This window comes from Streptomyces aureoversilis, from assembly GCF_042657885.1.
In the GTDB taxonomy this organism is placed as follows: Bacteria; Actinomycetota; Actinomycetes; order Streptomycetales; family Streptomycetaceae; genus Streptomyces; species Streptomyces aureoversilis.
This window is the reverse complement of sequence record NZ_JBHSKJ010000007.1, coordinates 281960-339630: the sequence shown is the minus strand read 5'-3', so window position 1 is coordinate 339630 and position 57671 is coordinate 281960. Positions and strand designations below refer to the sequence as shown.

Here is a 57671-nt window from a genome sequence, read left to right as displayed (position 1 = left end):
CTGCTGCCCGACACGGGCGTGCCCTTCGCCGTCGTCCTGCTCGACCTCGGCCTGCCCGACCAGGACGGCTTCGAGGTCTGCGGAAAGATCCGCAAACGCACCGGCATACCCGTCATCATGGTCACCGCCCGCGCCGACACCCGCTCCAAGATCCACGGTCTCAACCTCGGCGCCGACGACTACGTGGTCAAGCCCTACGACACCGGCGAGCTCCTCGCCCGCATCCATGCGGTCGCCCGCCGCAAGCCGCCCGCCGGCAAGGGCCCGGAGGAGGCGCGGGAGCCCTCCGCGCCGCGCTCGCTGCGGCTGGGCAGCCTCACCATCGAACTCCCCAACCGCGAGGTCTCCGTGGCCGGTACGGCCGTCCCGCTCACCCGTAAGGAGTTCGACCTGCTGGCTCTGCTCGCCCAGCGGCCCGGCGTCGTCTTCCGCCGCGAACAGATCATCAGCGAGGTGTGGCAGACCAGTTGGGAGGGGACCGGCCGCACCCTGGAGGTGCACATCGCCTCCCTGCGCGCCAAACTGCGCATGCCCGCGCTGATCGAGACGGTCCGCGGGGTCGGCTACAAAATCGTCGTCCCGGCCCGGTGAGGGCCGGCCGAGCCTGTGCGCACACGACTCCTCCCGCTCCTCATCGTCCTGCTCGCGGGCGTGCTGCTGGCCCTCGGGTTCCCCCTGGCCGCCAGCATCGCCGCGGCCGAGCAGCAGCGCGTGGTCGTCGACCGCATCGACGACACCGCCCGCTTCGCGGCCCTCGCCCAGTTCGTCACCACCCGGCCGTCCGACCAGGCGGCCGAGACGGACGAACGGTTCAACACCCTGCGCTCCGAACTCCTCCGCTACGAGGAGCTGTACGACATCAGGGTCGGCATCTTCTACCGCGACGGAGCGGCCATGGCGGTCGCCCCCAGGCGCTGGGAGGTGCCGTCCACCGGTGAGGGGCAGCGGGCCTTCAAGGAGGCCCTGGCGGGGCGCCGCAGCCACGACCCCGGGCAGGTCTGGCCGCTGCAGCACAGCCGGCTCGCCGTCGCCTCCCCCGTCATCCGCGACGGGGACGTCGTCGCGGTCGTCGTCACCGATTCCCCCACGGGGCAGCTGCGCTCGCGGATCCTGCACTCCTGGATGCTGCTCGTGGCGGGCGAGACCGCCGCGATGCTCGTCGCCGTCGCCGCCGCGTTCCGCCTCACGGGGTGGGTGCTGCGGCCCGTACGGACCCTGGACGCCGCGACGCACGGCATCGCCACGGGGCGGCTGAACTCCCGCGTCGCGGCCGACAGCGGGCCGCCCGAGCTGCGCCGCCTGGCGCGCTCCTTCAACGAGATGGCCGACAACGTCGAGACCGTCCTGGACCAGCAGCGCGCCTTCGTCGCCGACGCCTCGCACCAGCTGCGCAACCCGCTCGCCGCCCTCCTGCTGCGCATCGACCTCCTCGCCCTGGACCTCCCCGCCGACCACTCGGAGGTCGCCTCCGTGCGGGCCGAGGGCAAGCGCCTCGCGCGCGTGCTCGACGACCTCCTGGGCCTCGCCCTCGCCGAGCACGCCCCCGCCGACCTCCAGCTGACCGACATAGCGGAGATCGTCACCGACCGGCTGGGCGCCTGGTCACCGGTCGCCGACCGCGAGCAGGTGACGCTCACCTACAGCGGTCCGGCCGCGGTGACGGGCTGGGCCGATCCGGTCGCCCTCTCCAGCGCCCTCGACGCGGTGGTGGACAACGCCCTCAAGTTCACGCCCGGGGGCTCCCCGGTCCACGTCAGCGTCGAGGTCGAGGGCGACTGCGTCGGCATCACGGTCGCCGACGGCGGCCCCGGCCTCACGGACGAGGAGCTCACCCGCATCGGCGACCGCTTCTGGCGCAGCAGCCGCCACCAGAACGTCTCCGGCTCGGGCCTGGGGCTGTCCATCTCCCGGGCCCTCCTCGCGGCGGGCGGCGCCACGCTCACATACGCCCCCAACGAGCCGCACGGACTGCGGGCGGTGATCAAGGTGCCGCGGCAGGGCGAAGGCGTGAACGGCACCCCTCAGGCCCTGATCGACAGGCAGTAGCGCTCCTCGGGGCGCGACCGCCGGCGACAGGTACCGAGCCGGTGACGCCCCTCAGGGCTTGACCGACAGGTAATAGCGGCGCGCCCCCGCGTGCAGCTGCAGGGGGTCGGTGAAGATCGCCGTACGGAGATCCACCTTCTGCGCCGCGTGCACCTTCTGCCCTATGCGGTCCCTGCTGTTCATCACGGAGCGGGTGACGCTCTCCGCCAGCTCCGGATCCGCGTGGTCCATGGTGACGAGGAGGTTCGCGACCGCCAGCGTCTTCACCGCCTGCGTCGCCCGCAGCTCCGGATAGGCGTCCACGGGCATGACCGCGGCCCGGTAGTAGTGCGTCTGCGGCCCCTGCGCGTGCAGCGGCGCGATCAGGTCGCTCAGCTGCACCAGGCGGATGGACAGCCGCAGGCCGAGCGTCTGGACGGCGTTCGTGGGCAGCCCGCCGGACCAGAAGAACGCGTCCAGCTCCCCGCGCTCCAGCAGCCCCGGCATCCTGTCGATGCCCACCCGCACCGGCGTGATGTCCTTGTCGAAGTCGAGCCCCGCCGCCTTCAGCAGCCGCCGCGTGATCAGCTGCACCCCGGAGTCGTCCGTCCCCACGCCCACCCGCAGGCCCCGCAGGTCCCGTGCGGACTGCACCCGGGAGGACTTCTCCACCACCAGCTGGATGTAGTCGTCGTACAGCCGCGCACAGGCGCGCAGCCCCGCCGCCCCCGGCTTCCCCTCGTCCCGGTAGGTGGCGACCGAGTCCGCGGTGGCCAGGGTGAAGTCCGCCTCGCCGGAGGTGAGCTGCCGCAGGTTGTCGATCGACCCCTGGCTGCGCCGCAGGCGCACGTCCAGGGACGGCATGTCGCGCCCCAGGTCCTCCTTGAGGAGGTCCCCGTACTTGGCGTACACGCCCGTCGGTACCCCTGTGGCGAACGACATCCGTCCGGCCGGGGACGTGTCCCCGTGCAGGGACACCAGCCACCACACCAGTACGGCGAGCACGGCGGTGCCCACGGCGGCCGCACGGAGGAAGCGGCGCCTTCCAGGGCGCGGGGAACGGGGAAGCATGGGCGGATCCTGCCAGGCCCGGCCGGGCTTCGGCAGGGGTTGGGGCGGAACGGGGGCGGAGGCGGGGAAAGGAGGAGGCGGGCTGTCCGGGCGACCACGTACCCTGGTCGATTGAGATGAGTGCGAAGACATACGAGGTGCGCACCTACGGGTGCCAGATGAACGTCCATGACTCCGAGCGGCTGTCGGGCCTGCTGGAGGACGCGGGCTATGTCCGTGCGCCCGAGGGCACCGCGGAGGGCGACGCCGACGTCGTCGTCTTCAACACCTGCGCGGTGCGGGAGAACGCCGACAACAAGCTCTACGGCAACCTCGGCCGGCTGGCCCCCATGAAGACGAAGCGTCCCGGGATGCAGATCGCCGTCGGCGGCTGCCTCGCCCAGAAGGACCGCGACACGATCGTGAAGCGGGCCCCCTGGGTCGATGTCGTCTTCGGCACGCACAACATCGGCAAGCTGCCCGTGCTGCTCGAGCGCGCCCGCATCCAGGAAGAGGCGCAGGTCGAGATCGCCGAGTCCCTGGAGGCGTTCCCCTCGACGCTGCCGACGCGCCGCGAGAGCGCCTACGCGGCCTGGGTGTCCATCTCCGTCGGGTGCAACAACACCTGCACGTTCTGCATCGTCCCGGCGCTGCGCGGCAAGGAGAAGGACCGCCGCACCGGCGACATCCTCGCCGAGATCGAGGCGCTCGTCGCCGAGGGCGTCAGCGAGATCACCCTGCTCGGCCAGAACGTCAACGCCTACGGCTCCGACATCGGCGACCGCGAGGCGTTCTCCAAGCTGCTGCGCGCCTGCGGCAGGATCGAGGGCCTGGAGCGGGTCCGCTTCACCTCCCCGCACCCGCGCGACTTCACCGACGACGTGATCGCCGCCATGGCCGAGACGCCGAACGTGATGCACCAGCTGCACATGCCGCTGCAGTCCGGCTCGGACACCGTGCTGAAGGCGATGCGCCGCTCGTACCGCCAGGAGCGCTTCCTGGGCATCATCGAGAAGGTGCGCGCCGCCATGCCGGACGCCGCCATCTCCACCGACATCATCGTGGGCTTCCCCGGCGAGACCGAGGAGGACTTCGAGCAGACCATGCACGTGGTGCGCGAGGCGCGCTTCGCCAACGCCTTCACGTTCCAGTACTCCAAGCGCCCGGGCACCCCCGCGGCCACCATGGACGACCAGATCCCCAAGGAGGTCGTGCAGGCGCGCTACGAGCGTCTCGTCGCCCTCCAGGAGGAGATCTCCTGGGACGAGAACAAGAAGCAGGTCGGCCGCACCCTGGAGGTCATGGTCGCCGAGGGCGAGGGCCGCAAGGACGACGCCACGCACCGCCTGTCCGGTCGCGCGCCCGACAACCGCCTCGTGCACTTCACCAAGCCCGACGAGCCGGTCCGCCCGGGCGACGTGGTGACCGTCGAGATCACCTACGCCGCCCCGCACCACCTGCTCGCCGAGGGCCCCGCCAAGGCCGTGCGCCGCACGCGCGCGGGCGATGCGTGGGAGAAGCGCACCGCCGCTGCCACCGCCAAGCCGGCCGGCGTGATGCTGGGTATCCCGGCCATCGGCGCCCCCGCGCCGAGTCCCGCCCCCGCCGCCGCGGGCTGCGGCGGCTGCGGCGACTGACGCACCGTCCGCGGCCCGGGAGCGCCCCGGGCCGCGACTGCGCGCAGCGCCCGGCGGGCGTATCGTTCCCGCCATGCTCGTCGCCGCCGCCGTATGCCCCTGTCCGCCGCTGCTCGTCCCGGAGGTCGCCGCCGGGGCCGCACCCGAGCTGGACGGCCTGCGGGCCGCCTGCCTCGACGCGCTGGGCGTGCTTGCCGCCGCGCGGCCCGACCGGCTCGTCGTCCTCGGCCCCGCCCCCCAGGCGGGCCGCGGACCGCACCCGCAGGGTTCCGGGGGATCGTTCCGCGGACTCGGTGTGGACGTGGACGTGCGCCTGGGGCAGGGCCCGCAGGCGGGGGAGCGGCAACTGCCGCAGTCCCTGGCGGTGGCCGCCTGGCTGCTGGAGCGCACGCGCTGGGCCGACGCGCCCGTCGAGGGCCTGGGCGTCGAGGAGACGCTGGAGGCCGAGCGGTGCCTGACCGCGGGCCGTGAGCTGGCCGACGGGGACGGGCGGACAGCCCTGCTGGTGATGGGCGACGGAAGCGCCTGCCGGACGCTCAAGGCGCCGGGCTACCTCGACGAGCGGGCGGCGGACTTCGACGCGGAGGCGGCGCGGGCACTGGGCGCCGCGGACACCGCCGCGCTCGCCGCGCTCGACGGCGGGCTCGCCCGGGAGCTCAAGGCCGCGGGACGCGCCCCGTGGCAGGTCCTCGCGGGGGCCGGCGCGGACGCCGGGCTCAAGGGGCAGCTGCTGTACGACGAGGCGCCCTACGGGGTGGGGTACTTCGTGGCCGCCTGGTCGTAGTCGCCCGGCCGCACGGGCCGCCTCCGAGCCCTCCGGCAGCCCCTGGCGGCCTCGCAGCCGCGCCGGCTTCCCCCGGGGGCCTTGTGCTGCCGAACGGCCGCGAGGGCGCCGTACAGGCCCTCTGCGGCCCCGCCGGGGGGTCTCGGTGGCCGCGGCGCCGGCAGGCCCGGCCCTGAGGCCTTCGCAAACGCGGAAACACGGCGACGGGGCGCGGAGCGAATGCTCCGCGCCCCGTCGCCGACGAGGGTGCAGCGCCGGGCCTCCCGGCAGCCGCTCAGGGGGCCGTGGTGCCGCTGCCGCCGCCCTTGCCGCCTTCCTTCTCGGCGAGCCGGTCGATGGCGTGCTTGGCCTTGTCGGCACCCGTGTGGATCTGGCTGCTGTACTTGCCCTTGGTCTTCTCGTCGACCACCTTGGCGGCCTTCTCCAGCCCCTGCTCGATCTTGTCCCCGTGCTGCTGCGCGAGATCGCCGATCTTGTCCTTCGCAGGGGCGAGCTTGGCCTTGATCGTGTCCAACAGGCCCATGGCGCCTTCCCTCGTCTTCCTGGTTCAAGAGCTACTTACGGGCGCCCTCACCGGCCTCGCTGTCGACGGCCTTCTCCGCCGACTGCTGCTTGGGGATCTCGACCCCCTCGGCAGCCTGAGTCTCGGCCTCGGCCTCGCCGGACTCCTCCGCCTCGGCCGCCTCGGCCCCCGTCTCGGCGGCGTCCGCCGATTCCGCCGTCAGAGTGGTCGCTGCCGCCTCTTCGGTTGACGCCTCGGACGCCTTGCGGCGAAACCTTGAAAACACGCCCATATCTACTCCATTACCTTACTGGTGTGTGCGAAGTCCCGCGCCGCCCGGGTGTGCCGTTGCACCGCATCCGGGCACCGGCCCGTGAACCGGCTCTCGGAACCTCGCAACAGGCAACGAACCCGGCAGCGCCGCGTCACGTCGCTCGTTCGTGGGGCGCGGGTGGGGTTTGCGAGACTGATCCGGTGAAAAACCCGGTGAAAAACGCAGTTCCCGCCCCGCGGGTCATCGCCGTCGTGGGCCCCACGGCGGCCGGCAAGTCCGATCTCGGCGTCGCCCTCGCCCGGCACCTGGGCGGCGAGGTCGTCAACGCCGACTCCATGCAGCTGTACCGGGGCATGGACATCGGCACGGCCAAGCTGACCCTGGAGGAGCGGCAGGGCGTGCCGCACCGCCTCCTCGACATCTGGGACGTGACCGAGGCCGCGAGCGTCGCCGAGTACCAGCGGCTGGCCCGCGCGGAGATCGACCGGCTCCTCGCCGAGGGCCGCACCCCCGTGCTCGTCGGCGGCTCCGGGCTCTACATCAAGGGCACCATCGACGCCCTGGACTTCCCCGGCACCGACCCGGCCGTCCGCGCCCGCCTGGAGGAGGAGCTCGCCGAGCAGGGCCCCGGCGCCCTGCACGCCCGCCTCGCCACGGCCGACCCGGCCGCCGCCCGCGCCATCCTGCCCGGCAACGGCCGCCGCATCGTGCGCGCCCTGGAGGTCATCGAGATCACCGGCCGCCCCTTCACCGCGAACCTGCCGGGCGAGGAGCCCGTCTACAACGCCCTGCAGATCGGCGTCGACGTCGAGCGCCCCGAGCTGGACGAGCGGATCACCGTGCGCGTGGACCGCATGTGGGAGGCGGGGCTCGTGGACGAGGTGCGCGCCCTGGAGCGCCAGGGGCTGCGCGAGGGCCGTACCGCCTCGCGCGCCCTCGGCTACCAGCAGGTGCTCGCCTTCCTGGCGGGGGAGTGCACCGAGGACGAGGCGCGCGCCGAGACCGTGCGGGCCACGAAGCGGTTCGCCCGGCGCCAGGACTCGTGGTTCCGCAAGGACACCCGCGTGCACTGGCTGAGCGGAGCGGCCGACCGCAGGGCGGAACTCCCCGGACTCGCGCTGGCGTTGCTCGAACGGGCGGTCACAGCCTGATCACGTGATGGCATCGGGACGCTACGCGCGCCATTCCGGTCTGCGCGGGCGTGCCATCATCGAGCTTCGATCGAGCCGTGAAGTCCGGGTTGGGAGGGCGCGTGGCGATGGAGGCCGGCCCTCGTGACAGACCGCAACAGCCGCCGCGGCGGGGGCAGCTCCCGGCGGTGGCCGGGGAAGAGCCGGAGGCGCTGACTCCGGACGGCCCCGAGGACACCGAGGGAACCGCCGAGTCGGGCACCGCCGCGCCCGCGTCCTTCCGCGAGCTGCGCCCGCAGCGCAGGCTGCGCATCTGGCAGCTGGCCCCGATCGTCGTGCTCGCCGCCGTCGGCTCGCTCATGTTCGCCTTCCCCCTCGCCTTCGAGTTCGGCGACGGCGGGCCGGTCGTCGCCATGCTCGGCCTGCTCATCAGCTGCTGCGCCGCGGGCTGGGGGGTGATGGCCGCCCGCCGGGTCGGCTACACCTGGCCCGGCATGCCGGCCCCCGGCTCCGGGCGCCGCCCGGACTGGCGCTACGTCGCCTCGTACGCCGCCCTCGTCGCCGTGGTCGTCGTCCTCGCCGTCTGGCGCGTGGCGCGGCTGCGCTGAGCCCGGCCCGGTGCCGCTCACGGGCCCGGGGCCTCGCCGGGGAGACCGCGAGCGGCCCCCGTACCATCGAATCGTGAGCACCGCACAGATCGCCTTCCTCAAGGGTCACGGCACCGAGAACGACTTCGTGATCATCCCGGACCACGACGGCCGCATCGAGCTGTCCCCCGCCGCCGTCGCCCGGCTGTGCGACCGCCGCGCGGGCATCGGCGCCGACGGAGTGCTCCGCGTCGTCCGGTCCGCGGCCCACCCCGAGGCGCGTGCGATGGCCGGCGAGGCCGAGTGGTTCATGGACTACCGCAACAGCGACGGCAGCATCGCCGAGATGTGCGGCAACGGCGTCCGGGTCTTCGCCCGCTACCTCCACCACGCCGGTCTCGTCGAGGCGGGCGACCTCACCGTCGCTACCCGTGCGGGCCTGCGGCACGCCCACATCGCCAAGGGCGGCCCCGAGGGCGCGGCCGGCGACGTCACCGTCGGCATGGGCCGGGCCGCGCTCCCGGAGGGCGAGGTCACCGTCACCGTCGACGGCCGCAGCCGCCCCGCGCGCAACGTGAACATGGGCAACCCGCACGCCGTCACCTTCGTCGACGACCTCGCCGACGCGGGGAACCTGTTCACCGCCCCCGCCGTCGCCCCCGCGGATGCGTACCCGGAAGGCGCCAACGTCGAGTTCGTCGTCGACCGCGGCCCCCGGCACGTGGCCATGCGCGTCCACGAGCGCGGCTCCGGCGAGACCCGCTCCTGCGGCACGGGCGCGTGCGCGGTGATGGTCGCGACCGCCCGCCGGGACGGCCTGGACCCGGCCGTGACCGGCCTGCCCGTCACGTACACCGTGGACGTCCCCGGCGGGCGCCTGGTGATCAGCGAGGCGCCGGACGGCACGGTCGAGATGACCGGCCCCGCCGTGATCGTCGCGGGCGGCACCTTCGACCCCTCCTGGCTGGACGCGGCGCTCGCCTGAGCGCGCTCCCCGGCCGGCTCTCCGGGCGCACTACCTCTTTTCCGGTCCGTACGCCCGGCTCCCGGCGGCGTGGCTCGCTCGAATGGGTGATCCGTTTCACTCTGGGCGAGAGCTGGTGAGCAGCGCGTGATGGGCTCGGTAGCATCAAGCACCGGTACGGAGGCGCGCAGCCGACCGCCGGTCGACGCTGCCGGAGGTGCCCCCATGAGCACAGACGCCACGCACGAAGGTGCTCCCGGCCGCAGGCGCGGCCGCGCCCGCCTCGACCTGAGACGGCTGGGGCGCGCGGCGCTCGGCGGCTCGGGCGCGCGCGGCAGGCTGCCGGACGCCATCGACCACGTCGCCAAGGTGCACCGCGCCCACCATCCGGGTGCGGACCTCGACATCCTGCGGCGGGCCTATCTCCTCGCGGAGTCCTCCCACCGCGGTCAGACCCGCAAGAGCGGCGAGCCGTACATCACCCATCCGCTCGCCGTGACCCTGATCCTGGCCGAACTGGGCGCCGAGACGACCACCTTGACCGCCTCCCTCCTCCACGACACGGTCGAGGACACCGAGGTGACCCTGGAACAGGTCCGCGGGCAGTTCGGCGAGGAGGTCCGCTTCCTGGTCGACGGCGTCACCAAGCTGGAGAAGGTCGACTACGGCGCCGCGGCCGAGCCGGAGACCTTCCGCAAGATGCTCGTGGCCACCGGCAACGACGTCCGGGTGATGTCCATCAAGCTCGCCGACCGGCTGCACAACATGCGCACCCTGGGCGTGATGCGGCCCGAGAAGCAGGTCCGCATCGCCAAGGTCACGCGGGACGTGCTGATCCCGCTCGCCGAGCGGCTGGGCGTCCAGGCGCTCAAGACCGAGCTGGAGGACCTCGTCTTCGCGATCCTCCACCCCGACGAGTACGCCCGCACCCGCGAGCTCGTCACCGGGCACGCCGCCGGCCTCGTGACCCTCGAGACGACGGCGGAGCGGGTGCAGGCCGTCCTGCGCGAGGCGGGCATCGCCGCCGACGTCCTCGTCAAGCAGCGCCACTTCGTCTCCGTGCACCGGGTGCGCCTCAAGCGCGGCGAGGTGACCGGCTCGGACCTCGGCAGACTGCTCGTCCTCGTCGCGGAGGACGCCGACTGCTACGCGGTCCTCGGCGAGCTGCACACCTGCTTCACGCCGTTCATCTCGGAGTTCAAGGACTTCATCGCCACCCCGAAGTTCAACCTCTACCAGTCGCTGCACACGGCCGTCGCGGGCCCCGGGGGGGAGGCCGCGCAGGTCCTCATCCGCACCCACCAGATGCACAAGGTCGCCGAGGCCGGCGTCGTCGCCCTGGGGAATCCGTACGCCACGCCCGAGACGCCCGACGCCACGGACGGGGAGCGCGTCGACCCCACCCGGCCGGGCTGGCTCTCCCGGCTGCTGGAGTGGCAGAGAGCCACGCCCGACCCCGACACCTTCTGGACCTCCCTGCGCGACGAGCTCGCCCTGGACCGCGAGATCACCGTCTTCCGCGCCGACGGCGGCACGATCGGCCTGCCCGCCGGGGCGAGCTGCGTCGACGCGGCCTACGCGCAGCACGGCGACGGCGGCCACAGCTGCATCGGCGCCCGCGTCAACGGCCGCCTCGCCACGCTCAGCACGGTCCTGCGCGACGGCGACACCCTCCAGCTGCTGATGTCCCGCGACAGCGCCTCCGGGCCCTCCCCGGACTGGCTGGAGCACGCCCGTACGCCCGCCGCGCGGATCGCCATCGAGCGGTGGCTGGCCAGCCATCCCGCGGTGGAGCCCGCCCCGCCCGTGGCGCTCGCGCCGGGCCGCCCCTGCCCGCCGCCCCGGGCCACCGCTCCGGCCGCGCGGTGGCCCGTCGTCGTCACGGCCGACGGGGCGGACCTGGCGGCAGCGAGCGTACGGCTGGCGGGCTGCTGTACCCCCGTCCCGCCCGACGAGGTGACCGGTTTCGCCGTGCGCGGGGGCGCGGTGACGGTGCACCGGGCGCAGTGCCCTGCGGTGCACCGCATGGTCGCCTCCGGGCGGGAGCCCGTAGGGGTGCGGTGGAGCAGCCCGGAGGGCGGCGGTGCCCGCGACTACCGCGTCACCCTGCGCGCCGAATCGTTCAGCAGGCCGCACCTCCTGGCCGACCTCACGGAGGCCATCGCGGCCGAGGGGGCGGCGGTCATCTCGGCGGCCGTCGAGCCGCCCCACGAGCAGCGCGTACGCCACACCTACACCCTGCAGCTGCCGGACGCCGCCCAGCTGCCGGAGCTGATGCGCGCCATGCGGCGGGTGCCGGGGGTCTACGACGTCGAGCGGGCCGGACGGCCGGTGGCCACCGCGCCGCTCTAGCCGGGGAGGGCGGGGGAGAGCCGCCGTGCGGTGTGTGCGTCCCGCAGGGGGCGGGTGTGCGATTCCCCGGACGAGGACGCGTCGTACAGCTTTCCGGCACGCTCGTACGGGTGGGGCGGCGCCGTGCCGCCACCGCGCGAGGCCTTCGCGCTGGTAGCGATGGACGCATGCCGCACTCACCCGGGAAACCCGCCTCGGTCCGCCGGAGGTCCGTGCGCCGCCGCGCCGTCCTCGCCGCCGCCGTCTCGGCCCTCCTCGTCGGCGCCGCGGCTCCACCCGCCGCGAGCCCCCAGGGCGTCGGCGACCGCCTCTTCCCGGATCTCGGCAACCCCGGCTACGACGTCGCCGCTTACGACATCGCCTTCGACTACCACGGCAACGACCGGCCGCTCGATGCCGTCACCACCATCGCCGCGCGGGCCATCACGCGCCTGGACCGGCTCAACCTCGACTTCAGCAATGGCACGGTCCGCTCCGTGACGGTCAACGGCACGCCCGCCAAGTTCGCCCCCGCCAAGGAGGACCTGGTCGTCACGCCGTCCGCCGCCCTGCCGGCGGAGGGCCTGTTCACCGTCGTCGTCCGGCACACCAGCGACCCGCGCAACGGCAAGGACGGCGGCTGGATCCGTACGAAGGACGGGCTGGTCATGGCCAATCAGGCCGATGCCGCGCACCGTGTCTTCCCCTGCAACGACCACCCCTCCGACAAGGCCCGCTTCACCTTCCGCGTCACCGCGCCCAAGGCCCAGACCGTCGTCGCCAACGGGCTGCCGGCGGGCCGTGCCGTCCGCGGGGCGAACGCCACCTGGGCGTACCGCAGCGAGCACCCCATGGCCACGGAGCTGGCCCAGGTCTCCGTCGGCCGCTCCGCCGTGGTGCATCGCAAGGGGCCGCACGGCCTGCCCGTACGGGACGTGGTCCCCGTCGCCGACCGGCAGCGCGTGGAGAAGTGGACGTCGAAGACGCCGGAGCAGATCGCGTGGCTGGAGGGGAAGGTCGGGCCGTACCCGTTCGAGAACTACGGCATGCTGATCGCCGACGCGTCGACCGGCTTCGAGCTGGAGACGCAGACCCTCTCGCTCTTCGAGCGCGGCCTGTTCATCCGGGACGACATCCCCTCCTGGTACCTCGAGTCCATCATGGTCCACGAGCTCGCGCACCAGTGGTTCGGTGACAGCGTCAGCCCCCGCAGCTGGTCCGACCTCTGGCTCAACGAGGGGCACGCCACCTGGTACGAATCGCTGTACGCCGAGCACAAGGGCGGCCGGACCCTCGACGTCCGGATGCGTGCCGCGTACGAGCACTCCGACGCATGGCGCGCCGACGGCGGCCCGCCCGCCCTGCCCAAGCCGCCCGACCCGGGCAAGCGGAACAGCATCTTCAGGCCCGTCGTCTACGACGGCGGCGCGCTGGTGCTCTACGCGCTGCGCCAGAAGATCGGCGCGGCGGCGTTCGACCGGCTGGAGCGCGAGTGGATCAGCGCCTACCGCGACGCCAGCGCCACCACGGAGGACTTCACCGCCGTCGCCTCCCAGGTCTCCGGCCAGGACCTGAAGGAGTTCCTGCAGGCCTGGCTCTACAGCCCGAAGACCCCGCCCATGCCGGGTCACGCCGACTGGAAGGCGGCCCGGAAGGCGCCCGGGAAACCCGCGTGACGCTCCGCCGACCACGTGGGACCATCGACGGGTCGGCGAGGCCGCCGGCCCGGGAATCTCCGGGGCCGCCCGCGCGTTGTCGACGGTGCGGCCACCGCAATCGCGGCCGCCACCTCCCAACGATGCAAAGGATCAAATGACCTCCTCTTCTTCCCTTCCCCAGGACCGGCAGAGCCTTCCGGAGAGCCTTCGGGCCGACGCCCTGATGGAAGAGGACGTCGCCTGGAGCCACGAGATCGACGGGGAGCGCGACGGCGAGCAGTACGACCGCTCCGAGCGGGCGGCCCTGCGGCGCGTGGTCGGTCTCTCCACCGAGCTGGAGGACGTCACCGAGGTCGAGTACCGGCAGCTGCGCCTGGAGCGCGTGGTGCTGGTCGGCGTCTGGACCTCCGGCACGGTCAGGGACGCGGAGAACTCCCTCGCGGAGCTCGCCGCGCTCGCCGAGACCGCAGGTGCCCTGGTGCTCGACGGCGTGATCCAGCGCCGCGACAAGCCGGACCCCGCCACGTACATCGGCTCGGGCAAGGCCCAGGAGCTGCGGGACATCGTCCTGGAGTCCGGCGCCGACACCGTCGTCTGCGACGGTGAGCTCAGCCCCGGCCAGCTCATCCAGCTGGAGGACGTCGTCAAGGTCAAGGTGGTCGACCGCACCGCCCTGATCCTCGACATCTTCGCCCAGCACGCCAAGTCCCGCGAGGGCAAGGCGCAGGTCTCCCTCGCGCAGATGCAGTACATGCTGCCGCGCCTGCGCGGCTGGGGCCAGTCGCTGTCCCGGCAGATGGGTGGTGGCGGCTCCGGCTCGTCCGGCGGCGGCATGGCCACCCGTGGCCCCGGTGAGACCAAGATCGAGACGGACCGGCGGCGGATCCGCGAGAAGATGGCGAAGATGCGCCGGGAGATCGCGGAGATGAAGACCGGCCGCGACGTCAAGCGCCAGGAGCGCCGGCGGAACAAGGTCCCGTCGGTGGCCATCGCCGGCTACACCAACGCCGGAAAGTCCTCGCTGCTCAACCGGCTCACCGGAGCCGGCGTCCTGGTGGAGAACGCCCTGTTCGCCACCCTGGACCCGACCGTGCGCCGGGCGGAGACGCCCAGCGGGCGGGTCTACACCCTGGCCGACACCGTCGGCTTCGTCCGGCACCTGCCGCACCACCTCGTCGAGGCGTTCCGCTCCACCATGGAGGAGGTCGGCGACTCCGATCTCATCCTGCACGTGGTCGACGGCTCGCACCCGGTGCCGGAGGAGCAGCTGGCCGCCGTGCGCGAGGTCATCCGCGACGTCGGCGCGGTCGACGTGCCCGAGATCGTCGTGATCAACAAGGCGGATGCGGCCGACCCGCTGGTCCTGCAGCGGCTGCTGCGGATAGAGAAGCACTCGATCGCGGTGTCGGCGCGCAGCGGCGAGGGCATCGAGGAGCTCCTCGCCCTGATCGACGCGGAGCTGCCGCGCCCGGCCGTGGAGATCGAGGCGCTCGTGCCGTACACGCACGGTTCGCTGATCGCGCGGGCGCACGCCGACGGCGAGGTCATCTCCGAGGAGCACACCCCGGAGGGCACGCTGCTCAAGGCACGGGTGCACGAGGAGCTCGCCGCCGAGCTCCAGCGGTACGTGCCCGCGGCCCGCGGCTGACGTCCCGCGGCGCTCGCGCCACGGCGTCACCGCCGGTGTCACCGTCACATGCGGAAGGCCCGCTCCCCCGAACCGGGGGAGCGGGCCTTCCGCATGTACGTGATCCGTGATGCCTCGCGGCTACTGCGCCCGCGGCGACCGCGACGTCACCGGTTGGCGAACTTCCCGCTGATGGCGTCGTAGACGCCCTTGGCCTCCGGGCCCAGGCGCGGGCCGGCCAGCCAGGTGCTGTTGGCCGGGCCGATCGAGGTGTTCGAAACCAGCCTCACCTTGCCGTCGGGCCCCTTGGCGAACCAGCCGCCACCGGACGAACCGCCGGTCATCGTGCAGCCGATGCGGTACATCGTCGGCTCGTTCGGGTCGAGCGTCAGCCGGCCCGGCTTGTCGATGCAGTCGTACATCTTCTGGCCGTCGAAGGGCGCCGCCGCCGGGTAGCCCCAAGCACCCATGGACTGGATGGACTTCACCTGGGGGGTGCTGAAGTCGACCGTGAGGGCGTTGCCGACGGTCTCCTCCAGGGACTTGCCGGAGCCGCCCTCGGGCTTCACGTGCAGCACGGCGAAGTCGTACGGTGCGCCCGCGCCGCCGGTCTCGGCACCCTGCTTGATCCACTGCGCGGACGTCTGCGCCCAGTCCGCCCACCACACGCCGTACGGAGCGACGTCCTGCACCGGCGCGCTGTTGACCTGGGCGCCCGGCAGGCCCTTGTCGTTGTACGACGGCACGAAGGCGATGTTGCGGTACCAGCCGCCCTTCGTGCCGGCGTGCACGCAGTGGCCCGCGGTCCACACCATGTTGGACTTGCCGGGGTGCGCCGGGTCCTTGACGACCGTGGCCGAGCAGACCATGTGGCCCTGGGGGCTGTCGAAGAAGACCTTGCCGACCGGGGCCGCGTTGTTGTGGTACGGCACGTTGACGGACTTGGCCCGGACCGGCCGCGGCTCGGGGTCGGTCACGCCCTGGTCACCGGAGGCGCCCGGCGCCGTGCCCGGCGCACCCTGCGTGGCGAGCGTCTTGTCGCTGGGGCGGGCGTCCTTCATCGTGTCGGGCTTCCAGTGGCCCTTGATGATCGGGTTGATGAAGTCGCGGGCCTCGCGGAGCCACTGCTCCTTGTCCCAGTTCTTCCAGGCGCCGTTCTTCCACTTCTCCAGGTCCTTCAGGGAACTGGGAAGGTTCTTGGGCAGCTCGAGGCCCTCGTCGGCCTTCTGCGAGGCGGTGGCGCTGGGCTTGTCGCTCCCCGCGGCCTCGTCCTCGGTCGGGCCGCACGCGGTGGCGGTCAGCGCCAGCGCGGCCGTCAGAGCGGCCGCGGCCAGCGCGGGCCTGCGGATGGATGGCATGGAGTGGGTCCCCCTGATCGTTCTGTTCGGACGTGTCCGCAATGTCGCGGCCACGCTGTGGAGTTGTCATGCACCGCCCCAGCGGGCGAGGCCGGGCCCCACTATGCCGGTGCGTGAGGAGACGGGAACGAGCGGGTCCTCGGTTCCGCCGTGAAGGATCTTGACGGCGGGCCGTGATCCGTCGCGTGCGGCGTCGTTACTACGTACGGGGGAGTGCCGACCAGCGTTCAGCAGGAGGAGCCAGAGCCGTGGCCTTGACCCAGCTACCGCCCACGGAGCCGTCGGCCGCAGCGCACGAAGGCATCCTCCGGCGGCAGTCGTCCCGCGAATCGGCCGCCCGTACGTATGCCCGGTCGCTGCCCATCGTGCCGGTGCGTGCCCGGGGGCTGACGATCGAGGGCGCGGACGGCCGCCGGTATCTCGACTGCCTCTCGGGGGCCGGCTCGCTCGCGCTGGGGCACAATCACCCGGTCGTGCTGGAGGCCATCCGCTCCGTCCTTGACTCCGGCGCGCCCCTGCACGTGCTCGACCTGGCCACCCCGGTCAAGGACGCCTTCACGGACGAGCTGTTCGCCACGCTGCCCCGGGAGCTGGCGGAGTCGGGCCGCGTCCAGTTCTGCGGCCCGGCCGGCACCGACGCCGTGGAGGCCGCCTTCAAACTCGTGCGCACCGCCACCGGCCGCGACGGCCTGCTCGCCTTCACGGGGGCGTACCACGGCATGACGGAGGGGGCGCTCGCCGCCTCGGGCGCGGCGCCGAGCGTGCGGGTGACCCGGCTTCCCTATCCGCAGGACTACCGCTGCCCGTTCGGCATCGGCGGGGAGAACGGGGCGCGCCTCGCCGCCCGCTGGACCGAGAGCCTCCTGGACGACCCCAAGAGCGGGGTGCGCCGCCCGGCCGCGATGATCGTCGAACCCGTGCAGGGCGAAGGCGGCGTCCTGCCCGCGCCCGACGGCTGGCTGCGCCGGATGCGCGCGCTCACCGCGGCGCGCTCCATCCCGCTCATCGCCGACGAGGTGCAGACGGGCGTGGGCCGCACCGGCGCCTTCTGGGCGGTCGAGCACAGCGGGATCGTGCCCGACGTGATGGTCCTGTCCAAGGCCATCGGCGGGAGCCTCCCGCTCGCCGTCATCGTCTACCGCGGCGACCTCGACATCTGGCAGCCCGGCGACCACGCCGGCACGTTCCGGGGCAACCAGCTCGCGATGGCCGCGGGAGCGGCCACGCTGCGCCACGTCAGGGAGAACGGCCTGGCCGAGCGGGCCGCCACGCTGGGCGCGCGCCTGCTGGACCGGCTGCGGCGGCTGGCGGGGGAGTACGACTGCATCGGCGAGGTCCGCGGGGCCGGACTCATGATCGGCATCGAATTCGTCGCCCCGGAGGGGGAGCGTTCGGAGGGGGAGCGCACGGAGGACGGCCGTCTGCCGGCCGCCCGCGCGGGGGAGATCGCCGCGCTCCCGTCCCCCGGCGACGGCCCTGCCGCCGGGCCGCTGCCGGCCTCGCCCGAGCGCGCCGCGGCCGTCCAGCGCGAGTGCCTGCGCCGGGGCCTGATCGTCGAGCTGGGCGGCCGTCACTCCTGTGTCGTCCGCCTCCTGCCGCCCCTGACCATCACCGACGAGCAGACCGAGGCGGTCCTCGAGCGGCTCGCCGACGCCGTCGCCGCGGTCTGCCGGCCCGGCCGCCGCATCCCCGCCCCGAGCACACCGAAGGAGGCAGGCGCCGCATCCCCGGCCTGACGCCGCGACGTGCACGCCGTACACCGCATGAACGCATCCACCGGGACCGGTGCTTCCACGGCCGGACAGGACAGTGAACCGGCCCCCGAGCGGCAGACCGTGGTCTCCGCCGTCCCCCGCCAGGGCGGCGGCCCGCGCGACGGGACCGCGGACGCGAGCCTTCCGTGCGCCCCCGACCCGCTGGAACACCCCGACCCCGGCCGCGCAGCCGACGCCGCCGCCGTGGAGAACCTCCTGCGCTGCTGGATCCGCGAGACCGGCGTCCCCCGGCCCGGCGGACCCGAACTGCACCTGCCCCTCCTCGCGAGCGGGACGGCCCTGCGGGTCCCCGTGACCTACTGGTCCGCCGCAGGCTGGCACCGCTTCGGACCGCCGGCCCTGGCGGACGCCCCCGATGACGCCCCTGCCGTCGACGCCGTCACCCTGGCGGCGCTCCTCGGCCGCGAAACCGCCCACCATGCCGCCCGCGCCGGATGCGGCCGCACGGACGGAACGGTCGAGCTCGTCGGCAGAGTGGCGGACTCCGCGCGGCGTACGGCGGTCTTCCTCGCCGACCGGCTGGCCCGGCCCGCCGACCCGGAGGCGGGCGAGCTCTTCCTCTACGCCGAGCAGTCCCTGCTCCTCGGCCATCCCCTCCACCCCACGCCCAAGAGCCGCGAAGGCCTCTCCGACACCGAGGCGCACGTCTACTCCCCGGAGCTGCGCGGGGCCTTCCCGCTGCACTGGATGGCCGTCCACCGCTCCCTGCTCGCCATGGACTCGGCGTGGACCGAGCGGGGCCGGCCCGTCGACGCCGTCACCCTCGCCGCCCGGCTCGCCGGCCCGGAGCTGCGCCTGCCCGAGGACACCGCGGCGCTGCCCCTGCACCCCTGGCAGGCCCACGACGTCCGCAGCCGCCCCGGCGTCCGCCGGCTCCTGGACGCCGGCCTGCTGCACGACCTCGGCCCCCTCGGCGCGCCCTGGTACGCCACCTCGTCCGTACGGACCGTCCACCGGCCCGGCGCCCCCGCGATGCTGAAGCTCTCCCTGGGCCTGCGCATCACCAACTCCCGCCGGGAGAACCTCCGCAAAGAGCTGCACCGCGGCGTCGAGGTGCACCGCCTGCTGCGCAGCGGCCTCGCCGAGCAGTGGCGCGCGGCCTGCCCGGGCGGGCTGGGCTTCGACGTCGTCCGCGACCCCGCCTGGCTCGCCGTGGACACTCCCGAGGGCGCTCCGCTGACCGGCATCGACGCCGTCATCCGGCACAACCCCTTCGGCCCCGGTGACGACGCCGTCTGCCTCGCCGGGCTCGTGTCGCCGAGGCCTTGGCCCGCCCCGGCGTACCAGGAGCATCAACAGCATCAGGAGTACCAGGAGCGCCAAGAGCATCAAGAGCACCCCGGCGGGCCCGGCGGGCGGCCGGTCATGCGCTCGCGTCTCGCGCACATCGTGGCCCGCCTTGCGCACCGTACCGGCCGCCCCGCGGGAGCCGTCTCCGCGGAGTGGTTCCTGCGCTACCTGGAGGCGGTCGTGCGCCCCGTGCTCTGGCTGGACGGCGAGGCGGGCATCGCCCTGGAGGCCCACCAGCAGAACACGCTCGTCCTCCTGGACCGGGAGGGCTGGCCCGCGGGCGGCCGCTACCGCGACAACCAGGGCTACTACTTCCGCGCCTCCCACCGGGACGCCCTCGAACGGCGGCTGCCCGGAATCGGCGCGGAGAGCGACACCTTCGTGTCCGACGAGGTCACCGACGAGAGGTTCACCTACTACCTCGGCATCAATAACGTCCTCGGCCTGATCGGGGCGTTCGGCGCGCAGCGCCTCGCCGACGAACAGATCCTGCTGGCCGCGCTGCGCCGCTTCCTCAAGGACGCCGTGGCCGGCCCGGCCGCCGGCCGCTCCACCCTGCCCGCCCGCCTTCTCGAAGCGCCCACCCTGCGCTGCAAGGCCAACATGCTGACCAGGCTGCAGGGGCTCGACGAGCTCGTCGGCCCGGTCGACACCCAGTCCGTCTACGTCACCATCGCCAACCCCCTGGTCACGTCGGCCCGATGACCGGCGCGAGCCCCGGCCCCGGGCGAACGGGGCCCTTGAGGACACGGGCCCCCGCGGGCCCACGGGATCCCGGACACCGAGGGGATCCTCCGAGAGGAGAGCGTCTCCGTGCCGCCCACCGACCCCAGCGAAGGCCCGGGCCCCGGCCCGGGCACCGACCACCTCCGCGCCGGCTCCACGATCGCCGGCGTCGCGAGGCCGAGCGTCGATGACTGCGCCCCCGCGGGCGCCGGTGCCGGCCCGCCGACCGACAAGCCGACCGACAACGAGACCACGCTCGAACTGAAGCTGTCCGAAGACTTCGTCGAACTCATCGACCACGGCCCCCCGGAGCCGGCCGCGATCACCGCGGGCCGCGGGCCCGCCGGGGCCATCGGCCCGGGATCCGACCTCCTCGACTCCCTCGCCGACTGGGGGCCCGCCGACACCGGCGCGGGCACCTTCCAGCTCGTGCCGGTCCGGGTCGAGCGCGACGTGCGGCTCATCACCCGCTGGATGAACGACCCGGCCGTCGCGGCGTTCTGGAAGCTGGGCGGGCCCGAGAGCGTGACCGAGGCCCACCTGCGCGCCCAGACCGGCGGTGACGGCCGCAGCATCCCCTGCCTCGGGGTGCTCGACGGCGTGCCGATGAGCTACTGGGAGGTCTACCGCGCCGACCTCGACCCCATCGCGCGCCACTACCCGGCCCGCCCGCACGACACCGGGATCCACCTGCTGATCGGCAAGGTCGCCGACCGGGGCCGCGGCGTCGGCACCCGCCTGCTGCGGACCGTCGCCGACCTCGTCCTGGACCACCGGCCGTCCTGCGGGCGCGTCGTCGCCGAACCCGACCTGCGCAACACCCCGTGCGTCTCCGCGTTCCTGAGCGCAGGCTTCCGGCTGACCGCGGAAATCGACCTTCCGGACAAGCGCGCGGCCCTGGTGACCCGCGACCGCGCCCTGCGCACCCTCCTCTAGGACCGCCCCACCCCCCGGCCGCCCCCTGCTCCTCCACCGCACTCCGCCGGAACCTCCCCCTCCGATCCGTTCCTCTCCGATCCGTTCGTCCCCGTTCCTCCACCCACCGGCCTTCCGAGCCCACCCACCCATCGGCCTCCTCGCCATCGGCCTACTCAAAGGAGCCCCCTTGCCTCCTTCGCCCCGGCCCGAACGTCTCGCCGGCCCCGACTGGTCCCTCGCGGGCGCCCATCTGCTCGCCAAGATGCTCGGTGAACTCAGCTACGAGGGCGTGCTGACTCCCGAGCCCGACGACGCGGCCGAGGCGCGCGCCACCGCCTACCGGCTGTCCTTAACGGAAGAGGTGACCTACCGCTTCCGCGCACACCGGAGCGCGTACGGCCACTGGCGGGTCGACCCGGACTCAGTGACCCCCTCCCAGGACCCCCTCCGCTTCCTCGCCCTCGCCCACGACACCGTCCTCGGCCTCTCCGGCGACACCACCGGCCACCTGGCCAGGGAACTCCTCGCCACCCTCTCCGCCGACACCCGCCTCCGGGCGAGCGCCCTCAGCGCGGCGGACCTGGCCGACCTCGACTACGCCGCGCTGGAAGGCCACCAGACCGGGCACCCCTGGCTGATCGCCAACAAGGGCCGGCTCGGCTTCTCCGCCTCCGACGCCGACCGGTGGGCCCCAGAGGCCCGCACCCCGCGCCGCCTGCCCTGGATCGCCGCCCACCGCGACCTCGCGCACTACCGGGCCGTCCCCGCACTGGCCACCCCCGACCTGCTCTACGCCGAGGAGCTCGCCCCCGGCACCCGCGCCGACTTCGCCCGCACCGTCGCCGACCACGGCCGCGACCCCGCCGACTACCTCTGGCTCCCCGTCCACCCCTGGCAGTGGGACGAGACCGTCGCCCCCCTCTTCGCGCCCTGTCTCGCCGACGGATCCATCATCCCCCTGCCCACTGACAACGACCTCCGGCTGCCCCAGCAGTCCGTCCGCACCTTCCTCAACACCAGCCGTCCGCACGCCCGGACCGTGAAGCTCCCGCTCTCGATCCTTAACACGCTCGTCTGGCGCGGCCTGCCGACCGAGCGCACCCTCGCCGCCCCCGCGGTCACCGCCTGGGTCCAGTCCCTGCGCGACTCCGACGACTTCCTCCGGGACGAGACCCGGGTGATCCTCCTCGGCGAGACCGCCTCCGTAACCGTCGAGCACCCCCTCTACGACCGTGTGCCCGGCGTCCCCTACCAGTACAAGGAGCTGCTCGGCTGCATCTGGCGCGAGCCCCTCGACCCCGCCCTCGCCCCCGGGGAGCGCGCCCGCACCCTCGCGGCCCTGCTGCACACCGACCCCGCCGGCCGCTCCTTCACCGCCGAGCTCGTCGACCGCTCGGGCCTCGCCCCGGCCGACTGGCTCCGCCGCCTCTTCACCGCGCTGCTCCCGCCGCTCCTGCGCTTCCTCTACCGCTACGGCACCGTCTTCTCCCCGCACGGCGAGAACGCCATCGTCGTCTTCGACGAGAACGACGTGCCCACGCGCCTCGCGGTGAAGGACTTCGTCGACGACATCAACATCAGCGCCGTTCCCCTCCCCGAGCACGCCGCGATGCCCGACGACGTGAGGGACGTGCTGCTCACCGAACCGCCGGGCTTCCTCACCCAGTTCATCCACTCCGGCCTCTTCGTCGGCGTCTTCCGCTACCTCGCGCCGCTGTGCGAGGAGCAGCTCGGGGTGCCGGAGGCCACCTTCTGGTCGCTCGTGCGGGCGGAGATCACGGGGCACCACGAGCGCTTCCCGCGGATGAAGGACCGCTACGAGACCTTCGACCTGCTCACCCCGCGGATCGAGCGGCTCTGCCTCAACCGCAACCGGCTGCACCTCGACGGCTACCGCGACCGCCCGGAACGCCCGCACGCGGCCGTCCACGGCACCGTGCCCAATCCGCTGCACATTCCGTGACGGCGCCGCCGATGTCAGTGCCGCCCCTTAGGGTGGAAGAGCTATGACTGCCTCCTCCTCGCCCTCCCTCACCGACCTGCTGCACGCCGCCGTCACCGCCGTCGGCGGCACGGAGCGGCCCGGTCAGGTCACCATGGCCGAAGCCGTCGCCGAAGCCGTCGACGGCGACTCCCACCTGCTCGTGCAGGCGGGCACCGGCACCGGCAAGTCCCTCGGCTATCTGGTGCCGGCCCTGGCCCACGGCGAGCGCGTGGTGGTGGCCACCGCGACGCTGGCGCTCCAGCGCCAGCTCGTGGAGCGCGATCTTCCGCGGACGGTGGACGCCCTGCAGCCGCTGCTGCGCCGCCGCCCGCAGTTCGCCATGCTCAAGGGCCGGTCCAATTACCTGTGCCTGCACCGGCTGCACGAGGGGGTCCCGCAGGACGAGGAGGAGGGCCTCTTCGACCCCTTCGAGGCGGCGGCGCCCTCCAGCAAGCTCGGCAAGGACCTGCTGCGCATGCGCGACTGGGCCGACGAGACCGAGACGGGCGACCGCGACGATCTCACCCCCGGCGTCTCCGACCGGGCGTGGTCCCAGGTGTCGGTCACGTCCCGGGAGTGCCTGGGCGCCTCGAAGTGCGCGTACGGCGCCGAGTGCTTCGCCGAGGCCGCCCGGGAGCGGGCCAAGCTCGCCGACGTGGTGGTCACCAACCACGCCCTGCTGGCCATCGACGCCATCGAGGGCGCCCCGGTGCTCCCCGGCCACGAGGTCCTCATCGTCGACGAGGCCCACGAGCTGGTCTCCCGGGTCACCGGCGTCGCCACCGGCGAGCTCACCCCCGGCCAGGTCAACCGCGCGGTGCGCCGCGCGGCCAAGCTCGTCGACGAGAAGGCCGCCGATGCCCTGCAGACCGCGGCCGAGAGCTTCGAGCGCCTGATGGAGCTGGCCCTCCCGGGCCGGCTGGAGGAGATCCCCGACGATCTCGGGTACGCCCTGATGGCACTGCGCGACGCCGCCCGGACGGTCATCTCGGCCATCGGCAACACCCGCGACAAGTCCGTCCAGGACGAGGACGCGGTCCGCAAGCAGGCCCTGGCCTCCGTGGAGAACATCCACGCGGTCGCCGAGCGCATCGTGGAGGGCTCCGAGTACGACGTCGTCTGGTACGAGCGCCACGACCGCTTCGGGGCGTCCCTGCGCGTCGCCCCGCTCTCCGTCTCCGGGCTGCTGCGCGAGAAGCTCTTCAACGAGCGGTCCGTGGTGCTCACCTCGGCCACGCTCAAGCTCGGCGGTGACTTCAACGGCGTGGCCGCCTCCCTGGGGCTGGCCCCCGAGGGCACCGGCGGCGCGGAGAGCCCCGAGTGGAAGGGCGTCGACGTCGGCTCGCCGTTCGACTATCCCAAGCAGGGCATCCTCTACGTCGCCCAGCACCTGTCCCAGCCCGGCCGCGAGGGGGGCCGCAAGGACATGCTCGACGAGCTGGCCGAGCTGGTGGAGGCCGCCGGCGGGCGGACCCTCGGGCTGTTCTCCTCGATGCGCGCCGCCCAGGCCGCGGCCGAGGAGCTGCGCGGCCGGCTCGACGTGCCGATCCTGCTGCAGGGCGAGGAGACGCTCGGCGAGCTGATCCGTAACTTCGCCGCCGATGCCCGTACGTGCCTGTTCGGCACGCTGTCCCTGTGGCAGGGGGTCGATGTGCCGGGACCGAGCTGCCAGCTGGTGGTGATGGACCGGGTGCCCTTCCCGCGGCCGGACGATCCTCTGATGAGCGCCCGGCAGAAGGCGGTGGAGGAAGCGGGCGGCAACGGCTTCATGGCCGTGGCGGCGACGCATGCGGCGCTGCTGATGGCCCAGGGCGCCGGCCGGCTCGTCCGGGCCTCGGGGGACCGCGGTGTCGTCGCCGTGCTCGACCCCCGGCTGGCCACGGCCCGCTACGGCGGCTTCCTGAAGTCGTCCCTGCCGGACTTCTGGTACACCATGGACCGTAATCAGGTGCGCCGCTCCCTGGCGGCGATCGACGAGGCGGCGAAGGCGGAGGGCCGCTAGGACCGCCTGGCGGCTGGGCCTGTGCTGCCGGCAGAGCCCGCCGATGGAGCTGGTAGGGCGATAGCCGGAATGGCCCGGCGGCCCGATGGCCGATAGGAGAGCCGGCAAGGAAAAGAGCCCCGGAACCGGCGCAGGTGGTTCCGGGGCCCGGCCTTGCGGCCCTGTGCCTCACACGCGGCGCAGTACCGCCACGACCTTGCCGAGGATGGTGGCCTCGTCGCCGGGGATCGGCTGGTAGGCGGCGTTGTGCGGCAGCAGCCACACGTGCCCGTCCTCGCGCTTGAAGCGCTTGACCGTGGCCTCCCCGTCGAGCATGGCGGCCACGATGTCGCCGTTCTCCGCGACGGGCTGGCGGCGGACCGTCACCCAGTCGCCGTCACAGATGGCCGCCTCGATCATGGAGTCGCCGACGACCTTCAGGACGAACAGCTCGCCGTCGCCGACCAGTTGGCGGGGGAGCGGGAAGACGTCCTCCACGGACTCCTCGGCGAGGATGGGGCCACCCGCGGCGATCCGGCCGACGAGCGGCACGTAGGAGGCGGCGGGCTTGCCGGTGGTGTCCGTGGGCTGCGAGCTGGGCTGGTCGGAGCCGCGCACCTCGTAGGCCCGGGGGCGGTGCGGATCCCTGCGCAGGAAGCCCTTGCGCTCCAGGGCCATGAGCTGGTGGGCCACGGACGAGGTGCTCGACAGCCCCACCGCCTGGCCGATCTCCCGCATGGAGGGTGGGTAGCCCCGGCGCTGGACGGAATCCCTGATCACTTCGATGACCCGCCGTTGGCGGTCGGTGAGACCCGAGCTGTCGGCCCGGATGCCTGGAGGTCGTCCCGGGAGGGCCCGAGCGGGCTTCTGCCCCTCGGTGCTCATGGCTGCGTCATTCATCGGGTGTGCCTGGTCGAGTCGGTTCTGGGAGCGGTCCTGGGCGGTGATTGTGGCGCTGTCTGCGGTGGTGGTCACGTCGGCCCCTCTCGAAATGTTCTCCCTAGCTGGACAACGGTAGTTGCTTTCGAAAGGTTGCGCCAAACACACGTTCGAGTGAAATATCGAAGTTTGCCTGACGTGATCAAGGCTGAGGGTGTACGGCTGAAGATCAATTCGACCTATTACGGTACCCTTCGGTGCGAAGCGCACCGAGCGGGCCGCCCGTCCGTACGGGCCTCGTGCAGGCCCGTACGGTCGCCCCCGGACCCTTCCGTGCAGCGGCTCCGCGGTGGTCCCAGTGTGTCATCAAAGCCCCCGTGCCCCTGCTGCCGGGGCGGCTCGCGTAGGGTCGTGACCGGTCCTCGCGACTGCGAAACGCGTCCGGCGCGGCTCACCGCACGGCACCAGATCTAGTGGTTTGATTGGCGGAAGCCGCCCACAGGTTGTGGTCGAGGGGCGTCGCCGGTCATTTGCGGGCGCCGTCATCGCCTATGCTTGGGGCTGCTTCGCAAGGCCCCCGTTCGAGGGTCGGCCGAGGCTGAAGATCGTGCACAGTCCTACGAGGGTGAGGAGGGTGGAGAGCCATGCACTGCCCCTTCTGCAGGCACCCCGACAGCCGCGTCGTCGACAGCCGGACCACCGATGACGGCTGCTCGATCCGCCGGCGGCGCCAGTGCCCCGACTGCTCCCGTCGTTTCACGACCGTGGAGACCGCGTCGCTGATGGTGATCAAGCGGAGCGGGGTCACCGAGCCCTTCAGTCGCACGAAGGTCATCTCCGGAGTGCGCAAGGCCTGCCAGGGCCGCCCGGTCACCGAGGACGCCCTGGCCCAGCTCGGTCAGCGGGTGGAGGAGGCGGTGCGCGCCACGGGCAGCGCCGAGCTCTCCACCCATGACGTGGGTCTCGCCATACTCGGCCCCCTCCGGGACCTCGACCTGGTCGCGTACCTGCGGTTCGCGTCCGTGTACCAGGCGTTCGACTCGCTCGAGGACTTCGAGGCCGCCGTCGCGGAGCTCCGCGAGCAGCGGTCCGCCGCGATCGCCGGCGACGGTGACGGGGACCCGCAGGTTCCCGCGCCCACCGCGGCCGCCGAGTAGCCGCGGCCACCACAGACCTGCCCGGCGCGCCGCGCGCCCGGGCGAAGACAGTACATAGCGCGCCACGGAAGAATTGGGCGCATTAGGGCGTTTTGCCCGTAGAGGGAGGCGGCATGACCGAGACGACGAGCGGCCCGGCACGAGGTTCCCGCGCCAAGGGGAACAAGGGCGGCAAGGGTCTGCGTATCGAGCGCATCCACACCACCCCCGGTGTGCACCCGTACGACGAGGTCGTGTGGGAGCGCCGTGACGTCGTCATGACCAACTGGCGCGACGGCTCGATCAACTTCGAGCAGCGCGGCGTGGAGTTCCCCGACTTCTGGTCGGTGAACGCGGTCAACATCGTCACGAGCAAGTACTTCCGCGGTGCCACGGGTTCGCCCGAGCGCGAGTCCAGCCTCCGTCAGCTCATCGACCGGGTCGTGCTGACCTACCGCAAGGCGGGCGAGCAGCACGGCTACTTCGCCTCCCCGGCGGACGCCGAGATCTTCGAGCACGAGCTGACCTACGCCCTGCTGCACCAGGTCTTCAGCTTCAACTCCCCGGTCTGGTTCAACGTCGGCACCAAGCAGCCGCAGCAGGTCTCCGCCTGCTTCATCCTCTCCGTCGACGACTCCATGGAGTCGATCCTCGACTGGTACAAGGAAGAGGGGATGATCTTCAAGGGCGGCTCCGGCGCCGGCCTGAACCTCTCCCGCATCCGCTCCTCCAAGGAGCTGCTCTCCTCCGGCGGCAACGCCTCCGGCCCGGTCTCCTTCATGCGCGGCGCCGACGCCTCCGCAGGAACGATCAAGTCGGGCGGTGCCACGCGCCGCGCGGCCAAGATGGTCGTCCTCGACGTCGACCACCCCGACGTCGAGGCCTTCATCGAGACCAAGGTGAAGGAGGAGGAGAAGGTCCGCGCCCTGCGCGATGCCGGCTTCGACATGGACCTGGGCGGCGACGACATCACCTCCGTCCAGTACCAGAACGCCAACAACTCCGTCCGCGTCAACGACGAGTTCATGAAGGCCGTCGAGACCGGCTCGAAGTTCGGGCTGCGCGCCCGGATGACCGGTGAGGTCATCGAGGAGATCGACGCCAAGGGCCTCTTCCGCAAGATGGCCGAGGCCGCGTGGGCCTGCGCCGACCCGGGCATCCAGTACGACGACACGATCAACCACTGGCACACCTCGCCGGAGTCGGGCCGGATCACCGCGTCCAACCCGTGCAGCGAGTACATGCACCTGGACAACTCCTCGTGCAACCTCGCCTCCCTCAACCTCATGAAGTTCCTCCGCGACGACGACAAGGGCAACCAGTCGTTCGACGCCGAGCGCTTCGCCAAGGTCGTCGAGCTCGTCATCACGGCGATGGACATCTCCATCTGCTTCGCCGACTTCCCGACCGAGAAGATCGGCGAGACCACCCGCGCCTTCCGCCAGCTGGGCATCGGCTACGCCAACCTCGGCGCGCTGCTGATGGCCACCGGCCACGCCTACGACAGCGACGGCGGCCGCGCCCTCGCCGGTGCCATCACCTCCCTGATGACCGGCACCTCCTACAAGCGCTCCGCCGAGCTGGCCGCGGTCGTCGGCCCGTACGACGGCTACGCCCGCAACGCCGACGCCCACAAGCGCGTCATGCGGCAGCACGCCGACGCCAACGGTGTCGCCCGGCGCATGGACGACCTGGACACCCCGGTGTGGGCCGCGGCGACCGAGGCCTGGCAGGACGTCGTCCGCCTCGGCGAGAATAACGGCTTCCGCAACGCCCAGGCGTCCGTCCTGGCGCCCACCGGCACCATCGGCCTGATGATGGACTGCGACACCACGGGCGTCGAGCCGGACCTGGCCCTGGTCAAGTTCAAGAAGCTCGTCGGCGGCGGCTCGATGCAGATCGTGAACAACACGGTGCCGAAGGCGCTCAAGCGCCTGGGCTACCAGCCGGAGCAGATCGAGGCGATCGTCGCCCACATCGCCGAGCACGGCAACGTGATCGACGCCCCGGGCCTGAAGGCCGAGCACTACGAGGTCTTCGACTGCGCCATGGGCGAGCGCGCGATCTCCGCCATGGGCCACGTGCGCATGATGGCCGCCGCGCAGCCGTTCCTGTCGGGCGCGATCTCCAAGACGGTGAACCTGCCGGAGTCGGCCACCGTCGAGGAGGTTGAAGAGGTCTACTTCGAGGGCTGGAAGCTCGGCCTGAAGGCCCTCGCGATCTACCGCGACAACTGCAAGGTCGGCCAGCCGCTCTCCGCCAAGAAGAAGGAGGAGGCCAAGGCCCCCGAGGCCGCCGCCCCCGCCGCCGCGGAGAAGGTCGTCGAGTACCGCCCCGTCCGCAAGCGCCTCCCCAAGGGCCGCCCGGGCATCACCACCTCCTTCACGGTGGGCGGCGCCGAGGGCTACATGACCGCCAACTCCTACCCGGACGACGGTCTCGGCGAGGTCTTCCTCAAGATGTCCAAGCAGGGCTCGACCCTCGCGGGCATGATGGACGCCTTCTCGATCGCCGTCTCGGTCGGCCTGCAGTACGGCGTGCCGCTGGAGACCTACGTCTCGAAGTTCACCAACATGCGCTTCGAGCCGGCCGGCATGACCGACGACCCGGACGTGCGGATGGCGCAGTCGATCGTCGACTACATCTTCCGCCGCCTGGCGCTGGACTTCCTGCCCTTCGAGACCCGCTCGGCGCTCGGCATCCACTCCGCCGAGGAGCGTCAGCGCCACCTCGACACCGGTTCCTACGAGCCGATCGACGAGGACGTCGACGTGGAGGGCCTCGCCCAGTCCGCGCCGCGCCAGACCGAGGCCCCGAAGCCGGCCCAGCCGGCCGCCGCCGCGGCGGTCCCCGCGCCGAAGCAGGCCCACAACTCCACCGAGCTGGTGGAGATGCAGCTGGGTCTGAACGCGGACGCGCCGCTGTGCTTCTCCTGCGGCACGAAGATGCGCCGTGCGGGCAGCTGCTACCTCTGCGAGGGCTGCGGCTCGACCAGCGGCTGCAGCTGACGCGGCCGCCGCGCCGCGCGGGACGGCGGGTTCTCCGCCGATCGGCGGCTGATCAGTGAGTGAAGGCGGTGGCCGGAGGAAGTCCTCCGGCCACCGCCTTCGTCATGCCCCGCCCTCGTCAGGGCCGTGCGGCGATGTGCCGAATTCCCTTTCGTCCGCGGTGATCGGCACGTCGTTGATGCTGGCCTCGCGGCGCCGCATCAGACCGTCCGGGGCGAATTCCCATTGCTCGTTCCCGTAGCTGCGCCACCACTGGCCGCCGGCGTCGCGCCACTCGTAGCGGAAGCAGACCGATATCCGGTTGCCGGACCACGACCAGAGCTCCTTGCGCAGCCGGTAGTCCAGTTCCTTCTCCCATTTGCGACGGAGAAAGGCCCGGATCTCGTCGCGGCCGGTGATGAATTCGTGCCGGTTCCGCCAGACGCAGTCCTCCGTGTACGCGAGGGCGACCCGTTCGGGGTCGCGGCTGTTCCAGGCGTCCTCGGCGGCCTGGACCTTGGCCCGGGCGGAGGATTCGTCGAAGGGGGGCAGGGGTGGACGCTGAGTCATCGCATGCCTTCCGGACGCAGGACGGAATGAGGGAATGAGGGAACAAGGGAATGGCGGACCGATGGAGAACGGTCGTTCTCTCGTCCTCGGGTAGCCTAGAGAACGATCGTTCTCCGCGCCAGCCCGGGAGGGGCAATGGACATCGCCGAAGCCGACGGCCGACTGCTCGACGCAGCGGAATCCCTGTTCTACGAGCACGGTGTGCAGGCCGTCGGGATGGACCGGATCCGCGCGGCGTCCGGGGTCTCGCTCAAGCGCCTCTACCAGCGCTTCCCGTCGAAGGAAGTCCTGGTGGAGGCCTATCTGCGACGCCGTGACGAGCGCTGGCGCGGCGCCCTGGCCGCGTACGTCGCCGCGTGCCCCTCGGTGGCGGCGCGTCCCCTCGCGGTCTTCGACTGGCTGGAGGAATGGTTCGGCGAGCCGGATTTCCGCGGCTGTGCGTTCATCAATGCGTACGGCGAATTGGGCACGGGTTCCCCGGCCGTGGCCGAAGCCGTACGGGACCACAAGGCGGAGGTGCTGCGGTACCTGACCGGGCTCGTGCGCGACGCCGGCGTCCCGGAGCCCGGGCCGGTGGCCGAGCAGCTGGCCGTCCTGACCGACGGCGCGATCACCACGGCGGCGGTCACCGGAGCGCCCGGCGCCGCGCGCAGGGGCCGGGAGGCCGCCGCGGTATTGCTGGAGGCTGCGGGCGCTGCGCAGGCGGCGTGACGGCGGCCGAAAGCGTTCCGCGCCGAGGGTGAATACTGTCGGGTGAACGGCCGAGGGGAGAGAGCAGTAATGACGGGTGAGTTCGTGTGGGGCGGCGGGGATCTGGACCTCGGCACCTATCTGGCGCGCATCGGAGTCGGGGGAACGGTCCGGCCGGACCTCGCGACGCTGAGGGCGGTGCACCGCGGCCATGTGGCCGCCTTCCCCTTCGAGAACCTGGAAATCCTGCTCGGGCGGCCGATCCTGCTGGACGTCAAGGCGCTGCAGGACAAGATGGTTGCGCAACGTCGCGGAGGCTACTGCTACGAGCAGAATCTGCTGTTCGCCGCGGCCCTGGAGCGCATCGGATTCTCGTTCACGGGTATCGGCGCGCGGGTCAGGATGGGCAGTGACAAGCTTCGCCCGGTCACCCACATGGCGCTCAAGGTCGAGGCGGACGGCGAGCAGTGGCTGTGCGACGTCGGGTTCGGCGGGGAGGGGCTGCTGGAGCCCCTGCCCTTCCGGGACGGGGTGCAGGCCCGGCAGGGCGGCTGGACGTTCGGCATCGAGCGGGAGTCGCAGGACGTACGGGTGCTGCGCTCGCTCCACCCGGAGGGCTGGTTCGACCTGTACGCCTTCGGCCCGGAGGAACGTTTCCCGGTCGACTACACCGTGATGAACCACTACATCTCCACGCACCCGCACTCGCCCTTCGTCTCGCGCGTGGTGGTACAGCAGACGGAGCCCGGCATACGGCGGAGTCTGGTGGGCTCCATGCTCGTATCCGCCCGCCCCGACGGTTCCGAGGAGCAACGGGAGGTGCCCGTGGCGGAGTTGGTGGAGGTGCTGGCGCGTGAGTTCCGGATCGGGCTCGACGAGGCCGACGGCGTGACCCTCGCACGGGTGCAGTCCTCCGGTACGTGACTGCGGGCCGCCGCCCGGGCCGTACGATGGCGCGGTGCTGGTCAAGTGGACTCGCTGCACCGTGGTCGACCGCCGCGGCTTCGAACGCGGACAACGCAAATGGGCGGGCCTGCTCGGCGAGCCCGGGTTCCGGGGGCAGGGCGGAGGCTGGAGCAGAGGGCGCCCGCATGTGGTGCACCTTTTCGGCTTCTGGGAGAGCCGGGCGTTCTACGACTCCTTCATGGCGCGCTCCCACGACCGGCTCGCGGCGTCCCAGGCGGGAACCTTCAAGAACGCCCAAGTGCGGCTGTTCGAGCACCGGTTTGACGTGAAGGTCGGCTTCCGGCCGCAGTTCGCGGATGCGGACGTGGTGCGGATCGCCCACTGCCGGGTCCGGGAGGAGCGCGTGGAGCACTTCACCCTGATGCAGGAGAAGGTGTGGAACCCGGCCATGGCCGGGTCCCCGGGGATGCTGCGCGGCGTCTTCGGGGAGGCGCCGGGCCGGGAGTTCCTGGTGCTGTCCGTGTGGAACTCCGAGGCCGAGCACGGGAAGTACCGCGCGGAGCGGGTCGAACGGCTCGCCCTGCGTGCGCAGACCGAGGCCGACGTGGCGTCGGTCGGCGGCGACATCATCGCGTTGGAGCCTTCCTGGACGGTGTGACGGCCGGTCCGGCGTGTGGAGAACCGGGCGGACCGGGCGTTGTGTTCGTGCCGTTGCTGCTGGTGCAGTTGCTGTGCTCGTGCGGGTGCTGTGCTCGTACGGGCGTCAGGCCGGTTGCGCGAACACGCCCGCGCGGGCCGCGGCGAGGGCGGCGTCCGCGGCCTGGTCGGCGACGGCGTCGTCGAGGGGCTCCCGGGTGATGAACAGCCGGAAGAACAGCGGGGCCGACACGGCCCGGGCGAGGGAGCCGTGGTCGGTGCCGGCCGGCACCTCGCCGCGGGCGACGGCCCGTTCGACCAGGGGCGCGCAGCGCGCGAAGCGCTCGGCGTAGAAGGCGCGCAGGGCCTCCGCCGCCCGCTCCGACTGGAACGCGGCGACGATGAAGGCCGCCGGTGCCGCGCCTGCGGCCGGGTCGCCGAAGGTGTCGACGACCTCCTGTGCCAGGGCGTGCAGATCGCCCCTGAGGGTGCCCGTGTCGGGCGGCGTCCACGTGTCTTCTCCGGCGAGGTCCAGTGCGTCGGCGACGAGCCCTTCGACGCCGCCCCAGCGGCGGTAGAGCGTCGTCTTGTGGACGCCGGACTGCTCGGCGACGTACTCCACGGTGAGCCCCGGATAGCCGTACTCGACCAGGCCCGTGAGGACGGCGTCGCGCACGGCCGCGCGGGTGCGGGCGGTGCGGCCGCCGGGCCGCACCGTGCCCGGCGCGGAAGAGGGCGGGGAGGAGGCGGAGGGGGAAGCCGAGGGGGACGGGGGCGTCGGGGAGGAAGGCGTCGAAGGCAACTGCAACTCCTGTTGCGTTAGCTGGGTGGAGCGTGTCATGCTGAGCGTAACGCAACTCTGGTCGCATTTGGTGATGCGGCCGGAGGTGCGTCCCCGCAGGGGCCTCCCGGAGCCCTGCACCGATGTCGACGGAGGTTTGCGCGTGCCCACTCAGCTTTCTTTGCGCGGTGTGTCCATGTCCCGGGGCGACCGCCCGCTCCTGGACGACGTCACGTTCTCGGTGCGGCCGGGTGAGCGGATCGGCATCGTCGGAGAGAACGGCGCCGGGAAGTCCACGCTGCTCAGGCTCCTCGCCGGCCTCGAGGTACCCGACGACGGCACCGTCGTCGCCGGGGCGGAGGGCGGCGTGGCCCGCCTGGGGCAGACGCCCGAGCTTCCCCCGGACCGCACGGTGGGTGACGCTGTCGACCTGGCCCTCGCCGACCTCCGCGCCATGGAGCGCAGGCTCCGGGAGCTGGAAGCGGTCCTGGGGGAGGCCGGGCCCGAAGCCCTGGGGGAGTACGGCGAGCTGCTCAGCGCCTTCGAGGCGCGCGGCGGCTACGAGGCCGACGCCAGGGTGGACAAGTCGCTGCACGCCCTGGGCCTCGCCCACATCGGACGGGAGAGGCTGCTGGGCAGCCTCTCCGGAGGGGAACAGGCGCGTCTCGGGCTCGCCTGCCTCATCGCTGCCGCCCCCGAGGTCATGCTCCTGGACGAGCCGACCAACCACCTGGACGGCGCGGCCCTCGTCTGGCTCGAGGACACCCTGCGGGCGCACCCCGGCACCGTCCTCGCCGTCTCCCACGACCGCGTCTTCCTCGAACGCGTCGCCACCGCCGTGGTGGAGCTCGACGCCGACCGCAGGTCCCTCGTCCGCTACGGCGGGGGATACGCCGGGTTCGTCGAGGAGCAGGCCGCGGCCCGCCGGCGCTGGGAGCAGGCGTACGAGGAGTGGTCGGGCGAGACCGCGGCGCTCGAAGGCGCCGCTGCGACCGTCGCCCGGCGCGTGGCCCCGGGCCGGGCCGCCAAGGACGGCAACAAGATGGCCTACGACCGCGACAAGGGCCGCGTCCAGGCCTCGGTCTCCAGCCGGGTGCGCAACGCCCAGGAGCGGCTGCGCCGGCTCCGGGAGAACCCGGTGCCCCGCCCGCCGGAGCCCCTGCGCTTCGACGCCCGCCCGGCGGCGGGCACGGCCGCAGGCGTCCTCGTGGCGCTGGAGGACGTACGGGTCGGGGACCGGCTCGCGGTCCGCCGGATGGAGGTCGGCGCGGGCGAGCGGCTGCTGGTCCACGGGGCCAACGGCGCGGGGAAGAGCACCCTGCTCCGCCTGCTCGCGGGCGTCACCGAGCCGGACACGGGCACCGTGACCCGGCGGGGGAGCATCGGCTACCTCGCTCAGGAGATCCCCGTGACCCGCCCCGCGGAACGGCTGCTCGCCGCCTTCGCCCGCGGCCTGACGGGCACCGAGGAGGAGCACCGGGACCGGCTGCTGTCCTACGGGCTCTTCCGGGAGCGCGACCTCCACGTGCCCGTCGGCGCCCTGTCGGCCGGACAGCGCCGCCGCCTGGGGCTCGCCCGCCTCCTCGCCCGGCCCGCCGACCTCCTCCTGCTGGACGAGCCGACGAACCACCTCGCCCTCGGCCTGGTCGAGCAGATGGAAGAGGCCCTGGCCGCTTGGTCCGGCGCCCTGGTCGTGGTCACCCACGACCGGCACCTGCGGCAGCGCTTCGAGGGCCGGCAGTGCGAGATACGGGCGGGCCGGGCGCTGGTCACGGGCTAGCGAGGCGGCCGGACGGCGCTCGATCTAGGGTGGCGGCATGCCACGGCCCCGACGCATCGTTCTCATCCGGCACGGCGAGTCGGTGGGCAACGTCGACGACACCGTCTACGAACGCGAGCCCGACCACGCCCTGAGCCTGACGGAGAAAGGCTGTCAGCAGGCCAGGGACGCAGGGGCTCCCCTCCGCGAGCTCTTCGGCGACGAGCGGGTCTCGGCGTACGTCTCGCCCTACCGCCGCACCCATCAGACCTTCCAGGCCCTGGGGCTCGACCCCGGCCGCGTCCGCGTCCGCGAGGAACCCCGGCTGCGCGAGCAGGACTGGGGGAACTGGCAGGACCTCGTCGACGTGCGCAGGCAGAAGGCCTACAGGGACGCCTACGGCCACTTCTTCTACCGCTTCGCCCAGGGCGAGTCCGGCGCGGACGTCTACGACCGCGTGGGAGCCTTCCTGGAGAGCCTGTGGCGCAGCTTCGAGGACCCCGGCCACCCGCCCAACGTCCTGTTGGTCACCCACGGCCTGACCATGCGGCTCTTCTGCATGCGGTGGTTCCACTGGACGGTCGCGGAGTTCGAGTGCCTGTCGAACCCGGGCAATGCGGAGACCCGCGCCCTGCTCCTCGGACCGGACGGCCGGTACCACCTCGATCGGCCCTTCGAGCGCTGGTGCACACCTGAACCGTACGGCTTCACCGGTTAGAGTTCGCACCGATGACCGCTGACCGATTCCACCGCGCACTGGCGAGCCTGCGCGGGCTGGCCCTCGGCGACGCCCTCGGCTCCCAGTTCTTCGTCCCGGGCAACTACCCGTCACTCAAGCGGCGCGAGCTGCCCCCGTCCCCCTGGCAGTGGACCGACGACACCGAGATGGCCTGCTCCGTGCTGGCCGTCCTCGCCGGGCACGGACGCATCGACCAGGACGCGCTCGCCCGCTCCTTCGCGGAGCACCACGACTTCGACCGCGGCTACGGCCCGGCCGTGGGCCGCATGCTGCGCCTGGTCCGCGAGGGCGGCGACTGGCGCGAGCTGGCCTCGGCCCTCTTCAACGGGCAGGGCTCCTGGGGCAACGGCGCGGCGATGCGCATCGCCCCGCTCGGCGCCTGGTACGCGGACGACCCGGAACAGGCCACGCACCAGGCCGAGATCTCCGCGTACACCACCCACCAGCACCGCGAGGCGGTGGCCGGGACCATGGCCGTGGCCGCCGCCGCGGCCATCGCCGCCGCTCCGGCCGGCCCCGTGGCGCCCGACGCCCTCCTGGAGGGCGTCATCGCCCTGGTGCCGCGCAGCGCCGTGCAGGCCGGTCTCCGGCGCGCGCGGGACATGCTCGACTACGGCGACCCGACCACGGTCGCCGCCGTCCTCGGCTGCGGCCGCCGCACCAGCGCGCACGACACCGTGCCGTTCGCCCTGTGGTCCGCGGCGCGCAGCCTCACCTCCTACGAGGCCGCCTTCTGGACCACCGCACAGGTGGGCGGCGACGTGGACACCAACTGCGCCATCGTCGGCGGAGTGGTCGCCGCGGGCGAGCGGGGGACGCCGCCCGCCGACTGGCTCCGGCGCACCGAGGACCTGCCGGACTGGCTTCCGTCCGGCGCGGGCCGCCGGTAGGCGAACCGGCCGCAGGAACCGGAATGGAACCGACCGTAAGAAAGGGGAGGGGGCGGGGCTACTCGGGCCACCCGTAGGGGCGTACGCTTGCTGGCGCCATGCCGTACGAACCGCCTACCCACACCGTCGAGCGCTCCCTGCGCGCAACGACCGGAGTCAAGGTCGTCGCCGGGCTCGACGAGGTCGGCCGGGGCGCCTGGGCCGGTCCGGTCACCGTGTGCGCGGCCGTCACAGGACTGCGCCGCCCTCCCGAGGGCCTGACCGACTCCAAGCTGCTGACGCCCAAGCGGCGAGAGGCCCTCGCCGTGCAGCTGGAGAGCTGGGTCACCGCCCACGCACTCGGTCACTCCTCCCCACAGGAGATCGACGAGCTGGGCATGACGGCGGCGCTGCGGCTGGCCGCCTCCCGCGCGCTGGAGGCGCTGCCCGTCCGGCCCGAGGCGGTGATCCTCGACGGCAAGCACGACTACCTCGGCGATCCCTGGCGGGTCCGTACGGTCATCAAGGGCGACCAGTCCTGCGTGGTCGTCGCGGCGGCGTCCGTGCTCGCCAAGGTCCGGCGCGACGCGATGATGGCGGAACTGGGCGTCGGCTACGAGGACTTCGGCTTCTGTGACAACGCCGGATATCCCTCGCCGGTGCACCGCGCCGCTCTCGAGGCGCTGGGCCCCACCCCGCACCACCGGCTGTCCTGGTCGTATCTGGACGCACTGCCCAGGTGGCAGCACCTCAAGCGGGTTCGCAGCGTCCCCGAAGCAGCTTCACTGGAGGCCGGTGGCCAGCTCGGTTTCGAATTCTGAGCGGCCCGGCCGCCACCCGCCGACGCGACTCGCACCGGCGTTTGATAAACATCAACTCATGCCTCTCATCCCCGAGGAGCCTCAGATTCACGAGAGTGTCCCGGGTCCCCGTGCCGTGCCGGCCCCCGGCCGTACGGCGCCGACCCCCCGCCCTGTCCCTGGCCCCCGCCCGGCTCCGGCCCCGGCACGGCCCGGTCCCGGCGCCCACCGTCCGGTCCCGGCACCGTCCCGGCCCGCCGCGTCGCAGCCGGCCGCCCCGGCCGCCGGCCCGCAGGTCCAGCTGATCCCCGCCTCGGTGCAGGGTGCCCTGGACGCCGCGGACGAGGCCGTCGACCTGCTGCTCGACACCGGCCGCGCGCCCGGCGAGATCCTGGTGCTGACGACCGGCGACCCGCACCCGTGGGCGGCGCACGAGCTGTCCTTCGGCGAGGCGTCGTACTGGGCGCAGCACGACGCCCGCGACGACGTCTTCTACGCGGCCGCCGACGCGGAGCGCGCGGGAGCGCGGCCGGTCGTGGTCGTGGCCGTCAACGGCGGCGCGGACGACGCGGTGACCCGCGCGCTGCCCGCAGCGATGAGCCGCGCCGGCGGGCTGCTGATCGTCTGCGGCGACCCGCAGCGCGTCAACGCCCTGATCTCCGCGGGCGTCTGAGGACGGACCCGGTGGTCGTGCGCCTCGGAGAGGTGCAGGCCGCGAGGTCCGCGCTTTTTCCGGGGACGTGCTGTCCCCGCGCGCCCGTCAGCGGGCGACCGTGCGGCGGTGTGCCTCGTGCGCGCCGCCGCCGGACGTCATGGACGCCTGGGCGTGCGCCGGTGACCGCGGCCGGCGCCCGCTGCGTCCCTCGCCGAGGATCTGCCAGCCGCTCTCGGTCAGCGTGATGTACGCGCCGCAGCGCAGCCCGTGCAGCGTGCAGGCGTCACGCAGGCCCCACATCCACGCCCCGTCCTCCTCCGTCCAATGGGCCTCGCCCGGTCGGCAGTAGAGCAGCACGGCGGTGCGCACCGGCGTACGCCGACGCAGATCGTGCGGGATCACCCGGCGCAGCTGTGCGAGCAGTGCGTTGCGCAGTTCCCAGCCGTCGGGCGGGACGGGAAGGCGGACGAACGAGGCGCTGGCCGCGAGCCGTTCGTCGTGATCGAGAACGGCGACGACGGCCGTCGACGGCGCCGGCAGGTGACGGGCGTGCAGGCCGGTGATCACCTCGCGCGGGTTGCGCAGCAGGGGGATTCCGGCCGCGGCCCATTCGGAGGGCTCAAGCATCCGGCTCAGCCGGTGCCCGGCCTCGGCGGGAGGCGGCGGTACGAAGTCGAAGGCCATGACCCTCCTTCGGCTGCGTGGCCACGGACCGGGCGGCGCCGGGCAGGAGTGCACGCCACGACGGCCGTCCCCGGCGGGCCGTGGACGGACGAGAGCGGGATCGCGTCCAATTCTCGCGGTGCCGGGGGCAGGCGGCAACGATCAATTGGCGCCATTGGCCGATGGCGCGCGGCTCGCCTCTCCCGCCCGCCCCCGCCGCACCGCCTGCCGTGCGCGGCTAGCCCTGTACCGCCAGAACCAGCGGGAACACCTGCGGTGCGCCGGAGCGCCGCAGCAGCCGTGCGGCCACGGCCAGTGTCCACCCGGTGTCGGTGAGATCGTCCACGAGCAGGACCGGCCCGCCGGCCGAGGCCAGGCCTTCTGCGAGGGGCGGCGGCACCGTCAGCGCTCCGTCCAGCGCACGCAGCCGCTGCGCGCTGTTGGTGCGGGGCACCCGGGTGTCGGTGTCCGCGCCTCCGTACTCGACCGTGCCCAGCAGGGGCATCCGGCCCACCGCGGCGATGTGCTCGCCGAGCGAGCGGATCAGCTGCGGCCGGGTGCGCGAGGCGAGCGTGACGACGCCCACGGGGCGGCCGGGGGCGTCCGCCGCTCCGGAGGCCCAACCGCCGGGCCCGCGGGCCCAGTCGGCCAGCACGGTCACCACCGCGGCGGCGACGTCGTCCGGAACAGGCCCGTCCGGAGCGTGCGGGGCGAGGAGAGGGCGCAGCCGGTTGCCCCAGCCGATGTCGGACAGCCGCCCGAGGGCCCGGCCGGGGGCGGCCTGTTCGCCGGCCGGGATACGGCCCTTGAGATCGACGCCCACGGCCGGCATGCCCGTGGGCCACATCCGGCGCGGCTCGACTTCCACGCCCGGGCGGCCCAGCTCGCCCCGCGACGCGTCGAGCGCCCCGGCGGAGACCTCCGTGCCGAAGCGCGGCCCCGTGCAGTTGTCGCAGCGCCCGCACGGGGCCGCCTGCTCGTCGTCCAGCTGACGGCGCAGGAACTCCATCCGGCACTGCGTGGTGGCGGCGTAGTCGCGCATCGCCTGCTGCTCGGCCCCGCGCTGCCGCTCCACCCAGGCGTACCGCTCGGCGTCGTACGTCCACGGCCGGCCCGTCGCGGTCCAGCCGCCGCGCACCCGGTGCACGGCGCCGTCGACGTCGAGGACCTTGAGCATGGTCTCCAGGCGCGAACGCCGCAGCTCGACCTGGGGCTCCAGGGCCGGCAGGGAGACGGGGCGGTCCGATGCGGCGAGCACCTCCAGGGTGCGGCGGACCTGCTCCTCCGAGGGGAAGGCGAGGGAGGCGAAGTACTTCCAGATCGCCTCGTCCTCCCGGCCCGGGAGCAGCAGGACCTCGGCGTGCTCGACGCCGCGGCCCGCGCGGCCGACCTGCTGGTAGTAGGCGATGGGGGAGGAGGGGGAGCCCAGGTGGACCACGAAGCCCAGGTCCGGCTTGTCGAAGCCCATGCCCAGCGCCGACGTGGCGACGAGCGCCTTGACGCGGTTGGCCTGCAGATCCTCCTCGGCCTGCAGGCGGTCCGCGTTCTCCGTCTTGCCGGTGTAGGAGGCCACCGTGTGGCCGCACCGGCGCAGGAAGGCCGTGACCTCCTCGGCGGCCGCGACGGTGAGCGTGTAGATGATGCCGGAGCCGGGGAGCTCGGCGAGGTGGTCGGCGAGCCAGGCCAGCCGGTGTGCGGCGTCGGGCAGCTGCAGGACGCTGAGGCTCAGGCTCTCCCGGTCCAGCGCGCCGCGCAGCACCAGCGCCTGCGTGGACTCCTCGCCCGTGCCCAGCTGCTCGGCGACGTCGGCGGTGACGCGGGCGTTGGCCGTGGCCGTCGTGGCGAGGACGGGGACGCCGGGCGGAAGATCGGCGAGCATCGTGCGCAGGCGGCGGTAGTCGGGCCGGAAGTCGTGGCCCCAGTCGGAGATGCAGTGGGCCTCGTCGACGACCAGCAGGCCGGTCGCGGCGGCGAGCTTGGGCAGGACCTGGTCACGGAAGTCGGGGTTGTTGAGCCGCTCGGGGCTCACCAGCAGCACGTCGACCTCGCCCGCGGCCACCTCGGCCTGGACGGTGTCCCACTCCTCGACGTTGGCGGAGTTGATCGTGCGCGCGTGGATCCCGGCCCGTGCCGCGGCGTCCACCTGGTTGCGCATCAGCGCGAGCAGCGGCGAGACGATCACCGTGGGCCCGCTGCCCCGGGCCCGCAGCAGCGCCGTCGCGACGAAGTACACCGCCGACTTGCCCCACCCCGTGCGCTGCACGACCAGCGCGCGACGGTGGTGGGCGACCAGCGCCTCGATCGCCAGCCACTGGTCCTCCCGCAGTCTCGCCTTGCCCGTGGGGTCCCCGACGAGGCGGGCCAGGACGGCGTCGGCCGAGGCGCGGAGGTCTTCGTTCGTCATGCCCCCATGCAACACGAGTGCACTGACAATGCGCGAACGAACCAGCCCGGCTGTGGAAAACCGCTGTCCACAGCATTAGTAGGACCATATTCCGGGGTTATCCACAGGCCTGGCGGGCCGCGGTGGACCCGCGGGACTCTCGGGCCATGACGCAGCACAACGAATCCGCCCGCCCGTCCACGCCCTCCTCCCCGTCCGCCGCCGTGCCCGGCACGGCAGGGGACCCGGGACAGCAGGTCACCCTCCGCTCGCCGGCCGAGCTGGCCGACGCCCTCCCGTACCTGCTCGGCTTCCACCCGACCGACAGCATCGTCCTCGTCGCCCTCCACGGTGACCGGGGTCGCTTCGGCGGCCGGCTGAGGCTCGGCATCCCGCGCAGCGGAGAGGAATGGCCGGACGTCTGCGACCAGCTCGCCGAGACCCTCCTGACCGGCAGCAGCAAGCGCGGCAACCGCCCCGACGGCGTGGTCATCTTCCTCTGTCAGGACCCCGACACCGCCGCGGGCCAGAGTCCGCGACAGGTGATGGAGCGGCTGCGCCCGCTCGCCCAGAGCCTGCGCCGGGCCTGCGGCCGGCTCGACATGCCGGTGCACGAGGCCCTGTGCATCTCCGACGGCCGCTTCTGGTCGTACTGCTGCCCCGACCCCCGCTGCTGCCCGCCCGACGGCACCCCCCTCTCCCTGCCGGGCACCTCGGTCATGGCCGCCGCGGCCACCTATGCGGGCATCGAGGTCCGCGGCACCCTCCGGGAGATGGAGGAGCGGTACGCACCCCTCACGGGTGACCGCGCCGAGGGGCAGCGCAAGGCGCTGGACGCCGCGGCCTTCGCGATGGTCCCGCGGATCCTCGGCGGCGAGGGCTGCGAGCCCGTACGGCAGGAGACCCTCGCCCTCGCGCGGGCCCTGGCCGACCGGTTCCAGGAGACGCCGCCCCTCACCGGCCGCCCCGCATCCGACGCCCGGGACGACTCCCTCCTGACCGACGAGGAGGCCGCCACGGTCATCGTCGGCCTCCAGGACCGCGTCACCCGGGACCACGCCGCGGAGTGGATGGAGGGTCCGCAGGCACCGGCCGTCCTGCGGCTGTGGCGCGCCCTCGCCCGCCGCTGCGTGCCCCCGTACGCGGAGTACGCGGCCGCGCCCGTCTCGCTGGCGGGCTGGGTGGCCTGGGCCACCGACGACCAGCCCGAGGCGCGGGTCGCGCTGAGCCGGGCCCTCGGCGCCGATCCCGAGTACGTCTTCGCCCAGTTGCTCTACCGCGCGTGCAACGAAGGGCTGGATCCCGAGCCGCTGCGCCGGTGCCTGCGCCACGAGAAGGCCGACCGCGCCCTGCAGGACGCGGTCCGGGCCGAGGTGGAACGCATCGAGGCGGCGGCCGCGGCGACGGCCGCCGGAGCGGAGGGCACCGGCGCCACGAGGGCCGTCCGGCGCCGGACGAGGCCGGGCGGGCCCGGCGGCAGCACCGGCCCTGCCGGCCCTGCAGGTCCCGGCGGCCCGGCGGGCAGGCCCCGCGCACGGCGCAGGAGCACGCGCAAGAGGGACCACAGCCACGAGGACCGGTCCCAGTGAACCCGTGGCCCACACAGGCGGCCGTCCACACCGTGACCTCGGCAGGGCCGCCGCCGTTCATCCGGGTAGCCCGCAAACGTCGTCCGTCGTCCCGGTCAGTGACACCCACAGGGGAGCGCAGTCAAGTGCAAGGCATCGTCCCCCATGGTCAGCCGCCCCGGCCCCGTTCCGCTCCGCCGCAACGCCCCTCTCCGGGGCGTCCGCCGGCCCCGCAGCCCGTGCACACGGCCATGATCTGCGTCGCACTGCCCGCCCTGGCGATCTCCGGGGAGCACGGGCAGATGACGGGGCAGGGGCTCGACGGGTTCTACCGGAGCGGGCGCCGGCTCCTGGCCCGCTGCAGGCTGAAGGTCGGCGGTGCCGAGCCGCTGCCCGTCCAGGGACGGATGCTCGGCGCCGACCGGGCCCGTTTCGTCGGCGCCGTGCGGACCGCTGCCGACTCGGGCCCCGATCCCGCCGTGACGGTCGAGCGCCTGCGGACGGCGGAGGGCGTGGAGCGGATCGCCTTGCGCAGCACTGCGGCCCGCGCCCTGCGGCTGCCGGTCGAGGTGTCGCTCGGCACCGACCTCGCGGAGCTGGGCGCGGTCGCGGCCGGTGCGCCCGGGCCGGAGGTCCCCGCCGGGGTGCACGCCTCCGGGCTGCGGTGGTCCACCGGCGAGGCGCAGGCGGCGGTCACCACCGACCCCCCTCCGGGGGACGCCCTGGCATCGGCGGGGATGCTCTGCTGGGAGATCGAGCTCCCGCCCGGCGGCACCCGCAGCATCGAGCTGCGCGTCCTGCCCGAGCAGCCCGGCAGGGTCCGGCAGCCCGAGGCGGCCGTCCCGGGCCGTGCCTCCACGGTCCCCTGGGGCGATCCGCAGGCCGAGGGCGACGACCCCCGGGCAGGCGCACTGCTCGCCGCCGCTCTCGACGACCTCAGGGCACTGCTCGTACGCGACCCCGCCAGTCCCGGTGACGTCCACCTGGCGGCCGGCGTCCCCTGGCGCTGCGGCCTCGCACCTGCCGAGGCCCTCTGGGCAGCGCGGATGACGCTCCCCCTCGGGGTCCGGCTGGCCGCGGGCACGCTGCGCACCCTGGCCCGGACGCAGATCACGGGGCCGGGCCCCGACAAGGGGCGGATCCCCGGGGCGCTGCGCCACGCCGGGGCCCACCTGCCGCCCGGCTGCACCGGCACCGAGGCCACGCTGCTGTTCCCCGCCGTCCTGGCCGAGGCCCGGCGGTGGGGGCTCCCCGAGCGGGAGGCGGAGGCGCTGCTGCCCGCGGCCGAGCGCTGCCTCGAGTGGCTGCGGGCCGCGGCGGGGGACGAGGGATACCTCGCGGATCCCCTGCCCGGCGGGCCGTACCGCTGCGAGACGCAGGCGCACGCCCACCGTGCGGCCGTGCTCGGGGCCGACCTCCTGGAGACCTACGGGCGTCCCGGGGCCGAGGCCTGGCGCAGCTGGGCGGCCGGCCTGCGCAGGCGCTTCCGCGAGGACTTCTGGGTCGAGGATCCGGGCGGCGGGCGCCCCGCAGCCGCCCGTACGCCCGATGGGCGCCGGATACCGCACCTGGGGAGCGCCGCCGCGCACCTCCTCGACACCGGCCTGCTCGGCGGGGGGATGCAGGCACCGGGTCTGCTCGACAGGGTGCAGACCGAGCAGCTCGCCCGGTTGCTCGGCGGGCCGGCGCTCGACTCCGGCTGGGGCCTGCGCAGCCTCGGGGCGAAGGAGCCGGGCCACAACCCCTTCGGCCACCGAAGCGGCGCCGTCCGGGTCCACGAGACGGCCGTGGCCGTGGCGGGCCTGGCCTCCGCCGGCTACGAGAAGGAGGCCGGCGCCCTGCTGCGCGGCACCCTGGACGCGGCCGCCGCCTTCGGCCACCGGCTGCCGGAGATGTACGCCGGGGAGCAGCGCACCGCCGGGAGCGCGCCGCTGCCGCACCCGGCCGCGTGCCGGCCCGCGGCCGTCGCCGCCGCGGGAGCGGTGCACCTGCTGACCGCGCTCGCCGGTCTGCGCCCCGACGCCCCGGCGGGGTGCGTGGCCGTGCGGCCGCTGCACACGGCTCCGCTCGGCGCGCTGAGGTTCACCGGGCTGCGCATCGTGGAGCAGCCGTTCGCGATGAGGATCAGCAGGCTCGGCCTCGGCATGGTCGAGGAAGCCGCCGACGGTCTGCAGCTGGGGGTGTGAGCCGGTTGGTTCCCGAGCTCGCGGAGGGGGCGCTCGCCGGCCCTGCTCAAGACCCTGTTTATCGTCAGGAAGACGACTATGATCGCGTCATGCCCTACGACCCGTCGGCCTTTCCGCCCTTCGCTGTCACCGTCGACCTGGTCGTGCTCACCGTGCGGCGCCACGCGCTGTGCGCGCTGGCCGTCCGCCGCGGCGAGCCCCCGTACCAGGGCCGCTGGGCGCTGCCGGGCGGTTTCGTCCGGGGGGACGAGGACCTGACGACCGCGGCCGCGCGGGAGCTGGCCGAGGAGACCGGGCTGAACGCCCACGACCCGGCGGGCCCCTCGCCGGCCAACGCGGCCCATCTCGAACAGCTCGCCACCTACGGCGACCCGAAGCGGGACCCGCGCATGCGGGTGGTGAGCGTCGCGCACCTGGCGCTCGCGCCCGATCTGCCCGCCCCGCGCCCCGGAGGCGACGCGCACAGCGTGCGCTGGGCGCCGGTGGAGGACCTGCTGGACCAGGAGGTCGGCTACGGCCGCGACGGCGAGCAGGTGACCCCCCTCGCCTTCGACCACGCGCAGATCCTCGCCGACGGCGTCGAGCGCGCCCGCTCCAAGATCGAGTACTCCTCGCTGGCCACGGCCTTCTGCCCCCAGGAGTTCACCGTCGGTGAGCTGCGCCGGGTCTACGAGGCGGTCTGGGGCGTCGCTCTGGACCCGCGCAACTTCCACCGGAAGGTGACCGGCACGCCCGGCTTCCTGGTCCCCACCGGCGGCACCACGACACGCCAGGGCGGCCGTCCCGCCCAGCTCTTCCGGGCCGGCGGGGCCACGCTCCTCAACCCGCCCATGCTGCGCCCCGAGGCCTAGTCCCGCCGGGATCGCGCGCGCTCCGGGCGCCTCGTGATCCGGCATGCCCGGGGGCGGGACACGCCTCACAACTGCCTACATTGCGTAGCAAATAGGACATAGCGGGTTACGGTGCTGCCGTACCTCCCCGCAGTTCCTCCGCGCCCTCGGCCGCCTCGGTCACCGAGCGGGCCGAGGGGTGCCGCCGAGCCGTCTCACGCCCCGCGAGAGAAGCCATGATCCAGGCCATCGGACTCACCAGCGCCCCCCAGCGCAACCGGTTCCCCGCCGTCGACGACCTCACCTTCGAGGCCCGCCCCGGCCGGGTCACCGTCCTGCTCGGTGACCACGGAGCGGGCAAGACCAGTGCCCTGCGCCTCCTCCTCCGCCTCGACCCCGGCCGCGGCATCGCGCTCTTCCGCGGCCGCCCCCTCGACCGGGTCCCGCACCCCACCCGCGAGATCGGCGTCGTCCTCGGGGACGTCCCCGGTCATCCGGCCCGCAGCGCCCGCGGGCACCTGCGCATGCTCAGCGCCGCGGCGGGCGTCCCCGCCGAGCGCGCCGACGAGGTCCTCGAGGTCGTCGGCCTGACGGGCCTCGCCGGCCAGCACCTCGGAGACTTCTCCCTGGGCATGGACCGGCGCCTGGGCATCGCCGCCGCCCTCCTCGGCGATCCGCACACCCTCGTCCTGGACGAGCCCGCGCACGAGCTCTCTCCTCGCGAGACCGCCTGGCTGCACGGAATGCTGCGGGCCTACGCGGACCACGGCGGTGCCGTCCTCGTCACCTCGCAGGACCCCAAGGAGGCGGCCCGCATCGCCGACCGGGTCGTCACCATCGACGACGGCCGCCTCGTCGCCGACCAGGAGGCGGCCGAGTTCGCCCGCACCCGGCTGCGACCGCGCGTCGCCGTCCAGTCGCCCCTGGCCGCCCGCCTCGCCCACGCCCTCACGGCCGAGGCCGACCGGACGGAAGCCGCCGAGGGCCGGCAGGCCGTGGAGGTCGTGCAGGAGGGCGGCAGCCGGCTGTCGGTCTACGGCAGCACCTGCGCAGCCGTCGGCGAGACGGCCTACCGGCACGGAATCCTCGTCCACCGGCTGACCGAGGAGATCGGCGACAGCGGCCCCGTGCCCCCGCTGCTGCGGGCCGACGGCCGCCGGGCCGACGCCGCTGCGGCGCCCGCCGGCACGTCGCCCCCGGAGGCTGCCGCAGATGCCCCCGCAGACCCCTGTACGGACGCACAAGGCAGTCTCCTGCCCGCCGCGGAAGCGGAGCCCTCCGGCCACCCCGGCCCCGTCGTGCGGGCCGCACACGCGGGCACGCCCGGCACCGCCGTCCCGCCCGAGCTCGCCGTGGAGCTCCCCCGTGTCCATCCCCGCCTCCCGGCCCCCGACCCCGCCTGGCCGCTGCGCTACGAGCTGCGCCGTGCCACCGGCGTGCGGACCGGCTGGATCGTGGCGGCCGCCGCGCTCGTGGCCTCCCTGCTCGTGTCCGTGCTCCTCGCCCGGGCGGGATCGGCCCCGGCGCCCCGCGTGCTCACCGGCTGGCCCGCCCTGCTGCCCCTGCCGCCTGCCGTCTTCGGGGCGGGGCTCATCGGGGCGATGGCCTTCGGCCAGGAGTTCCGCTATCCGGCCCTCGCGCCGGACCAGGGCACCGTCCCGCGCCGGCTCGGCCTGCTCGCCGCCAAGCTCGCCGTCACCGCCGTGGCGGCCGTCCTCCTCGCCCTCGCCTCCCTCTTCCTCGACGCCGGCGTCGACGGGCTGCTCTTCGGCGACGAGGTGGTCTCCCTCCCGCGCGACTGGGCCGTCCTGCTCGCCGGCTGGGCCGCGCTCACCCTGGGCTGCGCGTGGGCGGGGCTGCTGGCCGCGGGGCTCTTCCGGTCGGCGGCGCTCGGGCTGGTCGCGGTGCTCGCCGTGCCGACGCTCGTGGTGCCGGTCCTGGGCAGCGTGCTCGCCGAGCCCGCGGCGCGCTCGCTCGTGGGGCTCCCGGAGCGGCTGCGCGCGGCTGCGGTCGTGCAGTGGCCCTCGGGCATGGACCGGGGCGTCTCGACCGCCCTGCGGCTGGTGTCGCAACCGGTCGGCTGGGCGCTCGCGTTGTCACTCACGGCACTTCTCGGGGCCTACGTCCTCGCGGTGTTCCGCGGCAGGCCGCGATGAGGGCCGCCGGCAGTGGGTCTCAGAGCCCCGACGCCCCCTCCCACGTGCGGAGTTGGCAGGCCGCTGCCGTCACGCTCCGCATATGAACCGTCTCGGAGAGTGCCCGATTCTGTCCGTTTGGCCGTCAATTGTGAGGTAATGGGCGATCACCCTTTCGTGTGCTTTTCACCAAAGACCTCAAGGGACTTCGAGGTGTCGCCGACAAAGGAGGCGTGAGTACCCTTGCGCACACCATGATGACCGCGGCTCGCCCCGCCGACTCCGGCCTCGCAGGCCCGGGCGAGCTTGACCGTTACTCCTACGCGGAGGCCTCCGGGCACGACCGCGGGGCCCCGCCGGCCTGGGACGGCGAGGCCGAGCTCAGCCGCGCCGGCCGCCGGGCCGCAGGCAGCCGGGGCCGGGGCCTGCACGGCCAGCTCGTGCAGCAGCTCGGCCAGATGATCGTCTCCGGGGACCTGGGCGCCGACCGCCCGCTCGTCCCCGAGGAGATCGGGCAGCGCTTCGAGGTCTCCAGGACCGTCGTCCGCGAATCCCTGCGCGTCCTCGAGGCCAAGGGCCTCGTCAGCGCGCGCCCCAACGTGGGCACCCGCGTCCGCCCCGTCAGCGACTGGAACCTCCTCGACCCCGACATCATCGAGTGGCGGGCCTTCGGCCCCCAGCGGGAGGACCAGCGCCGCGAGCTGTGCGAGCTGCGCTGGACCATCGAGCCCCTCGCCGCCCGCCTCGCCGCCGGTCACGGCCGCGAGGACGTCCAGCAGCGCCTGGCCGACATGGCCGAGATCATGGGCCACGCGCTGGCCCAGGGTGACTCCCTCACCTTCACGCGCGCCGACGCCGAGTTCCACTCCCTGCTCCTGCAGGTCGCCGGCAACCGCATGCTCGAGCACCTCGCGGGCATCGTCTCCTCCGCCCTGCACGTCTCGGGCGCGCCCTCCGGCGGCTGCGACCGCCCCACCGAGGCGGGCGTCGGACACCACCTCCGCATCGTCGACGCCGTCGGGGCGGGCGACGGAGCCGGGGCCGAGGCCGCGATGAGGCAGCTGCTCATCGCCCACCCGGACGTCGAGCGCGTGGTGCCCGCGCCCCGCGAGCACTGACCGCGGAGAGGAGCGGGACGGTACGGGTGGGTTCGTACGGAAGGGCCGCACGCGCCGGGCCGGGACAGGGCCCACGCGTGCGGCCGGATGCGCGGCCGCACCCGTGAGCCGTCCGGTGGCACCGGCGCCCCTCCCGGAACTCGGACCGGGAAGCCAGGAAGTGGAGTGTTCTGTCCAGTTGAGCAGGCATTCACTCCGTTTTGGGGTGTGACTCGGGCCACGAGGATTGGGCGTAACGCTCCTTGAGGCAGTGCGATGACTAAAGAGGTGGTGGACGCGGAGGGAATACGGGCCCCGTCCAGGGCGCTGTGTCCGTCTGCATCTCATCACCCGCGCGCCGTCGGTTCATCCATGCCGGCGGTCGTCGGAACCGGTTCCCCGATCAGGGCGGACCGGGGCCGGAAGCCGTTTCCATCGTTCCGAGAGGTTGTTCGTGTCGGCCAGCACATCCCGTACGCTCCCGCCGGAGATCGCCGAATCCGAGTCTCTGATGGCGCTCATCGAGCAGGGAAAGGCCGAGGGGCAGATCGCCGGCGACGACGTGCGTCGGGCCTTCGAGGCTGACCAGATTCCGCCAACCCAGTGGAAGAATGTTCTGCGCAGCCTCAACCAGGTCCTCGACGAGGAGGGTGTGACGCTGATGGTCAGTGCCGCCGAGGCGCCCAAGCGCACCCGCAAGAGCGTCGCAGCGAAGAGCCCGGCGAAGCGCACCGCCACCAAGGCCGTCGCCTCCAAGACGGTCACGGCCAGGCAGACCGCGTCCTCGGCGTCCGCCACGTCCGCCTCGGCGGCGTACGGCGACGACGAGAGCGCGGAGGCGCCCGCCAAGAAGGCCGCCACCAAGAAGGCGGCGGCGAAGAAGACGGTGGCGAAGAAGACCGCCGTCAAGAAGACGGCGGCCAAGAAGACCGCCGCGAAGAAGGACGCCGACGAGCTCCTCGACGAGGACCTCGTCGAGGAGACCCCGACCCCGGGCAAGGGTGAGGAGGAGGACGAGACCGGCGAGAACAAGGGCTTCGTCCTCTCCGACGACGACGAGGACGACGCTCCCGCGCAGCAGGTCGCCGTCGCCGGCGCCACCGCCGACCCGGTCAAGGACTACCTGAAGCAGATCGGCAAGGTCCCCCTCCTCAACGCCGAGCAGGAGGTGGAGCTCGCCAAGCGCATCGAGGCGGGCCTGTTCGCCGAGGACAAGCTGGCGAACTCCGACAAGCTCGCCCCCAAGCTCAAGCGCGAGCTGGAGATCATCGCCGAGGACGGGCGCCGCGCCAAGAACCACCTCCTGGAGGCCAACCTCCGCCTGGTGGTCTCCCTGGCCAAGCGCTACACCGGCCGCGGCATGCTCTTCCTGGACCTGATCCAGGAGGGCAACCTCGGTCTGATCCGCGCGGTCGAGAAGTTCGACTACACCAAGGGCTACAAGTTCTCCACGTATGCGACCTGGTGGATCCGCCAGGCCATCACGCGCGCGATGGCCGACCAGGCCCGCACCATCCGTATCCCGGTGCACATGGTCGAGGTCATCAACAAGCTCGCGCGCGTCCAGCGCCAGATGCTCCAGGACCTGGGCCGCGAGCCCACCCCGGAGGAGCTGGCCAAGGAGCTCGACATGACCCCCGAGAAGGTCATCGAGGTCCAGAAGTACGGCCGCGAGCCGATCTCCCTCCACACCCCCCTGGGTGAGGACGGCGACAGCGAGTTCGGTGACCTCATCGAGGACTCCGAGGCGGTCGTGCCGGCCGATGCCGTGAGCTTCACCCTGCTCCAGGAGCAGCTGCACTCCGTCCTGGACACGCTCAGCGAGCGCGAGGCGGGCGTGGTCTCCATGCGCTTCGGCCTCACCGACGGCCAGCCGAAGACCCTCGACGAGATCGGCAAGGTCTACGGCGTGACACGTGAGCGCATCCGTCAGATCGAGTCGAAGACGATGTCCAAGCTGCGCCACCCGTCCCGTTCCCAGGTCCTGCGCGACTACCTGGACTAGAACCGGACGGACGACGACGACCCCGCAGGGCCCGGCACCTCTCCCGAGGAGCCGGGCCCTGCGGGCTGTACGGGTGACAGTGCGGCCGATCCGGAGGCATGCCGTCCAGGTTCCGGATGCGCCGATCGCCGTGCGGGTTGACTCTGGGTGTGCAAGGAACCCCGCAGAGTCAGGAGATCGTATGCGTTCGCTGAGCTGTCTGCTGGCCGGATCGATCGCCATGGTCTTCGCGGTCCCGGCCCCGGCGGTGGCGGACCGTGCGGTCGTCGGAGGGCAGGCCGTGAGGGCCTCCGAGGCGCCCTGGGTGGTGGCGCTGGGCAGCCGGCAGCGGTTCGGGGCCGCCAGGGCCGGACAGTTCTGCGGCGGGGTCCTCGTGGGCCGCAGAACGGTCGTCACGGCGGCGCACTGCCTGAGCCACGAGGTGCTCGGCGTCGACGTCAGCGAGGCGAGGGACCTGCGGGTCATCGTGGGCCGCGACGACCTGCGGGGTGCCGTCGGAGCCGAGGTGGCGCCGCGGGAGACCTGGGTCAACCCGGGGTTCGACCCGGGGACCAACGCGGGGGACCTGGCCGTGCTCACCCTGCCCAACCCGGTGCCGGAGAGCCATGTGATCCCGATCGCGCAGCAGGGCGACGCCGCCTACCGGGTGGGCGCCAAGGCCACGGTCTACGGCTGGGGCGACGTGATCGGCAACGGCACGTACTCGGAGATCCTGCGCGGGGCGAGGGTGCGGGTCCTGCAGGACGCGGTGTGCGAGCGGGCGTACCCGGGGACTGCGGACGGCGTCTTCCGCCGGGCCTCCATGCTGTGCGCCGGGATGCCGCTCGGCGGGCGGGACGCCTGCCAGGGGGACAGCGGCGGACCGCTCGTGGCGCAGGGAAAGCTCGTGGGCCTGGTCTCCTGGGGGGCGGGCTGCGGGCAGCCGCAGTATCCCGGGGTCTACACGCGGATGTCGGCCTACACGGCGCTGGTGGCGGAGCACGGCGGCGAGGGCGCCCAGGCGGCCCACAGGCCGCCGGCACAGGGCCGGCCTCCGGTCGCCCAGCCGGCTGCTCCCGCCGCTCAGCAGGGGGCCTCGGCGGCAGCGGCGCCGCAGCCGCAGAAGCACAGGCAGCAGAAGCAGCACCAGCACCACAACAGCGCGAAGGTGCGCCAGAGCGTACGAGAGCGGGCGGCTTCCCCCGTGGTGGGGGCAGCCGCCCGCGGCTGTCCGGCTACGAAGGGCCGGACCTCGCTCGTCGTCGGATGCGATGTGTCAGCGTTCCGCTACGGACTCAGCGGTCCTCGTCGGGCGCAGACGCCGGGGGGGCGGTGAGCCGCTCCGTCTCGTCCTGTATTTCCGCGGCGATCTTCTTGAGTTCTGGCTCGAACTTACGCCCGTGGTGGGCACAGAAGAGCAGTTCACCGCCGCTCATGAGAACGACGCGCAGGTAGGCCTGAGCGCCGCACCGGTCGCAGCGGTCAGCGGCCGTCAGCGGGCTCGCGGGGGTCAGAACAGTAGTCACGTCGCCTCTTCTCTAGCTCGACGAGCTGTCGTACCAGGGTCAACATCCAACCAGGCCGAAAACGTTCCCGCTCGCGGCTTTTCCTCGAAAGTTCCTTCCGAGTCGCTTCCGAGTCGGCCAGATCTTGACGGTTGGCGGCGAATGAGCCGTATTGCGTGGGCCTACGGTTTCACATCGCTGGGGGCTTTCGTCCTCCCGGCCGGCTTGCCGGTGTTCTTGAGGACGTGCCCGGAGCCTAAATGGTTCATGCCTCCAAGGGAACGTGATGTGCACGTCACTCCATCGTGTCATCGAACGTGTGATCGATCGCTGGACTAGCATGGGCGTTCCCACGGGTGGCTGCACAAAGGCTCTACCAGGCATCGGTACCCTCTGAACGGCAACCGGGCCGCCGGCCCGCCCGACCGGGGCCGAAAAGAAATTCAGCGAGGAGCGAACCCGCGTGACCGCCGAAACGTCCGTGCCGTCCACTGCGCTGCTGACCGGGGCAGACCGGGACGGGTCCAACTACACCGCGCGGCACCTGCTCGTCCTCGAAGGCCTGGAAGCCGTCCGCAAGCGGCCCGGTATGTATATCGGCTCGACGGACAGCCGTGGCCTCATGCACTGCCTCTGGGAGATCATCGACAATTCCGTCGACGAGGCCCTGGGCGGCTACTGCGACCGCATCGATGTGGTCCTCCACGACGACGGCTCCGTGGAGGTGCGCGACAACGGCCGCGGCATCCCCGTCGACGTCGAGCCCAAGACCGGGCTGTCGGGCGTCGAGGTCGTCATGACCAAGCTGCACGCGGGCGGCAAGTTCGGCGGCGGCTCCTACGCGGCGTCCGGCGGTCTGCACGGCGTCGGCGCGTCGGTGGTCAACGCGCTCTCCGCGCGCCTGGACGTCGAGGTCGACCGCAACAGCAGGACCCACTCGATCAGCTTCCGCCGCGGCGTCCCCGGCATCTTCACCGAGTCCGGCCCGGACGCCCCCTTCGATCCGGCCAACGGCCTGCTCAAGGGCAAGAAGATCCCCAAGGCGCGCACCGGCACCCGCGTCCGCTACTGGGCGGACCGGCAGATCTTCCTCAAGGACGCCAAGCTCTCGCTGGAGACCCTCTACGGGCGGGCCCGCCAGACCGCCTTCCTGGTGCCGGGCCTGACGATCGTCGTCCGCGACGAGCGCGGCATCGACGGCGAGCAGGCCACCGAGGAGGTCTTCCGCTACGACGGCGGCATCAGCGAGTTCTGCGAGTACCTGGCGCAGGACAAGGCCGTCTGCGACGTGCTGCGGCTGAGCGGGCAGGGCACCTTCAAGGAGACCGTGCCGGTCCTGGACGACCGCGGCCACATGACCCCCACCGAGGTCACCCGCGAGCTGGGCGTGGACATCGCCCTGCGCTGGGGCACGGGCTACGACAGCACGGTCAGGTCGTTCGTCAACATCATCGCCACCCCCAAGGGCGGCACCCACGTGACGGGCTTCGAGCGCTCGATCACCAAGACCGTCAACGAGGTCCTGCGCTCGTCGAAGCTGCTGCGCGTCGCCGAGGACGACGTCGTCAAGGACGACGCCATGGAGGGGCTCACGGCGGTCGTGACCGTACGCCTGGCCGAGCCGCAGTTCGAGGGCCAGACCAAGGAGGTCCTGGGCACCTCGGCCGCCTCCCGGATCGTGGCCAACGTGGTCGCGAAGGAGCTCAAGGCGTTCCTGACCTCCACCAAGCGCGACGCCAAGCAGCAGGCGCGGGCCGTCCTGGAGAAGGTCGTCGCCGCGGCCCGCACCCGTATCGCGGCGCGCCAGCACAAGGAGGCCCAGCGGCGCAAGACCGCCCTGGAGTCCTCGTCGCTGCCGGCCAAGCTCGCCGACTGCCGCAGCGACGACGTCGAGCGCAGCGAGCTGTTCATCGTCGAGGGCGACTCGGCGCTCGGCACGGCCAAGCTCGCGCGGAACTCCGAGTTCCAGGCGCTGCTGCCGATCCGCGGCAAGATCCTCAACGTCCAGAAGTCGTCGGTCTCGGACATGCTCAAGAACGCCGAGTGCGGCGCGATCATCCAGGTCATAGGAGCGGGGTCCGGCCGGACCTTCGACATCGACGCGGCCCGCTACGGCAAGGTCATCTTCCTCGCCGACGCCGATGTCGACGGCGCGCACATCCGCTGCCTGCTGCTCACCCTCTTCCAGCGCTACATGCGCCCGATGGTCGAGGAGGGGCGGGTCTTCTCCGCGGTGCCCCCGCTGCACCGCGTGGAGCTCACCCACCCCAAGAAGGGGCAGGACAAGTACATCTACACGTACTCGGACGCCGAACTGCGGCAGACGCTGCTGGAGCTGGAGCGCAAGAACGTGCGCTACAAGGACTCCATCCAGCGCTACAAGGGTCTCGGCGAGATGGACGCCGACCAGCTCGCGGAGACCACGATGGACCCGCGCCACCGCACCCTGCGCCGGATCAACATCAGCGACCTGGAGGCGGCGGAGCGCGCCTTCGATCTGCTGATGGGCAACGAGGTGGCACCCCGCAAGGAGTTCATCACGAACTCCGCGGCCACCCTGGACCGCTCCCGCATCGACGCCTGACCCGCGTCCTCCGCTCCCGGGGTCCGGCCCTGGCCGGGCCCCGGCTCGTGGATCCGGAGGCACCACTCGTCGGCGCACGGCCCCCCCCGGAGCCATCCATCACCTGATGGGGTGAACGTCGGGGCGACGGCCGGGTCCGCATCCCGGCGTTCTGTCCATCCTTGGGTCCCCGGCCGCGGGTGACGGCTGTCAACCGGGCAGTCGTCGGCCGGGCTCGGGATCCGAGGAGAGTGCGGTGGAGAGACACGACAGAGGCAGTACCGGAAGCGCCGATGCCGGAACGATTCAGCCGGTCGGTGCCCTCTCCGCGCCGGATGTCTACAGCGAGGTCCAGCGCGGTGCGGCCTTCCAGGAAGTGCGCAGCCGCTACCGCCGGTTCGCCTTCCCGGCGGCCGCCGCCTTCCTGCTGTGGTACCTGGCGTATGTGGTGACGGCCACCGCGGCACCCGGTCTGATGGCCCGGCAGGTGGCGGGTGCGCTCAACGTCGCCATGCTCGCCGGGCTCGCCCAGTTCGCCACGACGTTCCTGCTGACCTGGGCCTACGCGCGCCATGCACGGCTGCACCGCGATCCCGCGGCGCTGGAGCTGCGCTGGGCGGTCACCCTGGAGACCGGGGCGCGGCCGGTCCGCGCCCGGGGTGAGCGCGCATGACGGGTCCTCACCACGCCCTCGCGCTCGCGCTGTTCTGCGTCCTCGTCCTCGTCACGCTGGGCATCACCACCTGGGTGGGCCGCGAGCGCCGCGGCTCGCCGGAGGAGTTCTACGCGGGCGGGCGGCTCTTCAGCCCCATGGAGAACGGTTTCGCCATCGCGGGCGACTACATGTCCGCCGCCTCCTTCCTCGGCGTCACCGGCCTCATCGCCCTGCACGGCTACGACGGCATCCTCTACACCGTCGGCTTCCTGGTCGCCTGGCTCGTCGTGCTGTTCCTCGTCGCCGAACTCGTCCGCAACTGCGGCCGGTTCACCCTCGCTGACGTCCTGGTCACCCGGCTGCGCGAGCGCCCGGTCCGGATCGCGACCGGCGCCTCCTCCGTCACCGTCTCCGTCCTCTACCTCGTCGCCCAGATGGTCGGCGCGGGCAGTCTGATGACGCTGCTGCTGGGCGGGACCGGAGAGCGCGCCCGCGCCTGGACCGTCGTCGGCGTCGGCGTGCTGATGGTCGTCTACATCACCCTGGGCGGCATGCGGGCCGCCACCTGGATCCAGATCGTCAAGGCCGTCCTGCTGCTGGGCGGCACGGTCGCCCTCACCGTCCTCGTCCTCCTGCGCTTCCACGGCGACCTCTCCGCCCTGCTCACCACGGCGGCCGGCCGCAGCGGCCACGGGCAGGCCTTCCTCGCACCGGGCCTGAAGTACGGCGGCGGCTGGACCGCCCGGCTGGACTTCGTGAGCCTCGGCCTCGCGCTCGTCCTCGGCACCGCCGGGCTGCCGCACATCCTCTCGCGCTTCTACACGGTGCCCACTGCCCGTGCCGCCCGCCGCTCGGTCGTCTGGTCCATCGGGCTCATCGGCGGCTTCTACCTGATGACGATCGTGCTCGGCTTCGGCGCCGCCGCGGTCCTCGGCTCGGACGCCGTACGGGCCGCGGGCTCCGCCGGGAACAACGCCGTGCCCCTGCTCGCCCTCGACCTGGGCGGCGGCGCCGGGTCCACCGGCGGCACGGTCCTCTTCGCCGTGGTCGCCGCCGTGGCCTTCGCCACGATCCTCGCCGTCGTCGCCGGGATCACCCTGGCCTCCTCCGCCTCGGTCGCCCACGACCTGTACCGGACGCTGAGCCGCCGCGCCCGCACGCCCCGCAGCGAAGTGGCGGTCGCGCGCCTCGCGGCCGCCGGCACCGGTGCGGTGGCCATCGGGCTGGGGCTGCTCGCCCAGGACCTCAACGTCGCCTTCCTGGTCGGGCTCGCCTTCGCCGTCGCCGCCTCCGCGAACCTGCCGGTGCTCCTCTACACGCTCTTCTGGCGGCGGTTCACCACCCGCGGGGCGGTCTGGTCCGTCTACGGGGGCCTGGTCCCGGCCGTCGTGCTCGTCGTCCTCTCGCCGGTCGTCTCCGGCGGGCCGGACGCGATCTTCCCCGGTGCGGACTTCGCGCTCTTCCCGCTGGAGAACCCCGGTCTCGTCTCCGTCCCGCTGGGCTTCCTCGCCGGCTGGATCGGCACGGTGACCTCGCGCGAAGCGGCCGACGCGGGCGGCCACGCCGAGACGGAAGTGCGCTCGCTGACAGGAGCCGGCGCGGCGTAGCGGCAGGCCGCCCGGCCCCGCCGCGGGGCCCGGCCCGCCGTGCGTCGCGGTCCACCGTGCGGAGCGGTCCGCAGCGCAAAAAGGTCTGCAGTGCGTAGCGGCCCGGCCCCGCCGCAGCGCGCAGGGAGCCGGCCTCAGCGGCCCGTCCACGCGTAGCGGTGCTCCGGGCGCCCCGTCTCGCCGTACTTGAGGGTCAGGCTCAGCCGTCCGGACTCCTCCAGCCGCTTCAGGTAGCGCTGCGCCGTCGAGCGGCTCAGCCCCGACCGCGCCGCGACCTCGTGCGCCGACAGCGGGGACGCGGCGTCGGAGAGCACCTGCCGTATCAGCTCGGCCGTGGGCGCCGAGTGGCCCTTGGGCAGCGGCGTGCTGGTGGCCGCCGTGCGCAGGGTGCCGAAGATGCGGTCGACCTGGTCCTGGCCGGCCTCCTGCGCGTCGTCGAGGGTCCGGCGCAGCTGTGCGTACGCCTCCAGCTTCACCCGCAGCCCGG

General features: G+C 73.1%; 46 protein-coding genes (2 of these 46 running past the window's edge). 35 read left to right on the top strand and 11 right to left on the bottom strand.

The genetic code is table 11. The annotated features are described in order from the left end of the window. Both ACFPP6_RS15235 and ACFPP6_RS15230 read left to right on the top strand, forming a co-directional pair. Positions 1-591, top strand: partial view of a response regulator transcription factor gene (locus ACFPP6_RS15235; protein ID WP_382041715.1) — the 3' portion only. Its footprint begins 117 nt before the window's first position; only the last 591 of its 708 coding nucleotides appear in the window; the start codon falls outside the window, past its left edge; it ends in the stop codon at positions 589-591. Positions 592-606: 15 nt separating this feature from the next. Beyond that, the gene (locus ACFPP6_RS15230; RefSeq protein ID WP_382041712.1) at positions 607-2046 is read left to right on the top strand and encodes a sensor histidine kinase; all 1440 of its coding nucleotides are present in this window, start codon (positions 607-609) and stop codon (positions 2044-2046) included. Positions 2047-2097: 51 nt separating this feature from the next. Here ACFPP6_RS15230 and ACFPP6_RS15225 read toward each other — a convergent pair whose 3' ends face one another. Continuing rightward, a complete protein-coding gene (locus tag ACFPP6_RS15225) occupies positions 2098-3096 on the bottom strand; it encodes a TAXI family TRAP transporter solute-binding subunit (protein ID WP_382041709.1) in 999 nt (332 codons plus the stop codon). Between the two features lie 116 nt (positions 3097-3212). On the opposite strand from ACFPP6_RS15225, the gene miaB reads away from it, so the two are divergent. Together miaB and ACFPP6_RS15215 are read left to right on the top strand one after the other, a co-directional pair. Then, on the top strand, positions 3213-4712 hold the full coding sequence (miaB, locus tag ACFPP6_RS15220; protein ID WP_382041707.1) for a tRNA (N6-isopentenyl adenosine(37)-C2)-methylthiotransferase MiaB: 1500 nt from the start codon (positions 3213-3215) through the stop codon (positions 4710-4712). A 73-nt stretch (positions 4713-4785) separates the two neighbouring features. After that, the gene (locus tag ACFPP6_RS15215) at positions 4786-5496 is read left to right on the top strand and encodes a class III extradiol dioxygenase subunit B-like domain-containing protein (RefSeq protein ID WP_382041704.1); all 711 of its coding nucleotides are present in this window, start codon (positions 4786-4788) and stop codon (positions 5494-5496) included. A 274-nt stretch (positions 5497-5770) separates the two neighbouring features. Here the strand turns inward: ACFPP6_RS15215 and ACFPP6_RS15210 are convergent, their stop codons facing one another. Continuing rightward, positions 5771-6019, bottom strand: a complete 249-nt coding sequence (locus tag ACFPP6_RS15210; protein ID WP_382041702.1) for an antitoxin — start codon at positions 6017-6019, stop codon at positions 5771-5773. A 31-nt stretch (positions 6020-6050) separates the two neighbouring features. Further along, entirely contained in the window at positions 6051-6290 is a 240-nt protein-coding gene (locus tag ACFPP6_RS15205) for a hypothetical protein (protein WP_382041699.1), read from the bottom strand. Positions 6291-6484: 194 nt separating this feature from the next. Here ACFPP6_RS15205 and miaA point away from each other — a divergent pair, with 194 nt between their 5' ends. The 6 genes from miaA (at position 6485) to hflX (ending at position 14590) form a co-directional block, all read left to right on the top strand. Beyond that, the gene (gene miaA / locus ACFPP6_RS15200; protein WP_382041696.1) at positions 6485-7423 is read left to right on the top strand and encodes a tRNA (adenosine(37)-N6)-dimethylallyltransferase MiaA; all 939 of its coding nucleotides are present in this window, start codon (positions 6485-6487) and stop codon (positions 7421-7423) included. A gap of 107 nt (positions 7424-7530) precedes the next feature. Then, on the top strand, positions 7531-8010 hold the full coding sequence (locus tag ACFPP6_RS15195; protein WP_382041799.1) for a hypothetical protein: 480 nt from the start codon (positions 7531-7533) through the stop codon (positions 8008-8010). Between the two features lie 73 nt (positions 8011-8083). Beyond that, entirely contained in the window at positions 8084-8974 is an 891-nt protein-coding gene (gene dapF / locus ACFPP6_RS15190; RefSeq protein ID WP_382041693.1) for a diaminopimelate epimerase, read from the top strand. Positions 8975-9178: 204 nt separating this feature from the next. Next, positions 9179-11305 (top strand): RelA/SpoT family protein, encoded by a 2127-nt coding sequence (locus ACFPP6_RS15185; protein ID WP_382041690.1) that lies wholly within the window; start codon positions 9179-9181, stop codon positions 11303-11305. Positions 11306-11472: 167 nt separating this feature from the next. After that, positions 11473-12960: a M1 family metallopeptidase gene (locus tag ACFPP6_RS15180; protein ID WP_382041687.1), complete on the top strand. Its 1488-nt coding sequence runs from the start codon at positions 11473-11475 to the stop codon at positions 12958-12960. A gap of 136 nt (positions 12961-13096) precedes the next feature. Continuing rightward, positions 13097-14590, top strand: a complete 1494-nt coding sequence (gene hflX / locus ACFPP6_RS15175) for a GTPase HflX (protein WP_382041684.1) — start codon at positions 13097-13099, stop codon at positions 14588-14590. A 146-nt stretch (positions 14591-14736) separates the two neighbouring features. Here the strand turns inward: hflX and ACFPP6_RS15170 are convergent, their stop codons facing one another. Next, positions 14737-15927 carry a trypsin-like serine peptidase gene (locus ACFPP6_RS15170; RefSeq protein ID WP_382041682.1) on the bottom strand — a complete coding sequence of 397 codons (1191 nt, stop codon included), beginning with the start codon at positions 15925-15927 and terminating at the stop codon, positions 14737-14739. Between the two features lie 248 nt (positions 15928-16175). Here ACFPP6_RS15170 and ACFPP6_RS15165 point away from each other — a divergent pair, with 248 nt between their 5' ends. From ACFPP6_RS15165 to ACFPP6_RS15145, 5 genes are all read left to right on the top strand, one after another. Further along, complete coding sequence (locus tag ACFPP6_RS15165) at positions 16176-17663, top strand: diaminobutyrate--2-oxoglutarate transaminase family protein (RefSeq protein WP_382041679.1); 1488 nt, start codon at positions 16176-16178, stop codon at positions 17661-17663. A 27-nt stretch (positions 17664-17690) separates the two neighbouring features. Next, positions 17691-19697 carry an IucA/IucC family protein gene (locus tag ACFPP6_RS15160; protein WP_382041676.1) on the top strand — a complete coding sequence of 669 codons (2007 nt, stop codon included), beginning with the start codon at positions 17691-17693 and terminating at the stop codon, positions 19695-19697. Between the two features lie 108 nt (positions 19698-19805). Then, positions 19806-20654 carry a GNAT family N-acetyltransferase gene (locus ACFPP6_RS15155; protein ID WP_382041673.1) on the top strand — a complete coding sequence of 283 codons (849 nt, stop codon included), beginning with the start codon at positions 19806-19808 and terminating at the stop codon, positions 20652-20654. Between the two features lie 169 nt (positions 20655-20823). After that, positions 20824-22599: an IucA/IucC family protein gene (locus ACFPP6_RS15150; RefSeq protein ID WP_382041670.1), complete on the top strand. Its 1776-nt coding sequence runs from the start codon at positions 20824-20826 to the stop codon at positions 22597-22599. Between the two features lie 43 nt (positions 22600-22642). Then, the gene (locus ACFPP6_RS15145; protein ID WP_382041667.1) at positions 22643-24622 is read left to right on the top strand and encodes an ATP-dependent DNA helicase; all 1980 of its coding nucleotides are present in this window, start codon (positions 22643-22645) and stop codon (positions 24620-24622) included. A gap of 168 nt (positions 24623-24790) precedes the next feature. Here ACFPP6_RS15145 and lexA read toward each other — a convergent pair whose 3' ends face one another. Next, positions 24791-25576, bottom strand: a complete 786-nt coding sequence (lexA, locus tag ACFPP6_RS15140) for a transcriptional repressor LexA (RefSeq protein ID WP_058047270.1) — start codon at positions 25574-25576, stop codon at positions 24791-24793. Between the two features lie 548 nt (positions 25577-26124). Here lexA and nrdR point away from each other — a divergent pair. Both nrdR and ACFPP6_RS15130 read left to right on the top strand, forming a co-directional pair. Then, positions 26125-26637: a transcriptional regulator NrdR gene (gene nrdR / locus ACFPP6_RS15135; RefSeq protein WP_382041664.1), complete on the top strand. Its 513-nt coding sequence runs from the start codon at positions 26125-26127 to the stop codon at positions 26635-26637. Between the two features lie 113 nt (positions 26638-26750). Further along, positions 26751-29624, top strand: coding sequence for a vitamin B12-dependent ribonucleotide reductase (locus tag ACFPP6_RS15130; protein ID WP_382041662.1), 2874 nt, complete (start codon positions 26751-26753; stop codon positions 29622-29624). 102 nt (positions 29625-29726) lie between these two features. Here ACFPP6_RS15130 and ACFPP6_RS15125 read toward each other — a convergent pair whose 3' ends face one another. Next, complete coding sequence (locus ACFPP6_RS15125) at positions 29727-30173, bottom strand: nuclear transport factor 2 family protein (RefSeq protein WP_382041659.1); 447 nt, start codon at positions 30171-30173, stop codon at positions 29727-29729. A gap of 135 nt (positions 30174-30308) precedes the next feature. On the opposite strand from ACFPP6_RS15125, the gene ACFPP6_RS15120 reads away from it, so the two are divergent. The 3 genes from ACFPP6_RS15120 (at position 30309) to ACFPP6_RS15110 (ending at position 32427) form a co-directional block, all read left to right on the top strand. Continuing rightward, entirely contained in the window at positions 30309-30884 is a 576-nt protein-coding gene (locus ACFPP6_RS15120) for a TetR/AcrR family transcriptional regulator (RefSeq protein ID WP_382041656.1), read from the top strand. Positions 30885-30953: 69 nt separating this feature from the next. Next, positions 30954-31787, top strand: a complete 834-nt coding sequence (locus ACFPP6_RS15115) for an arylamine N-acetyltransferase family protein (RefSeq protein ID WP_382041653.1) — start codon at positions 30954-30956, stop codon at positions 31785-31787. Positions 31788-31821: 34 nt separating this feature from the next. After that, positions 31822-32427 carry a YdbC family protein gene (locus ACFPP6_RS15110; protein WP_382041651.1) on the top strand — a complete coding sequence of 202 codons (606 nt, stop codon included), beginning with the start codon at positions 31822-31824 and terminating at the stop codon, positions 32425-32427. A 105-nt stretch (positions 32428-32532) separates the two neighbouring features. Here the strand turns inward: ACFPP6_RS15110 and ACFPP6_RS15105 are convergent, their stop codons facing one another. Then, positions 32533-33213, bottom strand: a complete 681-nt coding sequence (locus ACFPP6_RS15105; protein ID WP_382041648.1) for a TetR/AcrR family transcriptional regulator — start codon at positions 33211-33213, stop codon at positions 32533-32535. Between the two features lie 136 nt (positions 33214-33349). On the opposite strand from ACFPP6_RS15105, the gene abc-f reads away from it, so the two are divergent. The 5 genes from abc-f to ACFPP6_RS15080 all read left to right on the top strand — a co-directional run bounded on the left by abc-f (position 33350) and on the right by ACFPP6_RS15080 (position 38026). Next, complete coding sequence (gene abc-f / locus ACFPP6_RS15100) at positions 33350-34966, top strand: ribosomal protection-like ABC-F family protein (RefSeq protein ID WP_382041645.1); 1617 nt, start codon at positions 33350-33352, stop codon at positions 34964-34966. 37 nt (positions 34967-35003) lie between these two features. Further along, a complete protein-coding gene (locus tag ACFPP6_RS15095; protein ID WP_382041642.1) occupies positions 35004-35663 on the top strand; it encodes a histidine phosphatase family protein in 660 nt (219 codons plus the stop codon). 11 nt (positions 35664-35674) lie between these two features. Beyond that, the gene (locus tag ACFPP6_RS15090; RefSeq protein ID WP_382041639.1) at positions 35675-36574 is read left to right on the top strand and encodes an ADP-ribosylglycohydrolase family protein; all 900 of its coding nucleotides are present in this window, start codon (positions 35675-35677) and stop codon (positions 36572-36574) included. 98 nt (positions 36575-36672) lie between these two features. Continuing rightward, entirely contained in the window at positions 36673-37374 is a 702-nt protein-coding gene (locus tag ACFPP6_RS15085) for a ribonuclease HII (RefSeq protein ID WP_382041636.1), read from the top strand. Between the two features lie 58 nt (positions 37375-37432). Beyond that, entirely contained in the window at positions 37433-38026 is a 594-nt protein-coding gene (locus ACFPP6_RS15080) for a hypothetical protein (protein ID WP_382041633.1), read from the top strand. A gap of 87 nt (positions 38027-38113) precedes the next feature. Here ACFPP6_RS15080 and ACFPP6_RS15075 read toward each other — a convergent pair whose 3' ends face one another. Together ACFPP6_RS15075 and ACFPP6_RS15070 are read right to left on the bottom strand one after the other, a co-directional pair. Beyond that, on the bottom strand, positions 38114-38692 hold the full coding sequence (locus ACFPP6_RS15075) for a hypothetical protein (protein ID WP_382041630.1): 579 nt from the start codon (positions 38690-38692) through the stop codon (positions 38114-38116). Between the two features lie 217 nt (positions 38693-38909). Continuing rightward, positions 38910-41075, bottom strand: a complete 2166-nt coding sequence (locus ACFPP6_RS15070; RefSeq protein WP_382041627.1) for a RecQ family ATP-dependent DNA helicase — start codon at positions 41073-41075, stop codon at positions 38910-38912. Positions 41076-41221: 146 nt separating this feature from the next. On the opposite strand from ACFPP6_RS15070, the gene ACFPP6_RS15065 reads away from it, so the two are divergent. The 7 genes from ACFPP6_RS15065 (at position 41222) to ACFPP6_RS15035 (ending at position 52190) form a co-directional block, all read left to right on the top strand. Next, positions 41222-42643 carry a DUF4192 domain-containing protein gene (locus tag ACFPP6_RS15065; protein WP_382041624.1) on the top strand — a complete coding sequence of 474 codons (1422 nt, stop codon included), beginning with the start codon at positions 41222-41224 and terminating at the stop codon, positions 42641-42643. A gap of 230 nt (positions 42644-42873) precedes the next feature. Beyond that, entirely contained in the window at positions 42874-44808 is a 1935-nt protein-coding gene (locus ACFPP6_RS15060) for a glycogen debranching N-terminal domain-containing protein (protein ID WP_382041622.1), read from the top strand. Between the two features lie 89 nt (positions 44809-44897). Beyond that, a complete protein-coding gene (locus ACFPP6_RS15055; protein ID WP_382041619.1) occupies positions 44898-45659 on the top strand; it encodes an NUDIX hydrolase in 762 nt (253 codons plus the stop codon). A gap of 215 nt (positions 45660-45874) precedes the next feature. After that, positions 45875-47794, top strand: a complete 1920-nt coding sequence (locus ACFPP6_RS15050) for an ABC transporter ATP-binding protein (protein WP_382041616.1) — start codon at positions 45875-45877, stop codon at positions 47792-47794. 158 nt (positions 47795-47952) lie between these two features. Beyond that, positions 47953-48891 (top strand): FadR/GntR family transcriptional regulator, encoded by a 939-nt coding sequence (locus ACFPP6_RS15045; RefSeq protein WP_079110903.1) that lies wholly within the window; start codon positions 47953-47955, stop codon positions 48889-48891. Between the two features lie 433 nt (positions 48892-49324). Further along, positions 49325-50875 carry an RNA polymerase sigma factor gene (locus tag ACFPP6_RS15040; protein WP_268254325.1) on the top strand — a complete coding sequence of 517 codons (1551 nt, stop codon included), beginning with the start codon at positions 49325-49327 and terminating at the stop codon, positions 50873-50875. Between the two features lie 181 nt (positions 50876-51056). Continuing rightward, positions 51057-52190: a S1 family peptidase gene (locus tag ACFPP6_RS15035; protein ID WP_382041613.1), complete on the top strand. Its 1134-nt coding sequence runs from the start codon at positions 51057-51059 to the stop codon at positions 52188-52190. Here ACFPP6_RS15035 and ACFPP6_RS15030 read toward each other — a convergent pair. Further along, positions 52150-52380, bottom strand: coding sequence for a DUF7455 domain-containing protein (locus tag ACFPP6_RS15030; protein WP_030368645.1), 231 nt, complete (start codon positions 52378-52380; stop codon positions 52150-52152). The two genes, ACFPP6_RS15035 and ACFPP6_RS15030, sit on opposite strands and share 41 nt — an antisense overlap. 442 nt (positions 52381-52822) lie before the next feature. Here ACFPP6_RS15030 and ACFPP6_RS15025 point away from each other — a divergent pair, with 442 nt between their 5' ends. The 3 genes from ACFPP6_RS15025 to ACFPP6_RS15015 all read left to right on the top strand — a co-directional run bounded on the left by ACFPP6_RS15025 (position 52823) and on the right by ACFPP6_RS15015 (position 57184). Then, on the top strand, positions 52823-54943 hold the full coding sequence (locus tag ACFPP6_RS15025; RefSeq protein WP_382041610.1) for a DNA gyrase/topoisomerase IV subunit B: 2121 nt from the start codon (positions 52823-52825) through the stop codon (positions 54941-54943). A 235-nt stretch (positions 54944-55178) separates the two neighbouring features. Continuing rightward, entirely contained in the window at positions 55179-55595 is a 417-nt protein-coding gene (locus tag ACFPP6_RS15020) for a DUF485 domain-containing protein (protein ID WP_382041607.1), read from the top strand. After that, positions 55592-57184, top strand: a complete 1593-nt coding sequence (locus tag ACFPP6_RS15015) for a solute symporter family protein (RefSeq protein ID WP_382041604.1) — start codon at positions 55592-55594, stop codon at positions 57182-57184. The genes ACFPP6_RS15020 and ACFPP6_RS15015 overlap by 4 nt, the downstream gene beginning before the upstream one ends. A 134-nt stretch (positions 57185-57318) precedes the next feature. Here the strand turns inward: ACFPP6_RS15015 and ACFPP6_RS15010 are convergent, their stop codons facing one another. After that, positions 57319-57671 carry the 3' portion of a response regulator gene (locus ACFPP6_RS15010; RefSeq protein WP_382041601.1) on the bottom strand. The gene runs 325 nt beyond the window's last position, so 353 of the gene's 678 nt are visible here — the last part of the coding sequence; the start codon falls outside the window, past its right edge; the stop codon is at positions 57319-57321.

Coding starts and splice junctions, on each gene's coding strand:
- ACFPP6_RS15225 (WP_382041709.1), bottom strand. CDS start 3,096: ATGCTTCCCCGTTCCCCGCGCCCTGGAAGGCGCCGCTTCCTCCGTGCG.
- miaB (WP_382041707.1), top strand. CDS start 3,213: ATGAGTGCGAAGACATACGAGGTGCGCACCTACGGGTGCCAGATGAAC.
- ACFPP6_RS15215 (WP_382041704.1), top strand. CDS start 4,786: ATGCTCGTCGCCGCCGCCGTATGCCCCTGTCCGCCGCTGCTCGTCCCG.
- ACFPP6_RS15210 (WP_382041702.1), bottom strand. CDS start 6,019: ATGGGCCTGTTGGACACGATCAAGGCCAAGCTCGCCCCTGCGAAGGAC.
- ACFPP6_RS15205 (WP_382041699.1), bottom strand. CDS start 6,290: ATGGGCGTGTTTTCAAGGTTTCGCCGCAAGGCGTCCGAGGCGTCAACC.
- ACFPP6_RS15195 (WP_382041799.1), top strand. CDS start 7,531: ATGGAGGCCGGCCCTCGTGACAGACCGCAACAGCCGCCGCGGCGGGGG.
- ACFPP6_RS15185 (WP_382041690.1), top strand. CDS start 9,179: ATGAGCACAGACGCCACGCACGAAGGTGCTCCCGGCCGCAGGCGCGGC.
- ACFPP6_RS15180 (WP_382041687.1), top strand. CDS start 11,473: ATGCCGCACTCACCCGGGAAACCCGCCTCGGTCCGCCGGAGGTCCGTG.
- hflX (WP_382041684.1), top strand. CDS start 13,097: ATGACCTCCTCTTCTTCCCTTCCCCAGGACCGGCAGAGCCTTCCGGAG.
- ACFPP6_RS15170 (WP_382041682.1), bottom strand. CDS start 15,927: ATGCCATCCATCCGCAGGCCCGCGCTGGCCGCGGCCGCTCTGACGGCC.
- ACFPP6_RS15160 (WP_382041676.1), top strand. CDS start 17,691: ATGAACGCATCCACCGGGACCGGTGCTTCCACGGCCGGACAGGACAGT.
- ACFPP6_RS15145 (WP_382041667.1), top strand. CDS start 22,643: ATGACTGCCTCCTCCTCGCCCTCCCTCACCGACCTGCTGCACGCCGCC.
- nrdR (WP_382041664.1), top strand. CDS start 26,125: ATGCACTGCCCCTTCTGCAGGCACCCCGACAGCCGCGTCGTCGACAGC.
- ACFPP6_RS15130 (WP_382041662.1), top strand. CDS start 26,751: ATGACCGAGACGACGAGCGGCCCGGCACGAGGTTCCCGCGCCAAGGGG.
- ACFPP6_RS15125 (WP_382041659.1), bottom strand. CDS start 30,173: ATGACTCAGCGTCCACCCCTGCCCCCCTTCGACGAATCCTCCGCCCGG.
- ACFPP6_RS15120 (WP_382041656.1), top strand. CDS start 30,309: ATGGACATCGCCGAAGCCGACGGCCGACTGCTCGACGCAGCGGAATCC.
- ACFPP6_RS15115 (WP_382041653.1), top strand. CDS start 30,954: ATGACGGGTGAGTTCGTGTGGGGCGGCGGGGATCTGGACCTCGGCACC.
- ACFPP6_RS15095 (WP_382041642.1), top strand. CDS start 35,004: ATGCCACGGCCCCGACGCATCGTTCTCATCCGGCACGGCGAGTCGGTG.
- ACFPP6_RS15090 (WP_382041639.1), top strand. CDS start 35,675: ATGACCGCTGACCGATTCCACCGCGCACTGGCGAGCCTGCGCGGGCTG.
- ACFPP6_RS15085 (WP_382041636.1), top strand. CDS start 36,673: ATGCCGTACGAACCGCCTACCCACACCGTCGAGCGCTCCCTGCGCGCA.
- ACFPP6_RS15080 (WP_382041633.1), top strand. CDS start 37,433: ATGCCTCTCATCCCCGAGGAGCCTCAGATTCACGAGAGTGTCCCGGGT.
- ACFPP6_RS15075 (WP_382041630.1), bottom strand. CDS start 38,692: ATGGCCTTCGACTTCGTACCGCCGCCTCCCGCCGAGGCCGGGCACCGG.
- ACFPP6_RS15070 (WP_382041627.1), bottom strand. CDS start 41,075: ATGACGAACGAAGACCTCCGCGCCTCGGCCGACGCCGTCCTGGCCCGC.
- ACFPP6_RS15065 (WP_382041624.1), top strand. CDS start 41,222: ATGACGCAGCACAACGAATCCGCCCGCCCGTCCACGCCCTCCTCCCCG.
- ACFPP6_RS15060 (WP_382041622.1), top strand. CDS start 42,874: ATGATCTGCGTCGCACTGCCCGCCCTGGCGATCTCCGGGGAGCACGGG.
- ACFPP6_RS15055 (WP_382041619.1), top strand. CDS start 44,898: ATGCCCTACGACCCGTCGGCCTTTCCGCCCTTCGCTGTCACCGTCGAC.
- ACFPP6_RS15050 (WP_382041616.1), top strand. CDS start 45,875: ATGATCCAGGCCATCGGACTCACCAGCGCCCCCCAGCGCAACCGGTTC.
- ACFPP6_RS15035 (WP_382041613.1), top strand. CDS start 51,057: ATGCGTTCGCTGAGCTGTCTGCTGGCCGGATCGATCGCCATGGTCTTC.
- ACFPP6_RS15015 (WP_382041604.1), top strand. CDS start 55,592: ATGACGGGTCCTCACCACGCCCTCGCGCTCGCGCTGTTCTGCGTCCTC.